The organism is Paraliobacillus zengyii, from assembly GCF_003268595.1.
Taxonomy (GTDB): domain Bacteria; phylum Bacillota; class Bacilli; order Bacillales; family Amphibacillaceae; genus Paraliobacillus_A; species Paraliobacillus_A zengyii.
In genome coordinates, this window is record NZ_CP029797.1 from 2,857,592 (window position 1) to 2,915,262 (window position 57,671).

General features: G+C 35.6%; 60 protein-coding genes, 1 pseudogene and 1 riboswitch (2 of these 62 running past the window's edge). Of the genes and pseudogenes, 16 read left to right on the forward strand and 45 right to left on the reverse strand.

The window, feature by feature from the left end:
* Both DM447_RS14430 and DM447_RS14435 read right to left on the reverse strand, forming a co-directional pair.
* A protein-coding gene (locus tag DM447_RS14430) for an ABC transporter ATP-binding protein (RefSeq protein ID WP_112181888.1) crosses the window boundary here: on the reverse strand, nt 1–1,099 show its 5' portion. 611 nt of this gene lie to the left of the window's left edge; 1,099 of the gene's 1,710 nt are visible here — the first part of the coding sequence; it begins with the start codon at nt 1,097–1,099; its stop codon lies off the left edge, out of view.
* On the reverse strand, nt 1,100–1,972 hold the full coding sequence (locus DM447_RS14435) for a DUF8171 family membrane protein (RefSeq protein ID WP_112181889.1): 873 nt from the start codon (nt 1,970–1,972) through the stop codon (nt 1,100–1,102). It abuts the gene before it with no gap.
* Between the two features lie 192 nt (nt 1,973–2,164).
* Between DM447_RS14435 and DM447_RS14440 the strand changes: the two genes are divergently transcribed.
* Nucleotides 2,165–3,001 (forward strand): MurR/RpiR family transcriptional regulator, encoded by an 837-nt coding sequence (locus tag DM447_RS14440; protein WP_112181890.1) that lies wholly within the window; start codon nt 2,165–2,167, stop codon nt 2,999–3,001.
* Nucleotides 3,002–3,079: 78 nt separating this feature from the next.
* The gene (locus DM447_RS14445) at nt 3,080–4,549 is read left to right on the forward strand and encodes a methyl-accepting chemotaxis protein (RefSeq protein ID WP_112181891.1); all 1,470 of its coding nucleotides are present in this window, start codon (nt 3,080–3,082) and stop codon (nt 4,547–4,549) included.
* Nucleotides 4,550–5,365: 816 nt separating this feature from the next.
* Here the strand turns inward: DM447_RS14445 and DM447_RS14450 are convergent.
* The 5 genes and pseudogenes from DM447_RS14450 to DM447_RS14470 form a co-directional block, all read right to left on the reverse strand.
* Nucleotides 5,366–5,497 (reverse strand): annotated as a pseudogene (locus DM447_RS14450) (IS110 family RNA-guided transposase); the annotation flags it as partial.
* Between the two features lie 655 nt (nt 5,498–6,152).
* Nucleotides 6,153–6,632 (reverse strand): DinB family protein, encoded by a 480-nt coding sequence (locus DM447_RS14455; protein WP_112181892.1) that lies wholly within the window; start codon nt 6,630–6,632, stop codon nt 6,153–6,155.
* Between the two features lie 26 nt (nt 6,633–6,658).
* On the reverse strand, nt 6,659–7,213 hold the full coding sequence (locus tag DM447_RS14460; protein ID WP_112181893.1) for an HPP family protein: 555 nt from the start codon (nt 7,211–7,213) through the stop codon (nt 6,659–6,661).
* 127 nt (nt 7,214–7,340) lie between these two features.
* A complete protein-coding gene (locus tag DM447_RS14465) occupies nt 7,341–7,916 on the reverse strand; it encodes a CGNR zinc finger domain-containing protein (RefSeq protein WP_112181894.1) in 576 nt (191 codons plus the stop codon).
* Nucleotides 7,917–8,373: 457 nt separating this feature from the next.
* Nucleotides 8,374–8,742: a winged helix-turn-helix transcriptional regulator gene (locus tag DM447_RS14470; RefSeq protein WP_241964531.1), complete on the reverse strand. Its 369-nt coding sequence runs from the start codon at nt 8,740–8,742 to the stop codon at nt 8,374–8,376.
* A 129-nt stretch (nt 8,743–8,871) separates the two neighbouring features.
* Here DM447_RS14470 and DM447_RS14475 point away from each other — a divergent pair, with 129 nt between their 5' ends.
* Nucleotides 8,872–9,645, forward strand: coding sequence for an SDR family NAD(P)-dependent oxidoreductase (locus tag DM447_RS14475; protein ID WP_112181895.1), 774 nt, complete (start codon nt 8,872–8,874; stop codon nt 9,643–9,645).
* Between the two features lie 717 nt (nt 9,646–10,362).
* Entirely contained in the window at nt 10,363–10,671 is a 309-nt protein-coding gene (locus tag DM447_RS14480; protein ID WP_112181896.1) for a DUF4190 domain-containing protein, read from the forward strand.
* A 46-nt stretch (nt 10,672–10,717) separates the two neighbouring features.
* Here DM447_RS14480 and DM447_RS14485 read toward each other — a convergent pair whose 3' ends face one another.
* The 19 genes from DM447_RS14485 to DM447_RS14575 all read right to left on the reverse strand — a co-directional run bounded on the left by DM447_RS14485 (nt 10,718) and on the right by DM447_RS14575 (nt 26,469).
* Entirely contained in the window at nt 10,718–11,101 is a 384-nt protein-coding gene (locus DM447_RS14485; protein WP_112181897.1) for a DUF8042 domain-containing protein, read from the reverse strand.
* 8 nt (nt 11,102–11,109) lie between these two features.
* Nucleotides 11,110–11,463, reverse strand: coding sequence for a flagellar protein FliT (gene fliT, locus DM447_RS14490; protein WP_112181898.1), 354 nt, complete (start codon nt 11,461–11,463; stop codon nt 11,110–11,112).
* A complete protein-coding gene (gene fliS / locus DM447_RS14495; protein ID WP_112181899.1) occupies nt 11,463–11,864 on the reverse strand; it encodes a flagellar export chaperone FliS in 402 nt (133 codons plus the stop codon). Before fliS ends, fliT begins: the two co-directional genes overlap by 1 nt.
* Nucleotides 11,865–11,885: 21 nt before the next feature.
* Nucleotides 11,886–13,403: a flagellar hook-associated protein 2 gene (locus tag DM447_RS14500; protein WP_112181900.1), complete on the reverse strand. Its 1,518-nt coding sequence runs from the start codon at nt 13,401–13,403 to the stop codon at nt 11,886–11,888.
* Between the two features lie 17 nt (nt 13,404–13,420).
* A complete protein-coding gene (gene flaG / locus DM447_RS14505; RefSeq protein WP_112181901.1) occupies nt 13,421–13,792 on the reverse strand; it encodes a flagellar protein FlaG in 372 nt (123 codons plus the stop codon).
* A 398-nt stretch (nt 13,793–14,190) separates the two neighbouring features.
* On the reverse strand, nt 14,191–15,198 hold the full coding sequence (locus tag DM447_RS14510) for a flagellin N-terminal helical domain-containing protein (protein ID WP_112181902.1): 1,008 nt from the start codon (nt 15,196–15,198) through the stop codon (nt 14,191–14,193).
* 125 nt (nt 15,199–15,323) lie between these two features.
* On the reverse strand, nt 15,324–15,554 hold the full coding sequence (gene csrA / locus DM447_RS14515; protein ID WP_112181903.1) for a carbon storage regulator CsrA: 231 nt from the start codon (nt 15,552–15,554) through the stop codon (nt 15,324–15,326).
* 1 nt (nt 15,555) lies between these two features.
* Nucleotides 15,556–16,005 carry a flagellar assembly protein FliW gene (gene fliW, locus DM447_RS14520; RefSeq protein WP_112181904.1) on the reverse strand — a complete coding sequence of 150 codons (450 nt, stop codon included), beginning with the start codon at nt 16,003–16,005 and terminating at the stop codon, nt 15,556–15,558.
* A gap of 13 nt (nt 16,006–16,018) precedes the next feature.
* On the reverse strand, nt 16,019–16,612 hold the full coding sequence (locus DM447_RS14525) for a DUF6470 family protein (RefSeq protein WP_112181905.1): 594 nt from the start codon (nt 16,610–16,612) through the stop codon (nt 16,019–16,021).
* A 66-nt stretch (nt 16,613–16,678) separates the two neighbouring features.
* Nucleotides 16,679–17,566 (reverse strand): flagellar hook-associated protein FlgL, encoded by an 888-nt coding sequence (flgL, locus tag DM447_RS14530; RefSeq protein WP_112181906.1) that lies wholly within the window; start codon nt 17,564–17,566, stop codon nt 16,679–16,681.
* 9 nt (nt 17,567–17,575) lie between these two features.
* The gene (flgK, locus tag DM447_RS14535) at nt 17,576–19,117 is read right to left on the reverse strand and encodes a flagellar hook-associated protein FlgK (protein WP_112181907.1); all 1,542 of its coding nucleotides are present in this window, start codon (nt 19,115–19,117) and stop codon (nt 17,576–17,578) included.
* Nucleotides 19,118–19,132: 15 nt separating this feature from the next.
* Complete coding sequence (locus tag DM447_RS14540) at nt 19,133–19,630, reverse strand: flagellar protein FlgN (protein WP_112181908.1); 498 nt, start codon at nt 19,628–19,630, stop codon at nt 19,133–19,135.
* Between the two features lie 68 nt (nt 19,631–19,698).
* Entirely contained in the window at nt 19,699–19,965 is a 267-nt protein-coding gene (gene flgM, locus DM447_RS14545; RefSeq protein ID WP_338418764.1) for a flagellar biosynthesis anti-sigma factor FlgM, read from the reverse strand.
* Nucleotides 19,966–20,030: 65 nt separating this feature from the next.
* A complete protein-coding gene (locus DM447_RS14550; RefSeq protein WP_112181910.1) occupies nt 20,031–20,462 on the reverse strand; it encodes a TIGR03826 family flagellar region protein in 432 nt (143 codons plus the stop codon).
* A 614-nt stretch (nt 20,463–21,076) separates the two neighbouring features.
* Nucleotides 21,077–21,760: a ComFC family protein gene (locus tag DM447_RS14555; RefSeq protein ID WP_112181911.1), complete on the reverse strand. Its 684-nt coding sequence runs from the start codon at nt 21,758–21,760 to the stop codon at nt 21,077–21,079.
* Nucleotides 21,760–23,175, reverse strand: a complete 1,416-nt coding sequence (locus tag DM447_RS14560) for an ATP-dependent helicase ComFA (protein WP_232828001.1) — start codon at nt 23,173–23,175, stop codon at nt 21,760–21,762. Before DM447_RS14560 ends, DM447_RS14555 begins: the two co-directional genes overlap by 1 nt.
* A gap of 257 nt (nt 23,176–23,432) precedes the next feature.
* Complete coding sequence (locus DM447_RS14565) at nt 23,433–24,275, reverse strand: DegV family protein (RefSeq protein ID WP_112181912.1); 843 nt, start codon at nt 24,273–24,275, stop codon at nt 23,433–23,435.
* A gap of 224 nt (nt 24,276–24,499) precedes the next feature.
* On the reverse strand, nt 24,500–25,174 hold the full coding sequence (locus DM447_RS14570) for a response regulator (RefSeq protein ID WP_112181913.1): 675 nt from the start codon (nt 25,172–25,174) through the stop codon (nt 24,500–24,502).
* A 161-nt stretch (nt 25,175–25,335) separates the two neighbouring features.
* The gene (locus DM447_RS14575) at nt 25,336–26,469 is read right to left on the reverse strand and encodes a sensor histidine kinase (RefSeq protein WP_112181914.1); all 1,134 of its coding nucleotides are present in this window, start codon (nt 26,467–26,469) and stop codon (nt 25,336–25,338) included.
* 185 nt (nt 26,470–26,654) lie between these two features.
* Here DM447_RS14575 and DM447_RS14580 point away from each other — a divergent pair, with 185 nt between their 5' ends.
* Entirely contained in the window at nt 26,655–27,305 is a 651-nt protein-coding gene (locus DM447_RS14580; protein WP_112181915.1) for a YigZ family protein, read from the forward strand.
* Here the strand turns inward: DM447_RS14580 and DM447_RS14585 are convergent.
* Complete coding sequence (locus DM447_RS14585; RefSeq protein WP_112181916.1) at nt 27,302–27,805, reverse strand: VanZ family protein; 504 nt, start codon at nt 27,803–27,805, stop codon at nt 27,302–27,304. The genes DM447_RS14580 and DM447_RS14585 overlap by 4 nt on opposite strands.
* Before the next feature lie 127 nt (nt 27,806–27,932).
* On the opposite strand from DM447_RS14585, the gene DM447_RS14590 reads away from it, so the two are divergent.
* Together DM447_RS14590 and DM447_RS14595 are read left to right on the forward strand one after the other, a co-directional pair.
* On the forward strand, nt 27,933–28,511 hold the full coding sequence (locus DM447_RS14590; RefSeq protein ID WP_112181917.1) for a class D sortase: 579 nt from the start codon (nt 27,933–27,935) through the stop codon (nt 28,509–28,511).
* A gap of 12 nt (nt 28,512–28,523) precedes the next feature.
* On the forward strand, nt 28,524–30,530 hold the full coding sequence (locus tag DM447_RS14595) for a penicillin-binding transpeptidase domain-containing protein (RefSeq protein ID WP_112181918.1): 2,007 nt from the start codon (nt 28,524–28,526) through the stop codon (nt 30,528–30,530).
* A 632-nt stretch (nt 30,531–31,162) separates the two neighbouring features.
* Here DM447_RS14595 and DM447_RS14600 read toward each other — a convergent pair.
* A complete protein-coding gene (locus DM447_RS14600; RefSeq protein WP_112181919.1) occupies nt 31,163–31,606 on the reverse strand; it encodes an IDEAL domain-containing protein in 444 nt (147 codons plus the stop codon).
* 468 nt (nt 31,607–32,074) lie between these two features.
* Here DM447_RS14600 and DM447_RS14605 point away from each other — a divergent pair, with 468 nt between their 5' ends.
* Nucleotides 32,075–33,046, forward strand: a complete 972-nt coding sequence (locus DM447_RS14605; protein WP_241964532.1) for an aromatic acid exporter family protein — start codon at nt 32,075–32,077, stop codon at nt 33,044–33,046.
* A gap of 43 nt (nt 33,047–33,089) precedes the next feature.
* Here DM447_RS14605 and DM447_RS14610 read toward each other — a convergent pair whose 3' ends face one another.
* The 3 genes from DM447_RS14610 to DM447_RS14620 form a co-directional block, all read right to left on the reverse strand.
* Entirely contained in the window at nt 33,090–33,800 is a 711-nt protein-coding gene (locus tag DM447_RS14610; protein ID WP_112181921.1) for a SurA N-terminal domain-containing protein, read from the reverse strand.
* Nucleotides 33,801–33,890: 90 nt separating this feature from the next.
* Complete coding sequence (locus DM447_RS14615; RefSeq protein ID WP_112181922.1) at nt 33,891–34,424, reverse strand: chromate transporter; 534 nt, start codon at nt 34,422–34,424, stop codon at nt 33,891–33,893.
* Nucleotides 34,421–34,978, reverse strand: coding sequence for a chromate transporter (locus DM447_RS14620; RefSeq protein ID WP_112181923.1), 558 nt, complete (start codon nt 34,976–34,978; stop codon nt 34,421–34,423). The genes DM447_RS14615 and DM447_RS14620 overlap by 4 nt, the downstream gene beginning before the upstream one ends.
* A 179-nt stretch (nt 34,979–35,157) precedes the next feature.
* On the opposite strand from DM447_RS14620, the gene DM447_RS14625 reads away from it, so the two are divergent.
* Nucleotides 35,158–35,607: an Lrp/AsnC family transcriptional regulator gene (locus tag DM447_RS14625; RefSeq protein ID WP_112181924.1), complete on the forward strand. Its 450-nt coding sequence runs from the start codon at nt 35,158–35,160 to the stop codon at nt 35,605–35,607.
* A gap of 96 nt (nt 35,608–35,703) precedes the next feature.
* On the opposite strand, the gene DM447_RS14630 is transcribed toward DM447_RS14625, so the two are convergent.
* Nucleotides 35,704–35,886: a cold-shock protein gene (locus DM447_RS14630; RefSeq protein WP_112181925.1), complete on the reverse strand. Its 183-nt coding sequence runs from the start codon at nt 35,884–35,886 to the stop codon at nt 35,704–35,706.
* 209 nt (nt 35,887–36,095) lie between these two features.
* On the opposite strand from DM447_RS14630, the gene DM447_RS14635 reads away from it, so the two are divergent.
* Nucleotides 36,096–36,569, forward strand: coding sequence for a nucleoside deaminase (locus tag DM447_RS14635; protein WP_112181926.1), 474 nt, complete (start codon nt 36,096–36,098; stop codon nt 36,567–36,569).
* Between the two features lie 44 nt (nt 36,570–36,613).
* Here DM447_RS14635 and gloA2 read toward each other — a convergent pair whose 3' ends face one another.
* A complete protein-coding gene (gene gloA2, locus DM447_RS14640) occupies nt 36,614–36,997 on the reverse strand; it encodes an SMU1112c/YaeR family gloxylase I-like metalloprotein (RefSeq protein ID WP_112181927.1) in 384 nt (127 codons plus the stop codon).
* Nucleotides 36,998–37,336: 339 nt separating this feature from the next.
* On the opposite strand from gloA2, the gene DM447_RS14645 reads away from it, so the two are divergent.
* Complete coding sequence (locus DM447_RS14645) at nt 37,337–38,263, forward strand: aldo/keto reductase (protein ID WP_112181928.1); 927 nt, start codon at nt 37,337–37,339, stop codon at nt 38,261–38,263.
* A 292-nt stretch (nt 38,264–38,555) separates the two neighbouring features.
* Here DM447_RS14645 and DM447_RS18395 read toward each other — a convergent pair whose 3' ends face one another.
* Nucleotides 38,556–38,708 carry a hypothetical protein gene (locus tag DM447_RS18395; protein ID WP_157967331.1) on the reverse strand — a complete coding sequence of 51 codons (153 nt, stop codon included), beginning with the start codon at nt 38,706–38,708 and terminating at the stop codon, nt 38,556–38,558.
* 641 nt (nt 38,709–39,349) lie between these two features.
* Here DM447_RS18395 and ppc point away from each other — a divergent pair.
* The 3 genes from ppc to DM447_RS14660 all read left to right on the forward strand — a co-directional run bounded on the left by ppc (nt 39,350) and on the right by DM447_RS14660 (nt 45,190).
* Nucleotides 39,350–42,106 (forward strand): phosphoenolpyruvate carboxylase, encoded by a 2,757-nt coding sequence (ppc, locus tag DM447_RS14650; protein ID WP_112181929.1) that lies wholly within the window; start codon nt 39,350–39,352, stop codon nt 42,104–42,106.
* Nucleotides 42,107–42,426: 320 nt separating this feature from the next.
* On the forward strand, nt 42,427–42,591 hold the full coding sequence (locus tag DM447_RS14655) for a Spo0E family sporulation regulatory protein-aspartic acid phosphatase (protein WP_112181930.1): 165 nt from the start codon (nt 42,427–42,429) through the stop codon (nt 42,589–42,591).
* Nucleotides 42,592–42,675: 84 nt separating this feature from the next.
* Nucleotides 42,676–42,757: riboswitch (cyclic di-GMP riboswitch) on the forward strand.
* 546 nt (nt 42,758–43,303) lie between these two features.
* A complete protein-coding gene (locus tag DM447_RS14660) occupies nt 43,304–45,190 on the forward strand; it encodes a PTS fructose transporter subunit IIABC (RefSeq protein WP_112181931.1) in 1,887 nt (628 codons plus the stop codon).
* Nucleotides 45,191–45,241: 51 nt separating this feature from the next.
* On the opposite strand, the gene DM447_RS14665 is transcribed toward DM447_RS14660, so the two are convergent.
* The 4 genes from DM447_RS14665 to galE all read right to left on the reverse strand — a co-directional run bounded on the left by DM447_RS14665 (nt 45,242) and on the right by galE (nt 50,330).
* Complete coding sequence (locus tag DM447_RS14665) at nt 45,242–46,189, reverse strand: LCP family glycopolymer transferase (RefSeq protein ID WP_112181932.1); 948 nt, start codon at nt 46,187–46,189, stop codon at nt 45,242–45,244.
* A gap of 323 nt (nt 46,190–46,512) precedes the next feature.
* Nucleotides 46,513–47,475, reverse strand: a complete 963-nt coding sequence (locus DM447_RS14670; protein WP_112181933.1) for a phosphoglycerate dehydrogenase — start codon at nt 47,473–47,475, stop codon at nt 46,513–46,515.
* A gap of 83 nt (nt 47,476–47,558) precedes the next feature.
* On the reverse strand, nt 47,559–49,298 hold the full coding sequence (locus DM447_RS14675) for a phospho-sugar mutase (RefSeq protein ID WP_112181934.1): 1,740 nt from the start codon (nt 49,296–49,298) through the stop codon (nt 47,559–47,561).
* Between the two features lie 45 nt (nt 49,299–49,343).
* Nucleotides 49,344–50,330 carry a UDP-glucose 4-epimerase GalE gene (gene galE, locus DM447_RS14680; RefSeq protein WP_112181935.1) on the reverse strand — a complete coding sequence of 329 codons (987 nt, stop codon included), beginning with the start codon at nt 50,328–50,330 and terminating at the stop codon, nt 49,344–49,346.
* A 277-nt stretch (nt 50,331–50,607) separates the two neighbouring features.
* Between galE and DM447_RS14685 the strand changes: the two genes are divergently transcribed.
* Nucleotides 50,608–51,564, forward strand: a complete 957-nt coding sequence (locus tag DM447_RS14685) for a ribose-phosphate diphosphokinase (RefSeq protein ID WP_112181936.1) — start codon at nt 50,608–50,610, stop codon at nt 51,562–51,564.
* 74 nt (nt 51,565–51,638) lie between these two features.
* On the opposite strand, the gene DM447_RS14690 is transcribed toward DM447_RS14685, so the two are convergent.
* The 3 genes from DM447_RS14690 to DM447_RS14700 form a co-directional block, all read right to left on the reverse strand.
* Nucleotides 51,639–52,328: an LrgB family protein gene (locus DM447_RS14690; protein WP_112181937.1), complete on the reverse strand. Its 690-nt coding sequence runs from the start codon at nt 52,326–52,328 to the stop codon at nt 51,639–51,641.
* Nucleotides 52,328–52,693: a CidA/LrgA family protein gene (locus DM447_RS14695; protein WP_112181938.1), complete on the reverse strand. Its 366-nt coding sequence runs from the start codon at nt 52,691–52,693 to the stop codon at nt 52,328–52,330. Before DM447_RS14695 ends, DM447_RS14690 begins: the two co-directional genes overlap by 1 nt.
* Before the next feature lie 118 nt (nt 52,694–52,811).
* On the reverse strand, nt 52,812–53,678 hold the full coding sequence (locus tag DM447_RS14700) for a LysR family transcriptional regulator (protein ID WP_112181939.1): 867 nt from the start codon (nt 53,676–53,678) through the stop codon (nt 52,812–52,814).
* 113 nt (nt 53,679–53,791) lie between these two features.
* On the opposite strand from DM447_RS14700, the gene DM447_RS14705 reads away from it, so the two are divergent.
* Nucleotides 53,792–54,253, forward strand: coding sequence for a DinB family protein (locus DM447_RS14705; RefSeq protein ID WP_112181940.1), 462 nt, complete (start codon nt 53,792–53,794; stop codon nt 54,251–54,253).
* An 82-nt stretch (nt 54,254–54,335) separates the two neighbouring features.
* Here DM447_RS14705 and DM447_RS14710 read toward each other — a convergent pair whose 3' ends face one another.
* The 4 genes from DM447_RS14710 to DM447_RS14725 all read right to left on the reverse strand — a co-directional run.
* Nucleotides 54,336–54,605 carry an AbrB/MazE/SpoVT family DNA-binding domain-containing protein gene (locus DM447_RS14710; protein ID WP_112181941.1) on the reverse strand — a complete coding sequence of 90 codons (270 nt, stop codon included), beginning with the start codon at nt 54,603–54,605 and terminating at the stop codon, nt 54,336–54,338.
* A 136-nt stretch (nt 54,606–54,741) separates the two neighbouring features.
* Entirely contained in the window at nt 54,742–56,436 is a 1,695-nt protein-coding gene (locus tag DM447_RS14715; protein ID WP_112181942.1) for an FAD-dependent oxidoreductase, read from the reverse strand.
* Nucleotides 56,437–56,809: 373 nt separating this feature from the next.
* On the reverse strand, nt 56,810–57,352 hold the full coding sequence (locus DM447_RS14720; protein ID WP_112181943.1) for an NADPH-dependent FMN reductase: 543 nt from the start codon (nt 57,350–57,352) through the stop codon (nt 56,810–56,812).
* Between the two features lie 137 nt (nt 57,353–57,489).
* Nucleotides 57,490–57,671: the 3' end of a Gfo/Idh/MocA family protein gene (locus DM447_RS14725; protein WP_112181944.1), read on the reverse strand. 802 nt of this gene lie beyond the right edge of the window; 182 of the gene's 984 nt are visible here — the last part of the coding sequence; its start codon lies off the right edge, out of view; the stop codon is at nt 57,490–57,492.

The window sequence follows — 57,671 nt, forward strand, 5'->3', positions numbered from 1 at the left end:
CCCGTGTATTCATATTCTTAACCATTACATTGCCTGCTTCAGGTTTAACCAAGGCTGTGATCAGACGCATTAATGAAGATTTTCCTGCACCGTTATTGCCAACTAATGCAATATGATCGCCATGATGAATCGTTAAGTCAATTCCATTTAAGACTTGATTTTTCGATCGCGTAATCGTTTTATAGGAAAAACTAACGTCCTTCATTTCGACTATCGTTTCACGCAATGGTCTTACTTCGACAGATTCTTCAAGCAGACTTCCTACTCGCTCTTCTTTTTCAAAAAAAGTGCGTGCTTGCGCTAGTGTGATCGGTAATTTCACAGCTTGCGTATTCCCAAGTTGATAAGATGCTTGCGTTACTTGCGGCGGATAGATTTGACTAGCAACCAACGCCTCTACATTTTGCAAGGCAGCATTTGTCTCTTTTTTCCAAACCACTTTTCCTTGATCCATTAAAACAACCTCTTTACAATATGATGCAATAAATTCTGTATGGTGTTCAATTACGATAATTGTCTTGCCATCTTCTTCATTTAGCCTTTGTAAAATCTGATAGATCTCTTCCGCGTGTTGGGGATCGAGTTGTGCGACAGGTTCATCAATAATTAAAATATCAGGATCAAGTGATAACGCACCAGCTAGAGCTAATAGATGCTTTTGACCACCACTTAATTGCCAGATGAATTCTTGATCATACCCGACTAAACCAACACGATCTAAAGCACGTTTTCCCCGTTCTTTAAAATCAGCATAGCCAAAATTTAGTGGCGCAAAGCTCGCGTCTTCTAAAACACGTGGACTCACCAATTGGTTCTCAAAATCTTGATACACATAGCCAACATCATGAGACAGTTCTGCTACTTTTTGTTCGGTTGTTACAAGATCATTGACAGTTACTTTTCCACTGAAATCTCCTACATAATAATGTGGAATCAAGCCATTAAGAAGCTTACATAAGGTTGATTTACCACTACCGTTACTACCCATGATTGCGACGAATGTACCTTTTTCTAAAGATAAGGATACATTCTCTAAAACGGGTGCATCACCACCTGGATATTGAAACGTAACCTGATCAATTTCAATTTGTGCAGTCATTTATGAAATCCTTTCTTCTTCTAAATTGGTAGCCTTTTTCTTGATCATTACAGCAATTGTAATACCTGCCACGATTGCAGCGACTGCAATACTAACCCAGATAAATCCATCACCAAACATCCCAACAAAGTCCGCTTCCCATTCCCAATTAAAACCAGCCTCTGATAAATATTCAAATAGAAACGCTGCACCAGCTAAGAAGATCCCAAGTACAACTAAACGCGGCCCAACAATTTCACCAAGCGAATACCTTGTCTGATTATCACGAGGTTTCATCCCAAGTAAAGGCTCCATCTTCCCGTATAAACGCGGAACCAAGTATACCGTTGGAAGTAAAGCAAACAGAATACCGGAGAACAGAACATCATTTAAAAACGCAAATCCTTCAATAATAACGACACTCTCTGCTAAGCCAGATACTGCTTCTAACTCTTCCACCCCAACCCAAACTTTCATAATATCAACCATCGAGCTAATCGCTTGGTGAATAATGACACCCATCATTGCTGCAACCGCAACTTGGCGTTTATTACGTGGATCACGCACGAGTGTACCAGCAATATACATGGCTAATGAGAAAGCAATAAACTTCTCTAATTCACCAAATCCACCGAATTGACCAAGCATAATTTCGCCAAAAATAACTTCCCCTAATGCCGCACCAATTGCGGCATATAACGGATGAAACAACATACATAACGTAAGTGGGATAAAAGCAAAATACTCAATTGAAAATTCAATTGGACCGAGATTAACCGATGGTACCAATTCTGTTATCATGTTCGATAAACCGTATAAGGACATTGATAAAATAAATACCATCATTTTCTGTGCTTGTGTTAATGTGTAGCGCTCTTTTTTTAATTGACTCATTTTCTTTTCCCTCCTCATATTAACTTACTTTCATTGTAAGGTAGGGTTATTAATCTACTTTAGGCTTGTCGTAAAGAAGATGTAAATTTATTAACGTTATTTATCATTATGTAAATTTTCTTTCATAAAGCTCTACTTTAGATTGAAATATGCTAGTCTGAAAGTATTCTGTACAAGAAGGAGCGCACACATATGATCAGTTTCGATTGGGATACGTCATCCATGTCACCAACGCAAGTTAAAATTGCAAATTATATTCAAAAAAATACCCAACAGGTCTTGCTCTCAACGGAAAATGAAATTGCGATTGCAGTTAATGTTAGCATTGCTTCTGTCTCCCGTTTTTGGCAGGCTGTCGGTTTTCACAATTTCAAAGCATTCAAAAAAAAGATGCAGACAAGCCTAGAAGTCTCACCCGCTGGAAAATGGAAGGATTTAATAGATAAAGTAGAAAAACAGTCCTCCTTGCAATTTCATACATTAGAAGCTGCGGTTCATCATTTACATCAAACGATGGAATATGTCTCCAACCATGCTTTTCAAAAGGCAGTTTCATTGCTTACGGAAGCTAGAAAAGTTTATTTGTATAGTCCTGGGCCATCACTTGGTTTGGCTACATTAATGCAGTACCGCATGAGTCGCTTTGACTGTGACATATCAATTATTCAGCAAGGCGGTAGCGAAATTTTTGAAGAGCTAATGCATGTGAAGCAAACTGATGTTGTCGTTATCTTTGGCTTTGTCCGCCTACTTCCTGAAGCAAAAGTGATTTTAGACCATGCTAAAAAGGTTGGCTATCAAACGATTATTATTACCGATCAAGTCATATTCGATTTTGCCAAGGAAGCTGATGTTGTCTTATTTGCAAGTCGTGGCGAAGAACACGCTTTTCACTCAATGATTGCACCAACTTTTTTAATAGAGAATTTAATTATTTCGATTGGCATGCAACATACAGCTGAAAATGTAAATAGATTGGAAAAATTAAGCGAATTAAGAAAAAAGTATGAAAATAAATTACCTAGATAAGTAAAACGAACTAAATTTTTTCATCTTTTCAACCGATATATAAGGATAAAGGTCTATTTAGAAAAGGAGTTTTTAAAATTGAATGAAATAGAAAAAATGAAGTGGCAAGATCTACTGAAGAAAAATACGTTAATGTTGATCGTCATGTCGATCACGTTAGCTACTGGTACAATAAATGCATTTTTTGGGAGTGATACGACAACACTATTATTCTATCTTGCAGAACTACTGATCGGTATTATCGCATACGTATTATTACAACGCATATGGAAAAAACCAACAATTGTCCCATACCTATTCATCACGACATTTTATGGATCGATTTATATCTTTTTATTTACACAAGGTGGAAGTGCACAAATAGTTTTAATCTTGTTCTTTCTAACTGTTTTCTCCGCCATACAAATGAAGCGTGGTATATTTTTATATGGCTATGTACTAGGACTAGGAATCATCTTTTTTAATTCAATGACAGCAGAAGCAACTGTTGTAAAAGAATTAGTTAGTTACACCGTCTTACTTTACTTATTATTTGGCTTGATCTTCTTTGTATTAATTCACTTATCCAGTCAACAAAATAAGCGTCTAGGCGACATGTTAGCTGATTCAGCACAATATAATCTAGATAAAGAAAGACAACGTACGATTATCGAACAAAGCGTCACATCTATTGTCGAAAAAATTTCTGAAGTGAATGAACAACTACAAACAAATGTCATATCACAAAATGAGATGACAATCGCCATCAATGAAATTGCTGTAGGAAGTCAAACACAATCTGAACAAATTACGGATATTTCGGAGAACACGATTCAAACAAAACAAAGTATTGACCATGTCCACAGTACATCAGAAATGCTATATAAAGAGTCAATTCAAGCAAGTGAATTAACCGACAATGGTAAGAAAAAAATGGACAGTCTTAACCAAAATAACCAAGCAGTGGAAAGTGTGATCAACCAATTAAACAATACCTTTGCTGTGTTAACTAATAAAATCGCTGAAACCAATCAATTTGCGGGGACAATTAGAGATATTACCGAACAAACTAATCTACTAGCATTAAATGCATCAATCGAAGCGGCCCGTGCAGGTGAGGCTGGAAAAGGATTTGCAGTTGTAGCAGACGAAATTCGCAAACTAGCAGATAACACACAACAAATAACCGAGAAAATCACAGGTAATCTAACGGAACTTAACACGAGTAACCAAGAAGCAATTGAGCAAATGGCCCTAAGCAAAGAAAAAATTTCCTATGGCGTTACCTCATCAAATGAAGTAACAAGCTATTTTGAACAAATTGCTACAACAATGAGTAAGCTCCACAGTGAATTAAAAAGTTTCACTACAATGGCCGAAAAAGTGCAAGGCCAATCAAACCAAGTTGAAGGATCAACCAATGACCTTGCAGCGATCATCCAACAAGCTTCCGCTAGTTTAGAAGAATTAAGTGCTTCTGTCACAGAACAAACAGACAGCAACAAACAACTAGCGGTTATTATGGAAGAGACAGTTAAGGAAGCACAACAGATTAAAGAGAACTTTTAGATAGATGAGGAAAGCAGATTGTATTTAACTACAATCTGCTTTTTTCTTTTATATTATTGTTGTTATTTAAAAATATTTATTCCAGCGTAACTGCCATGTTGATTTTCGCTTCGGGCAGTTGCTTTCCGAAGTGGATCTTCAGATCTTTCTTTTCCCGCTGGACTTTGAATTTAACTTCCTGAACCTACACCGCACGCAGAAAATTGAACTTTATTTTCAAGTAGTCGACTACCCTAAGCTACAATCAAAGAGTATAGTGTGATCATCTGTTGTTTGTTGCATTACAAACGTTTACCCATAAAAAACCTATATTTCAACTTGGAATTAGGCTTAGCTTATGGTCTTCCACGCTCGATTGCACAATATCGTTTTTTTTATTGAATAGTATGCTTGTACTCCCTCAGTTAGATTCTATTTACTCACAAATGCTCGCTTATACGCAGGATTCCAGACCACTTCTAAGAACAATGACGGATGAATGGAATGAGTTTTGATAATAAAGGCTATATGAAGGCATACGGGAATAGAGGAGTTATAAATAGCTCCATTTATTTCCATAAGATACTGTAGGCATTCTCCACGCCGCCCCTGGAGGCTATCCCTCCCATGTCTCAACGGGTCATTTGCCCTTTCATTCCTTCGTCATGCCTATCCAAGGGGTGGAGGCCGTTTTTGCTGCGCAAACGGGTCAGTGCCTTAGGTACAACGGTATCCAGTACTCCGCGCTTTCTCTGTAATCCTACGAATAAGCCAACATTCAAGAATTATTAAACTACTATTAATCACTTTAAAGTCATACTTGGTTTACAATTAGAATTAAGCTGCTATAGCTGCAAATGGTTGTACTTTCTGAGAACAATATGGTTCATGACTTTTAGCTATTGCCACCAGTATTCTTGCTAGTTTTCCTACGAGTTTCATTATAGATTTCATTTTTTTCATCTTTTTATGGCCCGTAGATGAAGATGCACTTGAATTCTTTACCGATGCTGCACTAATTTCTAAAGGTACTGCTTCCCAAATAATCATGTTTCACGAGAGATTTTGATTAGTATGACCACTATAAGGGGTACAGACTACTACTATCCCTTTTTATTTTTTCTTGATTAAAATCGTTCTGGGTGTGTGTGGAGAAGGCTTGTTAGAGAAATTGTAGCAAGAATTTTAGACATCGGAAGCCATGTCATGAAGCTAAGATACTGAAAAATGTCAATTAATGATTCATCATAAATATTTTAAATAATAGGTAGGCGTTTTTTTACATAAAAAACAGGAGAGATAGTAACCCTACCATGCTCTCCTCTCCTTCTCTTATAACTAGCTAAACTAATTAATTAAAAGCATGAGCCACCGCTTCGTCATCACTGATGTTATGAGCATGAAAAACATTACTATACTTTCAATTTAACCGGAAAGGTCGAAACAATCTTCTTATTTGATAATTATTAATGTTTTGATTTTATAAAGACCCTTTGTACGAAGAATTAAATTATTAATATCAACCTTTAACAGAGCTAAAAAAAAAGCTATACAATAGCTCCTTTTTCGATCGAACCAAGATTATATTCTCCCATTCATGAATCTCCAACTTGATATTCATCATCTACATTTCACTTTGAATTATCCGTTTAATTGATTTAATTGCATCAAAATGCATTCCCTCATGGTACAAACAAAAGCTAAGAAGTGCTTCTACCGTTGATAAAGTAAGACCAGTTGATGTCGTATATGGTTTGTCTACGTACGTTTTCAATTGTGACCTCTGTGTTTTTTCAATCCGATCCACTTGTTTTTTTAACATTGTAATTAATTCATCAAGCTTAGGTATTTCTACATTTATCCATTCACTAGGTCTTGTACCTGGACTAAAAATATCTAAGAAATTACCTGGTATTTTAGTTTCTTCTCCAGTTACATGAAAAGCGAATTTTTCATGAATTAAATAGATATGTCCTAAATTCCATTTTATATTATTATTGAAATGTTCTGGTGTGATAAGCGATGACGCTTCATCTAATTCTGAAACCCGTTCAATTGTATTGTTGCGTGCAAACCATAATTGCTCAAAGATAAAACCACTCATTTTCATCGTCTCCTTTTATGTAAAATTTAAACCCAGAAAGTTGGGTATTTCCTATCACTACGTAAATTATTGATTAATAATGCAAGTAATACAATGATTACTGAACCTATTAAAACCGGTGAAACTAGAAGTCCCCAACTATATTCTCCCATCATAACAACAAGTGGATCAGCACCTGCTGGAGGGTGTGTCGTTTTTGTCAACATCATTGCAGCAACTGCTAGACCGACTGCTAGACCTATTGACCAGGGACTAGCACCAAATAGATGATAGACAGACAAACCTGCGAAAGTTGAAATAACGTGTCCACCAATAATATTTCTGGGTTGTGATAACGGAGAATTCCAAACACCAAACGCTAACACACAACTTGCACCAAATGGCGCTATTAACCATCCTATTGATGTAATATTAGTCAGTATAACTAAAGAAAAAATAGTTAGAAAACCTCCAATTAGTCCTGTTAGTGCATCCTTTGGCACTATTTTTAATGTGCTCCTTCCCTCTCCTCGCATTTTCAAGAAATATGCTAATCGTGTAACACTTCGATTTTCTTGATCTGAGATACTTTTATTACCCATTTTTTTCCTCCTTTTAATTTATAGCTTTAGTTTAACTCTTTAATACTAACCTGTCAATATTAATTTTAAAGGTTAGTTATTGTAATTAAAAAAAAGCAACCCTTCTAAGAGTTGATCCTTTACTATATTAGCTTTTTTTTCTTGACTGAAATTGAGCAACCTTGTTCCTATTCCCACAAATTTTCATTGAACACCATTTGCGACGACCAGTCTCATCAATAAATAATAGGACGCATTCAGGATTTGAGCAATGTTTGAGATAAGACAACTTATTATGATGGATTAAGCTTAATGCGTCATAAGCAATATACGATTCTAACACATCCTCAATTTTTCCAACTGGCTTAGGTATAAGTTTATTATTTACAAGCTTATATATAAATGGTGCATTCTCAATCTTTTTTTCTAAAAGAGTTATAAATTTCTCTTGAATTGGCTGTCCATCAGCTATTAATTCAAAATTATTGCGTAAAATAGCGCGCATTTCTAAAAGCCTTGATAAGATACTTCGAATTTGAGATTCAATCTTTTCATAATCCTCTTTATTCAAAAACAAGTTTACTTTCATATCATCAAGCCAATTAAGTAAGTCTTCTTCCTCCACTAATAGATCTTGCCTTTCTCCACGTCTTACAATTTCAGTGTTAACTATATCGATAGAGAGATTATCTGATATAAGCGGGAATTTCTTCGACTCTACCATCCACTCAACTCCTATTACCTTATATTTTAACTCGTGAAATACCGATTAATCGGTTATATTTCTATTATAACCGATAGTTAAAAAGTATGCCCATAACTACCTATTCTTCTTCAAGTAACGTTTTCCGTTAGTGTTAGCGAAAATAGTAATAAATCATTCTGAAACAGAAGTTATTTATTGCATCGTAGTCTTGTACTGTGCAGCAAATAACTTTGTGGTAATTAGTTGATTTCCCCCATATTGTTATATTATCTGTGATTTATCAAAATAGAAGTTGCTACATTCGACAACTCCTTGGTCAACATATGAATGGATTTATGATTGTTTAAAGTTAAACGTGGATAGAAGAAACACGTCAACTAGACGATTCACTTAACCAATTCACACTCTTTCTCCAACGAAGTAAATGAAAAAATATATTTTCCCCAGAAATTTTCTGCAAAAACAAGCTCAATTCTTATTCCTTTTGATACTTGATGCCCCACTTATACATTTCATAATAAACGGGAAGTAAATCTTTCCCTTTTTCTGTAATTGTATATTCAACACGTGGAGGGATTTCATTATATTGTTTCCTTGTGATTAAACCATCCTTTTCTAGCTCTCGTAACGTCGTAGTTAGCATAGTATTTGTAATTTTTGGGATAGCTCGATTAAGCTGACCAAAACGAGCGCTTTTTAAAACGATAATTTCAAATAGTACTTGATTCTTCCACTTCCCCTGCAAGACATTGAAAACAGGATCAAGCGGGTTAAAACTAGGATTGCAGTTTTCTTGATTATTTAAATTTTGGGCCATTAATTCTTGTAAATTCGGTATGTTCATTGTTTTTTTCACTCCTTAGTATTGTCCACCGTACTTAGTAAGGAATTTTTGCGTACTTGAAATGAATATCACTTAGTACGATAATCATACTAGTACAAATAATATACCAAAAATAAAGGGGATTCAATAATGAAAACATTGTTAATTACAGGAGGTACTAGTGGCATTGGCAAAGGACTGGCGAAGTATTATTTAGCAACTGGGAATAGGGTCATTATCGTAAGCAGAAATAAAGGTGATCTACCTAATGCTATTTATCTTCAAGCAGATCTGAGTCTTGTTTCGGAAAACTACCGTATTATCGAGAATATCCAAAGGACCTATGGCGCAATCGATGGATTGATTCTTTGCGCTGTCCTACAAACATCTCGTAAAGACGCTTTTATCACACAAGAAGGTTTAGAATTCACCTTTGCTTTGCAGTATTTAAGTCGGTATATCCTTTCAAATCGATTAGCATTTAATGATGACTCTTTTATTTTAAATGTTGCTACCCCCGGTATCTACAGCCCCATCAACTTTGACGATTTAGAATATCGTCGCAAGTTTAACAGCGTGAAGGCTAACGGCAATGCCAACCGGCTAAATGACTTGTTGGGTGCAGGATTCAAACGCAAGGGCGTTCGTTATATTTTATATAATCCAATGGCTGTAAGAACATCTGGGGCTAGATCAGTCTTTGCGAATCCATTAATGAGAATATTCTTGAGAGTAGTTCACCGTCTAGTAGGACATGAGGTTGATGAAATCGTGAATAGTATTGTTGACGTATTAAAGGAATCAAGATCGCAGAGTTTCTCAGCTTATAGACTTTCAAAACCTGTTGTATCCATGAAAACATTTAATTCTCAAAAGGCTAAACAGTTGGAAGGGATTACTAAAAAGTTACTTTTAAATGTGTAGGAATTATGAATGGTCTAATAAAAAAATGATAATACCGGAATTAGATTTAAAACGTGGCAAATATACGATTTTTATGTTGCGTCAATTGTAGAATATATTACGAGTAACCAATCTTATGCCAATAGAATATATTTGGAAGTCGCATTAGATTGATGGAAAGAATGCTTATGAAACGACATGTAATCTCGGAACGTATTCAAGTGATCTTAAAATGAAAAGCACACCGCATGAGATATGAATCTACGTATAAATGCTAACTTAGTAATACACAAAAATGATTGAATAAGAATGTACACTTTTAGGTAGTACGTGCATAATTAATTTGAGGTGGAGACATGCATGTACAACTAAATATAGAAACTGTGGCTACTAAAAACCATACTTTATTCTTCATCAAATCCCCACTTTATTATGTATTTTACCCTGTAATTACATAAAATGGAAGTGAAAGGTTCTAAACCTAGTTTTTACTTTCCTGATTTCTGGGAATGAGAATCCTAGAAATTCTGATAAATTTTTCTTTAAGTTAATAACTTTTGATTTTTCATCACTTATCTCAAGATTGAACAAAACTAAACCTATAACAGTTAAAAAGATGCCTCGATAAGCTTACATCACAATTTTCGTTGATTAAAACGTTTTAATACAATAATACTTATGAAAGGAATTTAAGATTCTATAGCCATAAAAAAGTGGTATAATAAACAGGAGTTTTTAATGAAAGGACGTGTTTATATGGAGGAGCAGCAACACTATCAACAGGCACCAGTAACAAATGGAAAGGCAATTGCCTCGTTGGTTCTTGGTATCTTATCTATTGTCATTCCATGGATTGGTTTCATTTTCGGCATTATTGGTATTGTCTTATCAAGCAAGGCAAAAAAGGAAATTGCGAATTATCAACAAGCTGGGAACGGTATGGCAGTTGCGGGTTTGGTAACTAGTATTGTTGGAACAGCATTATACGGACTATTACTTATACTACTAATTTTCTTCAGCATTGCAGTCGGCAATAGTATGTATTAATTTAAAAAGAAGCTCTTGAATCATTTAGATTCAAGAGCTTCTTTGGTTATTGCACCGTATACGGTTCAACAAATGCTATGATTTTTTCTTTCCATGCTTCAAATGCAGGGACAACTTTCTCGTTGAGTAGTTGTCTTTTCTCTTCATTTGACTTCTTCTCAAACCATTCGGATAATAATTTAACGATTTCTTTGTATTCATTTAGCAATGCTTCCATCTCATCACTTTCATCAAAAATGTTCGCTAATTGCCCGTGTGTGGCATTAAGTTGCTGAAATGAAGCTAACAAATCATTAAAGACATCTTGGACTTTAGCAGGTGCCTCTTCTGATAAATTATCTTTTACATATGTGAATCCTTCGCTCATCACAAGCAACATCTCTTTATACTCTCGTAACAGCTGGTAATCACCATCTTTCATTCCTACCATGTTATCACCTATTTCTTTTTATCTAAAAAAGTCCCATCAAAGTTTGACGCATTTTCGTATGGATTTGTATACTTTTGATTAGAAGATTTTTGTCTCTTAACCGAACGCATTTCTACTTTTAGATTCGTGAAAAGATGATTAAGCTTTTGCTCGATTTTCTTATCAATTGGAATTAATCTTTGCCCAATTTCATTTTCTTCTTCGGTGTATGGTGCTTTCACCTCTTGCAAAATCAACTCGCGTTCCGCTAATAATTCTTGAGCATCTTTAATCATCTTTTCTCTATCAATTCCTAACATCGGTTGATCTAATAAGTGATACAATTTCATCGAGATATCTTCTAGCCTTTCCATTCTTTCCATTAAACTTGCGCGCCTTGTGCATATTGCTGTTGACGTGTCTGTTTTACAACTTCTTTCCACGTATCACGAAATTCTTCGACAAGTCCATAAGCTTCGTCGAGAGCCGAGATATCATTTTGGATATTCGCTTCCATCAAGCGATGATTTATATAATCATACATCGGCATCATTTCTTTGGTAATTTCAGCTTTTGGATCTAATGTAAGCATGAACTCACTAATGATTTTTTGTGCCTTTTGAATGTTTGTATTTTTTAATTCTATGTTTTTTTCTTCCATATTTTTTTTTGCTTGTTTAATAAATTTCAAACAACCATTATACAACATTAACGTCAACTCACCTGGTGAGGCAGTGTTAACTGAATTGTTTTTATACGCTTGGTATTGTTGTTGATAAACCATAAAATCTTAACACTCCTTATATTAATAGCTGAATTGTTGTGACAAGTAACTAGACTGCGAATTCATTTGTTGGATCATTTTCTCCATAGCACCAAATTGCGTCCAATAACGGTCTTCTATAGACCGTAATCGATCTTCAAATGCTGAAATCCGATCTTCCATGTCATTCAATTTTCTACCTAATGTATATTGTTGTTCAGTTGAGCTTGCTTTCCCTGCTCTTACTTCAACATTTTTTATTGTACTTGCAATCGAGTCTTCTAAACGATTAATAATACCACGACCAGAACCTTCCACATCGTTAGAGAATAATTTATAGACTGAATCAGGATCTTCTCGCAAGGCAGCTTTTAGCTTATCTTCATTCACTTCTAACTTTCCACGGTCTAAGTAGTTTGATGAAGTAGAAATTCCTATATCTGTGATGCTATTAAAATTACTACTATTATCAACATTACTATACCAGCCATATCGCATAGAGGATAATCCATTCGATAAGGTCGTATCCCCTTTTAATAGACCACTCTTCGATTTTTCTTCCCACTGTTCAATCTCAGTATCTGATAATTCTTCTCTTTGAGCTTCTGTTAACGGTTTATAATCACGATAGCGATCCTCTTGTAAAGCAGCATTAACTGTTTCAATTGCTGTATTATAGCTTTCAATAAACGCCATAATTTTATCATATGATGCATCAATATCATTATCTATCGTTATTGTTGCTGCTGAAGTAGTTACACTCGTAAAGTTAAATGTTACATCGTTTAATGTATAGGAATTTTCTTTGGATGTAAACTCAACACCATTATAAGTAAATGTAGCATCTGTTCCACCAGACTCTTGTGCGGTGTCTAATCGCAATGTATCAGCGAGAAAACCTGTTGTTGTAAATCCAATTTCACTGCCATTTGTATTATAATTACCTGTTGTTGTTCGTTCCATAATAATCTTATCACTTTGCGTATCATATGTTGCGCGAATTTCATTACCAGTTGCTGTACCGATTTTTTTAAGTACACTATTTAACGTATCATCAGCTGTATACACGATATTTGTTGTTACCTCTGCCCCATTTTCATCAAAATACGATATATCGAATGAACCATCACCAGTGATATCAGTCCCACCAAAATCTTGTTCACTCAATTTCCCATATTGATCAATCTTTGTTGTTCCAGAAATACCAGCTGTACTTACATTAATAGCTGTTGTCGCAAGTGAATTTACCCCAATTGAATACGAACTGTTAGTAGCACCAGCTGTTGCTGTTGCTGTGACTGCTGCTTCATTTGTCGAAGCAGATGTTTTGGATTGATATGTTTTTTGCAATTTCATATCTAGAGTCTGTTGATCAAGATCATAAAACAACTTATTCATATCACGATAAGAATCACGTTGCCATGTTGTCCATGAAACATCTTGTTCCATCTTATCTAATGGTAAACGTTCTGCAGCCATTAAATCTTTTACCATTGTATCTGTATCAATTCCAGATGCAAGACCTGTTACCCTACTTGCTGTATCTACACTATAAGCCATATAATCACTCCTCTTTGTTAAATTCGCTCATCTACGATCAATCCCATTGCCTCGGCTATCGATGCATAAACATCCAGCATTTTTTTAGGTGGAATTTCTTTTACTAATTCTTTTGATTCTGAATCTATTACTGTAACATAATACTTTTCCAACTTTTCATGAAATTCAAATTTAATGTCTGTAAAATGTGGTTCTAATAATTGATTTAACTGCTCCACTAATTGTTCTGTTTGAGCACGACTTGGCTGATCCATACTATTTTCTTTAACTTGTTGATATAACTCTACAGATTTCTCATCTTTGGATTTATCTCGCGCAGGTGTCGAAAACGTCGTGTTCTCATTTCTTTGCAGGAGTTGGGATCCAATTTTAATATCCTCAACATTCATGGCAAGTGCCATCTCCTTCTCGATATACTATTTCTTCTATTATCGGAGTATTGTTCGTATATGTGTAGATATTTTTCAAAAAAATTGCTTGACAATAAAAAACACTACAACGATTGCTAGCAGTAGTGCAATTACTTATGCTTTAAAATCAATAGTATTTCCTAAATGGACTAACGGATTGTTCTAACATTTTAACTATTCATGAATTAAGAATTACACTAAAATAACCATACGCTATAATCTATTTTTTGTCTTGAATATATCAACTCGAAGAAATTTGTTTTGCGATTGAGGGTGAAATTTTGTGGAATCACTAAATAAATATAAATAATTTCTATCCTTTTAATGTAATAGAAAAGACTCTAGCTTTGCTAGAGTCTCTTTCGAATAATTTAATATTATTGTAGTAATTGAAGCACGCCTTGCGGTAACTGGTTTGCTTGAGCTAGCATAGCTTGAGATGCTTGTGCAAGAATTGAATTCTTAGTTTGGTTCATCATTTCTTTCGCCATATCTACGTCACGGATACGAGATTCCGCAGCAGTTAGGTTTTCAGAAGATGTACCCAAGTTGTTAATTGTGTGATCTAAACGGTTTTGAGTAGCACCAAGTTTAGAACGCTCAGCAGAAACTGTTTCAATCGCATTGTTGATTGTTGTGATTGCAGTATCAGCTGTACCTTGTGAAGAAATATCAATACCAATTGCACCTTTTGTATTTGCTGCAAATTGTGTCTCTGCTTCTAAAACTAGATCAGCACCATCAAAATAACCTGCAACAGTTCCATCACCAGCTCCTGGTGCACTTTCAGCTACCTCATCTTGCCAAGTACCCAATACTGTAGTACCATCTTGTCCAAGTATTGTTGCTCCATCAGTTGCATCTGCAGTATAAACAGTACCTACTTCTAATGCGTCCGAACGCATATCATTTACTTCGATAGAAAGATTTTGTCCTTCATTAGCACCAATATGGAAAGTAGCACTAAATTCACCATCAAGTAAAGTCTTTGTATTAAACTCAGTATTATCACCAATTCTAGTGATTTCTGAAGCAAGTTCATTAACTTCTTTTTGTAGTTCAGCACGATCCGTATCTGTATTCGTATCGTTGGCAGATTGTGTTGCTAATTCACGCATACGTTGAAGGATGTCATGTGTCTCATTTAAAGCACCCTCTGCAGTTTGTAATAAAGAGTTGGCATCTTGAGCATTAGTAGAAGCTTGATCCAAACCACGGATCTGACCACGCATTTTCTCTGAAATTGCAAGACCTGCTGCATCGTCCTTAGCACCATTGATACGAAGACCTGAAGATAATTTCTCCATTGAAGCTTGTTGTGCGTTGTTTGCACTACCTAATTGACGGTGTGTGTTTAATGCTGCGATATTGTGATTAATTCTCATTATAATTTCCTCCTTGAGTTTTGTTGTATTCCCACATCCATGTGGTTTTCACTAAAGTACTAAAGCGGCCGTCTTTAGTACTGTTTAGCTTTACATATATAATATCGGAGGAATGTTTCAGATGTTTAATCTTTTTTTGAATTTTTTTTTAATAAATGTAACAAATCGGTTGAAAAGCTTGCTGCTTCGCTGTTTTCGGCTTGAATATCTAAATAAACTTCCATTCGGTGAATATCAATATTCTTTGGCGCATCAATTCCTAGCTTAATTTGATCTCCGTCTATACCTAACACTTTTAACTCAATGTCATCACCAATTTTAATTGTTTCATTTACCTTTCTTGTCAGTACTAACATCTTAATCCTCCCTTTTGGAGGTACTATTTTTTGTGAAGATTGTTTCTTTTGTCGTATAGTACTTACTATTCGTAATATATTGTTTGGCAACTTGTTCTTTTTGATTAATGATAACTGGTGCTTGAAGATTTGCAGTACTTGAAGTAAATGGTTCCTTTAGGGACATTATTACAAACACTTGTACATCTTCCTCTGACTTAATCTGCAACATTTCAATCGTATTATCGTCTATGTTTAATTCATAATCTTTGCTAAAGTGAAAAGGATCAACTACTACAAATGCAAGTTCTTTTGTTTTTGTAGATTGTAAGACATAAAACAATGTTTCTTTTTCTAATGGTAATAAGACAAATTGATTTTCTTCAATAAAACCTGGAATACCTTGTGGAAAATCAATTAATTTATTTTCGTCAATCGTTATTTTATTAAAGTATTTCGTTTCTATTTGCATGTTTTCACCTTTTCTATATTAAAATTTCAAAACCACCGATACCTTTATATTTAAGATTATCAAAATCAATATCCAGTTGATTTTTCTGTGCTAGACTAACATCCACAGCTCCAGGTTGATAATTGGTTGTTGGCTTTTGTGCTTGTGTTTGAATGTTAGCTTTTTGTGCCGTGTATTGAATGTTAACTTTAGCTGGTTGATAAGACGTTTTTACTGATCCAGCTGATGGAATCCAACCAATATTAAATTGCTTTGGTGGGTCTTGGCTATTATCAACAGCTTGTTTTGAAATTGGATTTCCACCATTTTCTATCTTCATTAATTCTTCACCTTGTTGAATTCGCCTTGAGATCGCTGCAAAGACTGCTTGTTTTCCTTCTTGTGCTTGTTCTCTTGTCATTCTTTTCACGGATTTAAAGCCTAAATCTGCCCAAGCTTCGGATTGGTCAATACTTAGTCTGGAAGGCGTCGTATTGATTTTTAAATCTCCCTTTGGTTGTTGGATGGTTTGTTGTGCTTTGGGTTGCCGAATTTGTTGTTGTCCTTCTGTATGTTGAATACTGATTTGAGCGGCTCTTGTTTGTAAACGTATTTGGGGGAAATCCATTGGTGGATCCTCCTTTTAAGGTATTTGAAAAAAGACTTGTCACAAAAGCGGCGACAAGTCTTTTACTTAACTTAGAAAATCTAATAATGATGGTTGAATCACACGTGAACCAGCACTTAATGCAGCACGATGAACACTTTCCTGTGTAGTAAGTTGAATAATAACTTCTTCTAAATCTGCATCTTCATTATCAGACATCATTTTATTAGCCGAAATTGATTGATTCTCTAACCGATTTACGATCAGTTCTACTCGATTCATACGCGCACCAAGATCAGCACGTTCATTTACTGTATTATTAATATGTGTGTCCATTGTTGCAATATGGGAATCAAGGTCTTCATCAGTATCAGATTTTAAAGCAGTTGAAAAAGCTTCGATATCCTTAAAAAATTCCTCGCTGAATACATTTCCTGCTGTAACATTAACTTGCAGTTTTGTTCCATCCGTTACTTCAATTCGGACTGCGTCATCATTTGTTGAAACACCTGTAACATTACCATCTTCATCAACAGTTACAGGTGCTTCACCTGTTGTACTCGTTCCATTAAATATATATTTACCATTAACCTCTGTGTTAGCAATGTCAATTAGATGTTCTTTTAATTGGTCAACTTCTGCTGCAATATTTTCACGTTGTCCATCTTCATACGTACCATTAGAACCTTGAACAGCTAATTCTCGAAGACGCTGTAATGCTTGTGTTGTTTCATCTAATTGCGAATCTGAATTATCCATCCAGTTATTTACTTCACTAATATTGCGTTGAAACTGTTCCACATCAGATACTTGGGTACGATAATTCATCCCCTTCATTGCAATAACTGGATCATCGGAAGGACGATTAATTTTTTTACCTGTTGATAACTGGTCCATATATTTATCTAAATTACTGTAACTACTACTGAGGTTTTTAAGCATATTATTCGTCAACATACTTTGTGTTACACGCATAATCTTAACCTACCTTCCTACTAATCCCATGTTATTTATGATTCGATCTAGCATTTCATCTACTGCTGTCATACTTCTTGCAGCTGCGTTGTATGCATGTTGAAACTTAATCATATTTGTCATTTCTTCATCTAGAGATACAGCACTAACAGAAGAACGATTTTCTTCTACTTGTTGTTGCAGTACTCCTGCATTACTAACCATACGATTTGCTTCCTGTGTGACAACACCCATTTGACCGATCATTGATTCATAAAAACTTTTTATTGAGGTTTTGTTACCTAAACCTTCAGCTGGAACTTCATAATCGGCTTGTAATTTTGAAAATACATTCGATAGTTCAATTGCGTTTTCTCCATCACCACTTGGACCAGATAAACTTGCTGCTATTCTCTTTGGATCATTGATAATATCTTCTGAAACTGCCATCGTAGCCGCTGGTCTTGTTGCAGCAGGATCGATTGTATAGAAATCACCTGTAGCATCATCGGTTAAATTAGAACCGTTTTGGTGAACACGATTAAATTCGGCTACAAATGCTACAGCCATCTGATCAAGATCACTTAACATTTCATTATAATAACCAGCAGCTTCTCCATCTGCGTCAACATAACCGTTCATTTCCATTAAACCTTTCAATTCGCCTGTTGAAGCATAATCTGCGGCATCTATTGTTACAGGTGTTGCAGTTGTGTCATTTGGATTTGAAAAGGTAAAACTTTCGACGTTATTATTTTCATTAGAAGTGACTTCCATATGGTTTACTTGATATATATTGCCATCTACTAATGTGACATCTTGTCCAACACCGTTTAACGTTACAGTTGCTTTACCCATTGCAATTTCACTTGGTTGGCCACTACTTTTTTCATAGCTTACACTGACATTAGCAATAGCAGAAAGACTATCAAGTAAACGATCACGTTCATCATACAAATCATTTGGTACATGACCGTGTGGTTCAACTGAGCCAATTTGTTCGTTTAAATTATTGATCTGTGTAAGGATAGAGTTAAACTCTGTTTCCGTTACATCTATTTGACTATTCAGATCTCCACGCACTTGTTCAAGTGATGTTGAAAGATAACTAAAGGTATCTGCAACGGCTTGTCCTCGCTGACTTACAACAGATCGTGAACCAGAGTCTTCTGGATTAGTTGATAAGTCCTGTAAAGCATCGGAGAACTGACTCATGGTATAAGCTAAACCTTCTTCAGATGGTTCGTTCATAATTGTTTCCATTTGCGCCATTGCTTCCGCACGTTGCTCATAATAGCCTAACTTGCTACTCTCATTGCGGTATTGCACATCTAAAAACCGATCACGAATTCGTTCAATTGAACCAGCTTGGACACCACTCCCAATGTCTGATTTCACACCTTCTGTATAACGTGAAACAGATAGTGTAGATACTTGCTCAAAGTTTACACGCTGGCGCGTATAACCTTCTGTATTAGCGTTGGCGATGTTGTGCGAAGTTGTATAGAGTGCAGCTTGTTGGGTGCTAAGTGCGCGTTTTGCGACTTCTAATCCGCTAAATGTTGATACCATCGAATTACCTCCTTTTTATGCCTTAGAGTCAAATACGGATCGCTTCGTTTCTTTATCCGAATTTAATTTATTTTGGTTACCATAATTAAAACTTTGAATCGTCGGTGCGATCATATTCATTGATAATTGAACAAATTGCAATGATTGATGTGTTAATTGTTGGTTCAATTGTTCTTGTTGTTTTAAGTTAACTAATACTTCAGCTAGTTGTGTTGTTATATCTTCTAACTGTTGCTTTTCTGTCGTATCTTCTACTACTTCTAATAGTGAGGTAACGTTTGGTTCTTCTAAATCAAGCTGGTTAGACGTTGCCCATGCAGAAACTTGCTCAAGGCGTCTTTTTTCAATTTGATCCACTGCTTGCACATGCTTTTTCTCTTTTTTTAACAATTGTTGTAATTCATCCGTATCGCCATCTTTCAAGACGTCTGTTTTGCTTTTAGAGATAGAATACAAGCTTTGATGAAGCTCCAATAATTGTTGTAAAGACGCATTAATTTCTTGCATGGACATAAAACTGTCCTCCCTCTGCTTTCAAATAGTACTTTAATCGTTACCTATTTATTATCTGCCAGACAACCCTATTTCCAAAAATTCAAAAGTTTCTCAGCTGTTTGTTTCGGCGCAATATTGTAAGTTCCATTTTCAACTGCTTGTTTGATCTCATTAACACGTGCTTCACGTTGTGGTTGCACGCTATCATTTCCTTGCATTTTTTTTGCTTGGTCAGAGATTTGCAGTTGATCTGATTTCACTTGTTTGTCAGTTTGCACTTCTGCTTGCTTGTTGATTTTTTTTTTATATGGGTTGAAATTGGAATGGTTGGGACCTTGTATTTTCAAGACCATCACCCTCTTTCTAAATTTGATTCCGTTTACGTATAGTTACTATATCGGTATTTAGCTTATAAAGTTTAGTTATTTCTTTTATTTTTGTCAACAGCAAAATAAGTAGCTGCTTTTTTATTTTCTTCTGCTTTGTTTCTTGCTTGCACGCTATCAATATTATCTTGATATGTCAGCGCAGATGTTAATTCTTTTGAGCAGTTTGAACAAAGTTTACCCTCTTGAATAGGATTTCCACACTTATCACACGGATACGTTAAGTTAGGAAATTGTGATGCTCTTAAACGTTGTTCCTTCACAAATTTTATTATTAACTCTTCTTCTACACCCGTTCCTTCGGTAATCTCAGGAATGGTTGCTTGACGATTGATACGTTTTTTCATAAATGCATACACAATTTGAAAATTCTTTTCTTCTTCTTTTATACAATCCGGACAAACACTCCGGTTAACTTTCACATACAAATTCCCACAGTTAGAACAGTTATCTAACTCACCCATGGGTAATCCCACCTTTACTATATTTCATCATTATATCATATATATCGGAGGTCTGAGTGAAATGTGAATAGGCATATCGCCTTAATTTAAAGCTATTTTCTAAAATGTTTATGTTAAGAAAATTAATAAACTACGATTTAACTGCCATGTTGATTTTTGCTTCGGGCAGTCGCTTTCCGCGGGCAAGTCTTCAGCTAACTTCGTAAAACAAAAATCGTTTTACGAAGTGGATCTTCAGATCTTGCTTTTCCCGCAGGAGTCGACTGCCCTACGCTACAATCGATGAGCAGAATGTAAATTTATGTTGTAATAATCAGAATTAAACTTTATCACTAGCAGATATCATATTACTTTTAACCGCAATCCAGCGAAGACAGCAAAGGGTTGAGACTCCTGTGGGAACAGCAAATGTTTTCGATGGGATGAGTAATCGCAATCCCACAAACCGAAGATCCTCTATAGAAGCGTTCTTTGCTTCTATAGATAGCTAAGGTTGTGCCCACGGAAAGCGAGACCCTTTGCTGACGTAGCGGGCAATAAGCTCACTACCTAATTCCCCATCAACTCTTCACTAATTAGCAACGAATTTTATAAAAATCTACCATCCCTTAGTGTCACCTGGCAAGTGTAAAGGCGTATACTTTTGGGCAGTCATGTTGCTTAAGTAATTTGGCGGCATGTCTTAGTGTGGTTCCTGTTGTGTATATGTCATCAATTAAGATTACGGGTTTAGTAATCGAAGTTTCTAACAGAAATGGATTGGTGCTAGCTAGCCGTGCTTGGCGTGTCCTTTTTGCATGTTTTTCCCCATGAAGTCGTTTTAATACATTTTTTGTTGGATAAGGAAGTGATTTAGCTAGTATTTCTGCTTGATTAAACGCCCGTTCGTGCAAACGTTCTTCACTTAATGGTATCGGAACAAGTACAGCATCTGGAACTTCTTTCACAAAAATCGTTTCAAAATTGGTAACTAAGTCCTGCCGAAAAGCTTCGTGAATTACATAATCTCCTCGGTATTTCCACTTTGTAATCATCGCTTGTAATTGTTCATTATACTGATAAACAGAGCGATTGAAAGTTAAAAGGTCTGTATACAATGGATCTTGTTGCCACTTTTCACAATCAGGACAAATTTGATCGTTACTATTATTTCTCCCACAGATCTTACAGGTTATTTGTGTGATTCGCTTAAGGCCTGTAAAACAAGTCTGACAGAGGGTTTGCACTTTGGTGGGAACAAAGAAGGTCTGCCAGTTTACTTCTGGGATAATTAATTTTTGACACCAGACACACCGCATCAACAACGCCTGCCTTTCTTGTTCATTTGGTTAATCTCTTGTCCAGCACGGAGCATTGCATTTGTTTTACCATCATGAAAAAAGATAACCTCACCAGTTGGATCAATCGGGCTTCTTCCTGCTCTGCCTGCAATTTGAACAAGTGCAGCTTCGTCAAACACTTCATGACCAGCATCAATTACTGCTACATCTACAGAAGGAAAGGTAACGCCGCGTTCAAGAATTGTAGTTGTAAGTATAATATCAAGCTCTTGCTGGCGAAAAAGGTTTACCTTCTCTTCTCGGTCAGGATCTGAGGCATGAACAGCGGTTAGCTTTTTATCAGGTAGTTGGGTTGTGAGTGATGGCAATAAGTCAGTAGCAAGTTGAATTGTCGGAACAAAAAGCAGTACTTGCCGAGTGGCACGTATACGACGAGCAAACCAGTTCCAAAAAGCACGTGGTAATTGCTTTGCTGTTAGTGAATTTTTTAGTGTGGTTAACCGTAGTTGGGGTTCTGGAAGAGGATATCCATGGAATCTTATTGGTACGAAAACGGTCGTAAGTTTTTTTTTATTGGAGCGTTTTTTTAAATCTTGTCGTGGTGTGGCAGTGAGGTAAATGGTTGTTGCATCTGGCTTTGTTGCACGACTTGCCGCATACGGTAAGGAGGCTTCAGCATGAAATGGAAAGGCATCGACTTCATCAATGATCACCACATCAAATGCATGTGCGAAACGTAAAAGTTGGTGGGTCGTTGCAAGGATTAATTGTGCATTTTCTACTTTTACTTCAGCACCACCATATAGCCCAGCTAATGTTGTTTCTGGAAAAGCTTGTTTGAAGCGCGGGATTAGTTCACGAACAACATCTGCACGCGGTGTCGCAAGGCAGACCCGCTTTCCTTGTCTAATCACAGTCGCAATTCCTTGAAACAACATCTCTGTTTTTCCTGCGCCGCAAACTGCCCAAACAAGGAGTTTTTCCTTTCCTTTTTCCATTGCTTGTTCGATTTTGTTTGCTGCATTTTGTTGTGCTGGTGTAAGTTCGCCCATCCATTTGCAAGGTTTATTTTGTTGGGTAAAGATAGGTTGGGGACCTGTCCAATAGTAGAGCGGTGTACACATCATCACACGACCCATCTCAATACAATTCCGACAATAAACATGCGCTTTTTGGCAGCGTGCACAAGGTATGGTCGCAAAATGATAGTTTTGCTTATTGCCACATCGTCTACATTGATAGTGTTTTCCATTAAATGAAGGGGTTATTGCACTGATTTTCCGAAGATGATTTTGTTTAAGTAGGCTTGCTAACGCTTCATCTGATAAATCCATTTCTTCTCGAAGTAACAATTTCCCGACGAATGGTGGGATGTCTGTAGATTTTTCTACGGTGAGAGTTGGGGATGGTAGGAAGCTAAAATCGTTTGCCAAGTGATCACTCCTTTTTTATTTTTATCATAGCGTGCGAAGGCAGAAAAAGCTAGCAATTACAGGTGGATTTTTCTCAATGGCTCATATATTTTCGTGAAAGGAGCATATATTCTTGCTACGGCTCATTTATTCTGCTGAACGTAGCATATAATTCAGCGAACGTCCCATATAGCCATTTTTCCAGCACTTATGCTCCCTCCGCCATTCCCGTCAAATCCGCCATACAAAAAAAGACTCCACCTCAGCGGAATCTTTTCTTATTTCATATACCAGCCTAGTCCAAGTGCACCTTCACCGAGGTGTGTGCCGATCACGGCGCCAAAATAGCTTAAGCTAATTTCTGCATTTGGATAGCGTTGTTCGAGACCTTCTTTTAAAACAAGTGCGTCTTCTTCTCGATTTGCATGGATGACAACTGCGCGTATCGGTTTACCTGTATCTGCATCTTCTGCAAACAATCCGATAATCCGCTTTAGTGCTTTTTTATGGGTGCGGATTTTTTCAAATGGGACGATCTGCTTATCAACAAAATGTAGTAAAGGTTTAACTTGAAGCATGCTGCCGACTAATGCTTGAGCACTATTTAATCGTCCACCTCGTTGTAAGTTTGTCAAATCATCAACCAAAAAGTAAGCACGCATTGATTGTTTCATTTCCTCTAAACGAGCGATAATTGTTTTTGGTGCTGCACCGTGTTTAGCCATTTCTACAGCTTCTAACACATAGAATCCTTGTGGCATACAGCTAATTTCTGAATCGAATACATGTACATCAATTCCATCAACCATGTCTCCTGCTGCGATCATTGCTTGATACGTACCACTGATTCCGCTTGAGAGGTGAACGGAAATAACTGCATCATATTCTGTTGCTAGTTTCTCTAATTTCTCTGTCATATATCCGATGGAAGGTTGGGAGGTTTTCGGTAATTCTTTTGCTTGTCTACTAAGTGGATAAAATTCTTTTGCCTGTAAGTCTATTTCTTCCTGATAGGACTTATCTTCTAAGACTACATTTAATGGAACCATTTCAATACCTAACTGCTCCCGTAATTCAGAAGGTATGTATGCCGTACTATCCGTCATTACTGCTACTTTCATAATTATTATCTTACCCTTCTAATGCAGTCTTTTTATAATAGAAATAAATGCGACATTCCTTCGTGCTAACTAAGTATATACTTTCTACCTAATTCTACCTAATTTTCTTAGTAAATAATAGTCTCGTGTTTTAGAAAATGAATTGTTTTAAAACGAAGATAGTTTGCTTGTGTTTTAAGGAGAGGAAGGACCAACCGGCAGGTGTCATACCTACCGGAAATCACTTACATTACTTCTACCCAACCGTTGCGAATTGCCAAAACAACAGCTTGCGTTCGATCATTAACATTTAATTTTTGCAATATATTACTAACATGATTTTTAACTGTTTTTTCACTAATAAATAACATTTCTGCAACGCCACGATTACTCTTTCCATCTGTTAAAAGTTGTAATACTTCGCATTCACGACGTGTTAATAAATGCAGTGGTTTACGATATTCAGTAGGATCCATACTACCTACTTGTGACAAACTTAAACGACGGAATTCTTTGACTAAGTTATGTGTAATCTTTGGATGTAAATAAGATCCACCTTCTGTTACAATTTTAATGGCATTGATTAATGTCTCCGAATCCATTTCTTTCAATAGATATCCTTGTGCACCTGATTTCAATGCATGTGTTACGTAATTTTCATCGTCATGAATTGATAAAATTATGACTTTTGCTTGAGGGTATTTTTCCATTAAATGCTTAGTAGCTTGTACACCATTAATATGTGGCATGTTAATATCCATCAAAATGACATCCGGCTCATATTTATCCATCAAACTAACAACTTCATCACCGTCATTCCCCTCAGCAACTACTTCAAAACTCTCTTCAAATTCAAGAATTCTTCTAACGCCTTCTCGAAACAAAATATGATCGTCTATCAATACGATTTTTGTCGTCATTCCCTCTTCCTCCCGTTTCAACTACTTCTATTTTCATAATTATGTTTGAGCTATTATGATCGGTGATTATTTAAATTTCCAAAAAATAACCTACTAATATGCTAAAATTAAAGTCACATAAACTATTATACACGATTTTTGTCGATTTGTAGTATGACTTTTTATTCATTTAATGGAACGTTGATTAGTATCCTTGTACCCTTACCTAATTCAGATTGAATTTTCAATGTCCCATCTAAAAGTTCCACTCGTTCATGCATACCAATTAATCCAAATGAATGCTCTTCCTTTAAACCTTGATCGAATCCATTTCCATTATCACTAATCGTCGCGGAAACTACCTTCGATGTTATTTCTAATTTTACATTAATTTCTTCTGCTTGTGCATGTTTAATTGCATTTTGTACCGCTTCCTGGATTAATCGAAATAACGCAACTTCATATTTACTTGCCAGTCGTTCGGTTTTACCTAATGCTGTAAAAACAATTTTAGTTTGATTATACTCTTCTATATTATTTAAATACTTTTTAATCGTTGGTAAAAGTCCAAGATCATCTAGTGCCATTGGACGAAGGTCATAAATGATTCGACGAACTTCATACAAAGAAGATCTCACTAATGAACGAACACCTTTCATTTCACTTAGAGCTTCCTCCCGTCCTCGTTCTTTAAACGTCTTGTCCACTATTTCTGATCGAAGAAGGATATTAGCAAGCATCTGCGCTGGTCCATCATGCATTTCACGAGATAACCTTTTTCTTTCATCTTCTTGTGCTTGAATGATTTTTAAACCAAATGCCTGTTTTTCATTTGCATCTTGGACCAATTCATTTACTTGCTGAAAATCTTCATTTAAATAATTCAACACGATCGATACCTTACTAACAAGTCCATCTGCTCGTTCAATTGTTTGCTCAAGTGTTTTTAGTCTACGTTCAATTTCATCTCTTTTTTGACGTAAATTCTTTTCACTCGTTTGTTTCAATTTCAAATCACTTTGTAATTGATGGGTCTGCTCATATACTTCTCGTATCTCTTCTTCCCCATACTTACTAAAGTGATGGCTAACTTCTGCTAGTCTATTTCTGGAAAGCTGTGTTTTCTTTTCAAGACTATCTACCTCGTCAATTACACGAATTAATTCTAGTTTAATTTCTTCTAATTGCTCCATTAACAGTTGGTGTTCCGTCCGAGATTCTTCCCCTATTGTATAAATGCCGTCTTTACTGTGTTCAACAACTTCCACCATTTCTGTAATGATTTCATCTAATGCTTTTCCTTCTGTCTTTTTCATTTATTATTCCACCTAATTGTTTCATTTATATGTATTCGTCTATTGTCCTCTTTTAAAGGGTGTTCCAAACAATTTAGAGTTTAACTGTTTCGTATTTATGTTGCTAGTTTTATCATAGCATAATCCCTCTTTGATTGCTGTTTCGATTGTGTCTCTATATAATGTACTTATTGGGAGGGATTACAATGTTAGATCATTATTATACGGTCAATCATACTGGTTCAGATGAAGTTGTTATCCAAAAGTCTCGTTTTATTGGTCACGTCCGAAGAGTTGAAACCGAAGCAGCAGCGATCGCATTTATTCAAGAGATAAAAAAGCAACATAACAGTGCTACACATAATTGTTCGGCCTATTTAATTGGTGAGCAGGATCTTATCCAAAAGGCACATGATGACGGAGAGCCTACTGGTACAGCTGGTGTTCCAATCTTAGAAGTTTTAAAAAAGAAGGCGTTAAAAGATACCGCAATCGTGGTGACCCGTTATTTCGGTGGGGTTAAACTCGGTGCAGGCGGACTAATTCGTGCGTATTCTAGTACAACAGCACAGGCAATTCGGACAACTGGGATTGTCGAACGCCGCCGCATGCAAGTAATAGATATAACAGTTACATACCCACTACTTGGAAAAGTAGAAAACGAACTACGAAAAGCAAACTATATAATAGAAAAGATTGATTATCTAGGAGATGTAACGTTCACTGTATTAGTTGCGATTGATCAAGTAGAAACCTTCCAAACTTGGATTACCAACTGCACAAGTGATCAAGCAACACAAAAGTTGCAAACCGAAAAATATATAGAGATACCAATTCCAGAGAAAGAAGCTGACTAATACTGGCCAGCGTTTCTTTTTTTCTTCCATCCTAAAAAAAGCAACACCAAGAAAACACCGATAAGTGCACCAAATGAATCTAGTATCACGTCACCAATATATGGTGTCCGATTCGGTGTAAAACCTTGGTGCCATTCATCTAAAGCAGCATAAACAACTGTAGCAAAGAATGCTACTAAAATTAGATTGCGGGTCCTGAATCGCAAAAAAGTATTGCTGCATGCTAGATAAAACAATATAAATAGAACCATAAATACGCCAACATGGGCACCCTTTCGAATAAAAAACTCAACATAACCATAAATCCCTAAATTGGCAACACTTACTTCTGACTGGTGATACACAAAAACAATTTCATCAACGAATCGCTCTAGAAATGAAAGATCGATATAACGTGCAAGCATTGGTTTGACATCTTGTTCTTGGTATGGCTGTGCGGATGAACGAAAAATCACACCCATCCAAGCAATTGACAAAAGCCAATACACTATTTTTTTCATAAATATAAACTCCTTATCTATTTCATTTCTACAGATTATGTTATTCTTTAACATATAATCAAATATTACCATAAATACGTTATTTTCGAATACTATAGCTATGTAAATAAAATCAGGAGGCTTTTCTATGAAAAAAATCGCTCTACTGTTCATGTTAGCTGGTATTATCTTTTTATCCATTGGTGGTTATCAATATATAAAGACAAAAGCTGCTGAGAAAAACACATTAGATGAAGCACATACACTGCTAGAATCGCGAGAAAATACACCTACAACCATTGACCCTAGTTCTTTCTCAGCTGAGATGGGAGAGACTGTTGGTTTATTACAGATTCCTAGTATTGATGCGGAGTTAGCTATAGTAGAAGGTACCGATCCAGATGATTTAGAAAAAGGTGTTGGTCATTTTAAAAGTTCTGCTTATCCCGAGCAAAATGATCAAATCGTTTTATCAGGACATCGCGATACGGTTTTTCGTAGCTTAGGCGATGTTAAAATTGGTGATACCTTTATCATTCAACTTGAATCTGGAGATTACGAATATGAAATGGTTAGTTCGAAAGTTGTTGATGCTGATGATACAACCATTATCAAATCAACTGCCCCAGATGAAGAACTTGTGATTACGACATGCTATCCTTTCTCTTATATCGGCGATGCACCAGATCGTTATATTATTTATGCGAAACCAATAGAAACAAATTAAGGAGGTTTTACCATGCGCAATGTTGTAAAAGCGATTAGTATACTGCTTTTATTCTTTATTCTTACCGCTTGTTCGGAAGATGAAGTTCAACCAGAAGATCGACTTGCCCAATATATTGATGAATGGAATGAACAAAATTTCACTGAGATGTACAATCTCTTAGCAGATACAAGTAAAGAGACATACCCATCGGAAGAATTTATCGATCGTTATGAAAAAATTTACGGTGATATAGAAGTATCCGATTTAGCTATCACCTATACGGTACCTGAAGTAGAAGGTGAAGATACGGTACCAACTTCTTTTCCGATCGAAGTCAGTATGAACACAATGGCAGGTGAAGTTAATTTCGAATCGGAAATGACACTTGTCGAGCAAGAAACAGAGGAAGACACTAATTGGTACGTGCAGTGGGATCCTGGCTTCATCTTCCCTTCGTTAAAAGATGGTGGAGAAATCGGAATAAACACTGTCGAACCAACTCGTGGACAAATCTTTGATCGAAACCAAAATGGACTTGCAGTTAATGCAGCAATGTATACAGTCGGTCTTCAACCAGGATTATTTGAAAATGAAACAGAAGAAAAAGAACAAATTGCAGAACTGTTAGATATGGATGTTGAAGCGATTGACAGTGCATTATCTCCTGATTGGGTAAGCGACGAAACGTTTGTCCCATTAAAAAAAGTTTCAATGGACGATCCTGATTATATTGAAGAACTCAGGGCGATTGCACCAGTCGTAACACAAGAAACAACAGGTCGCTCTTATCCATATGGAGAAGCAGCTGCCCACTTAACTGGATATATTGGTACAATTACCGCTGAAGAATTAGAAGCGCAAGAAGCCGGTACATACGGACAGTCTGATCTAATTGGAAAACGAGGACTAGAACAATTGTATGAATCGCGGTTAAAAGGCACGCGTGGTGTTTCAATTGTCGTTACCTCAGAAAATGGTGGCAGTACACCAATAGTCGAACAAGAAGTACAGAATGGTGAAGATATTACCGTAACGATTGATGGAGAAGTACAGCAAACAATCTTTGCTAGTTTTCAAGATGATGCTGGAACAGCTACTGCAATTAATCCTAAAACAGGGGAAACACTTGCACTAGTATCGAGTCCTGCATTTGATCCAAACCAATTAACCTCTGGCATTAGTCAAACATTGTGGGATGAATTAAGTAATGATGAACAAAATCCATTATTGAATCGGTTTGCTTCCACTTACGCTCCAGGTTCGACAATTAAGCCGATAACAGCAGCAATTGGTTTAGAGAACGGAACCATTGAAGCAGAAGAAGGTATTGAAATTGACGGTCTCACATGGTCAAAAGATGGTTGGGGCGATTATCAAGTTCGTCGCGTTTCTGAATCATCTGGTCCAGTTGATTTAAGTGATGCTTTAATCCGATCCGATAATATCTATTTTGCACAGAAAACGGTTGAACTTGGAAGTGACGCATTTGTTGAAGGTCTAGAACAATTTGGCTTTGGTGAAGATCTTCCATATTCTTATCCAGTAGCAGCAAGTAGTATTTCTTCAGATGGTAGGCTTGATAGAGAAATTCTTTTAGCTGATACTGCTTATGGTCAGGGTGAGATGGAAATGAGCGCCTTACACTTAGCAACTGTATTTACTACCTTTTTAAATGATGGTAATATGATTCAACCTGTTTTAGAAGCAGATGAAGAATTAAGCCAAGTTTGGCAAGAAGGATTAGTTAGCAGTGAAAATGTGGCAGTAATCAAAGATGCGCTTCGTCAAGTTGTTGCAGCATCAAATGGTACTGCACCAGAGGCAAATATAGATGCAGTTGAATTATCAGGAAAAACAGGAACGTCTGAATTAAAAAGTGGTCAAGATGAAGAAGACGGCCAAGAAAACGGCTGGTTCGTCACCTATCCAAGTGATGAAGACATAATCATTTCTATGATGGTTGAACATGTAGAGAACAAAGGCGGCAGTCACTACACCGTCCAAAAAGTCGCAGATATATTTGAACAACTCAACTAATAAAAAAGCTATCCGCCCGGGCGGATAGCTTTTTATATTGTACAACTTCCACTCGAATTTCATGTTGATGGAAATTCCGTCATAAATTATTTATTCTTTAAAAGTAAAGTCATAATCTTCCGCTACGGAAAAACACTCGCTTTCCATGGGGAACGCTTCAGCCTCCTCGCGAGCAAATGTTTTCGATGGGCTGAGTAATCGCAGGCCCAAAAAACGCTCACTGTGGGGTCTTCAGACTGTTCCTTTCCCATAGGAGTCTCGCATTTTTCCTCCGCTTGGTATGGACTTTTCATTCAAGTAAGAGATGTTCTTTTCGTAAGCGTAGTTTATTGTTTCTAACTAGCGCTGTAATTCGTATTTAATCAAACAATTAACATTCTTCATATTATGCAGTGTACTAAATTAGCGTATCAAGTGAAATTGGCGACACTCCTGCAGGAACAGCGCGAGCTGAAGATCCACTCGGAAAGCGTACTGTGCTTATCCGAGTTAGCTGAAGCCGTGCCTGCGGAAAGGGAGCCGATTTCACTTGATACGCGGGCCATAAAATCCTGTTATTTCCAAATATAGAGATTCACCAAACAACCGAAAAAACAAAAACAGTAGAAACATAATGCTCCCACTGTCTACTTTTACATCTCATTTAAAACAGATGTATACTTTATAAAATTAGCACGGTCATTTGCTTCTAGTGCTTGATCTATTAATCTTTTTACATTTTGTTTTTCTAAAGCAATTATTATATCGTTAACTTCATCTGTTTCTATCACAGTTTTATCTTTCTTAACATATGGATAGATAATCGATTGCAATCTTGTATGAAAATCATCTAGTTTGAGCAAATCCGCTAAAGAAACACTTGCAAACTTTTTCCCTTTTTGAAAAACAAAAATATCTTGTTTATTTTCGACGAGACGCGTCTTACGATTCACTCTTATTTCACGCGCTTCCACTGGAACAAACTGATAAATTTGTTCGTCTAACCATAACGAAAAATATTGAAATGCTAATACTACTCGAATATGTTGCTCTTCTTCTTTCACATAGTACGGTTGAAGCATATTAACAGATAGCATGATGTGAACACTCCCCTTGTTGAATTAATGTAAAAACGGTTCTTTCTTCCTTTTTTACCATTCACTTAAAGATGTATTTCACTAATATAGTATTGGATTCCGCTATAAAACGGAACCCGATAAATGCACGTTATCATTTTCTAGTTAAAATATTTTAATGACTTCCCTAATAAAGCAATGAACCTGCTTTTGCTTCAATTAAAACTTTTCTTTTTCTACTGATAACGGTTGCAGATAGTATACCATTTATTTTAGTCTTAGCAAACGATCTGCTTTTAACCGATATTTCACACTTTTACTAATTATTAATTTTTTGTCAGAATTGATTGTAACATGTGGGTAATGTTCGCTATACTTTAGGGGAAGAGTACATAGAAAATGAAGGTGAAGCGTTTGATAAAGCAAAGAAGTATAAATTTCATTGGAAGTAGGGTTATTAAAACTGGGGTTGCAGTATTCCTGACTTCTTTGATCTGTCAATGGTTAGAATGGCCAGCAGTTTTTGCTGTTATTACTGCGATTGTTACGATTGAGCCAACGGTAAATGACTCTATTAAAAAGGGGATTATTCGATTACCAGCTTCAGCTATTGGTTCTGCCTATGCTGTTTTTTTTATATCGATATTCGGTAACTCCGCGATTACCTATACAGCTGCAGCAATGTTCACGATCATTACCTGTTTTAAATTAAAACTTCATGCTGGTTTGTTAGTTGCAACATTAACTTCTGTAGCGATGATTGAAGTTATTCACGATCAATATTTGATTGCTTTTTTTATTCGTTTAGGGACAACCTCTATCGGTATTATAACTTCTACACTAGTCAACATGTTTGTCTTACCACCAAACTATTCCAAGCGGATTTTAACTAATATTGATGCGGCACTTCAAACGACAGGAGAAGAATTAAAAGTAATCGCAAAAGATTTATTGTTTGAAACGACCGATTGTATGGATAAAGTACAAACTCAGGAAACCTTTTCTGCATTAAAAATGAAGTTAGACACAACGGATCGACTGTTACGTTTTCAACAAGCAGAAGCAAAATTTCACCGATTGACCACTTTAAGAAAAACAGAATTACAAGACGAATTAGATAAACTAAAGGCACTGCGCCTCATTCACTATCATATTGGTAACCTAATCAATACACCGTTACAAACGGTCTCATGGTCAAAAAACCAACGAGATCAGATGGTGAAAACGATCCAATCAGTTGCTGACACGATGATAAACCCAGACCATTTCCGTGAGCTCTATCATCAAAAGCAAGTTAAGACATTAATGAAACAATTTTTAACTTATAATAGAGAGACAAGTGCGCTGCAGAATGAAGAACAACCTACTTTTTTTGATCCTGAAATCATTATTCTATATGAGCTTTTATCGATCTATCACTTAGTAGAAGAAATCTTAGCCACTGAAAAAAAGGAAAACTAAAAAAAGCGAGAAACCTTATTCGTAAAGGGTTTCTCGCTTTTGCTTAAATTGCTTTTTCAATTTCTGCTTCTTCTTTTAATTGTTCAATTCGTTCCGTTAACTTTTCTTGAAGTTGCGAATTAGCGAGCTGTGCTTCGATTTGTTCACGCACTTGATTTAATTCAGGTACATCATCCGATTCACTTGCTACCTGCTCGTAATATGCTTCGATGTCTTCGTCAGATATTTCAACATCATCAAATTCCTGTTCTATATATGCTTCTTGTTGCAACTGGACTCTAGCTTGTTCCCGATACGACTCCATAGTATAGTCTAGGTTTGCTAGAGCTTCATTGAATTGTTCCTCTGAATCAAATTGGTCAATTGACTCTTGAATATACGCATCAACTTCTTCATCAGAAACTTCAATCCCTTTTGAGACTGCATCTTGCATGAGAACTTCCTGACTAATTATTGCTTGTAACGCTTGTTCTTTCACTAATTCAAGATCTTCGGTGTCGGCACCATTTTCAAATAACTGTGTCTTCACTTGGCTATAAATCATATTATATGTAGCGCCGTTTATCTCTTCTCCGTTAACTGTACCAACAACTGTATCGTCTGCAACTTTTTCTTCGTCTGAAACAGTTACTTCTTCTTGTTCAGTCGTATCTGTTGATTCTTCGTTCGCCTCATCTGAATCTTCATTGTTACAGGCAACTAAGAACATAGAAAACAGAAGAAGCAACAATATAACCGTTAATTTATTCTTCATAGATAGATTTCACTCCATTTTCAATTAATACTTCCCTTCATATTCAACCATGTTTACGAAAGACATGCAAGCGATACGAAAAGTTATTCCTCATCCTAAAAATAGCGCTCCATAGACCAGCGATCCCAAAATCACAAAGGCTGGGTGTACATGTATTCTTTCCATTAAAACATAACTTATAATAGCTATCCCTAACATTTGCAAAAGACCTGAATCCATATAAGACGTTTGAAAAAAGCTAAAGGCCATCACGCCTAGTAATATTGCAATCGTAGGCCGAATTAACATTGTCATATTTTTTACTTTTGGAGAATCTTTATGTTTCATTAAAAGACTTAATAAAGCAATCATTAAAATTAACGAAGGGGCGACTGTTGCAAATAAAGCAATGAACAGACCTAGAAAGCCACCTTGTTCAAAACCAATAAAACCAGCCATTTTCGTTGCAATAGGACCAGGTAAAGCATTTGCCATCGCAAGCATTTCACTAAAATCAGTAACCGACATCCAATTGAAGCGATCAACCACTTCATTTTCTACTAGTGGAATGGAAGCAGGCCCTCCACCATAACCAACAATCCCAGGAATGAAAAAAGCAACAAATATTTCCCAATATGTTTTCATGATTCACCCTCCTGTTGCTTTTTGGCTGTCGGTTTGACTAAAGCAAATACTAATAAACCCGTGATAAGTATACCAGGATGCAAACCAATCCATTCAATTAGAATAAGAGAAGCAATTGCTAAAACAATGGTCAACTTCCATCCAAGCCCGTCGCCAGACTTTTTCAAAAAATCATATGTCAAAACGGCTAACATCACACCAACAACTGGAACAACTGCTTGTGTCATACCATTAACCCATGCTTGATCACTAGCAGACGATAAAAATGTTAATAAAATAATCAAAATTGCAATTGTTGGAACAATCGTCGCAAGTACTGCACTAATCATGCCCACTATGCCCGCTACACGATAACCTATATACCCTGCCATTTTTGTTGCGATAGGACCAGGTAATGAGTTACCTAATGCCAATACGTTCGCAAACTCTTCCTCATCCATCCATTTATATTTTCCAACTACTTCTTTTTGAACGAGCGGGATAGAAGAAGGTCCTCCACCATAGCCAAGCATCCCAACACGAAAAAAAGCTAAAATTAATTGCCAATTTTTCATTATATACCTTCCCTTTCTTGATCGTAGTGTAAACAAAAAACAACACAAATAGTGTAAAAGTGTATTATTTGCGTTATAATAATAAGTAAATACAAATTAATTATACATTTGTTAAGCATAATTATCAATATGATTAACAAACGTTATTTTAGGATTAATCAAAGATTGGAGCATTACTAATGGAGCTAGATCAAACGGATAAAAAAATAGTCGAATTATTAATAGAAGATGGTAGATTGTCCTATACAGAAATCGGTAAAGTGTTGCAGTTATCCCGTGTAGCTGTAAGAGCACGTGTTCACCAGCTAATGGATGAAGGTGTTATTGAGAAGTTCACCTGTGTTGTAAATAGTGAGAAAACAGGTAAGAATGTTTCTGCTTTTTTTGAAGTTGACTGTGCACCAGCAAATTTAGTTGAGGTTGCAGAGAGTTTGGCAAACAATCCTGTAGTCGCAAGTTGCTATCAAATGACTGGACCTAGCACACTTCATATGCATGTATTAGTTAGTGATTTCACTCAATTGGAGAGCTTCATTAACGAGGAATTATATGCTTTAGAGGGGATTACACGTGTAGAAAGTCATATTCTGCTTCGTAGATTTAAAAGTAGAACTGGTTTAAAGCTATAGGTATGAATGGGTTTAAACGGCAAACAAAAAGAGGATGGATTAGATAACCAACCTCTTCATTGTTTGCTATATACTTATAGGTATGGTTGTACATTCTTATGACAGTTTAGGTAAAACGCGTGTTTCTCTTGTCATCTCAGACTGACAAAGTGGACATTCAGGTTCCTTCTCAAAGGAATAAGCCTCGCGCATCCAACCTGGGCAATCTTCACTCGTGCAGGTCCAAACTTTTGTTTCTATTTCTTCAACCGGTTCCCTTTTATTATTATAATAAGCCATTGTGACATCCCCTTTCTTGGGTATTACTATTCATTATACGCTTTTTTATTCAAAAAAACAAAAGTACTATTCCATCTTTCTCTAGATCATAAATCACGTTTCCGAACATTATTAACGTTAAGTTATGATAATATTCAGATATTGCTTTATTTTTGCTTTAGTTATTGCTAATATAATACTAGAAATATTTTTTAATGGAGGAACATTTTATGGAAAACAATGAGAATTATATGCAAAAGGCTATTGAATTAGCCGTTAGCAATGTGAATAATAATGGCGGACCTTTCGGAGCGATTATCGTAGATCAAACAGGTACGGTTATCGGTACTGGTCAAAATCGTGTTACTGAAAATCATGATCCAACTGCACACGCAGAAGTGCAAGCAATCAGACAAGCATGTCAAAAGCTTGATACATTCCAACTCGATAATTGTGTACTATATACAAGTTGTGAACCATGTCCGATGTGTCTCGGCGCGATCTATTGGGCTCGCATTAAGAAAGTTTACTATGCTGCGGATCAGCAACTTGCAGCTGCAGGTGGTTTTGATGATGCCTTCATATATGAGGAAATTGCAAAACCATATGAAAAGCGTAAAATTCCTTTCCAATTACTAGATATCGACGATAAAAATAAACCATTTGAGACATGGAAAAGCCTAGAAGTTAAAATGGAATATTAAGAAAGTGATAGACGAGCATTTTTTGCTCGTCTATTCTTATGTTTTTATGCTTGATAAATCTCCAATGGCAATCCATCTGGATCACTAAAAAAAGTAAATTTTTTCTTTGTCAATTCATCTATTCGAATGGGCTCTGTTTCTACTCCTTGATCATTTAGGCGTGTTATCGTTTTTTCGATATCTTCTACTGTGAATGCAAGATGTCGTAGTCCTTGTGCTTCTGGATAACTAGGTCTATTTGGTGCATTTGGAAATGAGAATAATTCAATCACATAGGTAGAACCGATAGCGAGATCAAGCTTATAAGAATCTCTATCTGCTCTGTATGTTTCTTTGAGAACATCCAGGCCTAATTTAGTTGTGTAAAAATCTTTTGAAATCTGATAATCCGAACAGATAATGGCAATATGATGAATGGCACGAAACATTTAAGATCCCCCCCTATTTTACTAGCTTAGATGATTTCATTAGAAATTCAAGTTCTATTCGGTCATTTTCATCTCAATTACAGTAATCGAATTAAAACAGGACTTTTGTAGGATGGAATTCACCCTAAATTATTATATAATGAAAACGGTTACAAATTAACTTTATATCTTTTATTTATGAAAAAGAATGATCATTTTTCATTCACATAATGAAGAAGATATATTATTTTTTTCAATTTAGATTGTCCCCCTTTGGCATCCAATTCGTTGGGTGCCTCTTTTTTTATTTAATTATGTTACGATATTATTAATAACAAAATTTAACGATGAGGTGACAAAATGAAATACAGAAGACTTGGTGAAACAGACTTAGACGTTTCCGTAATTGGACTAGGTACTTGGCAATTTGGAGGTGAATGGGGAAAAGACTTCACCCAAAAAGAAGTCGATGCAATTCTAGATAAGGCAAATGAAAAAGGCATCAACTTACTAGATACTGCGGAGTGCTATGGCGATCATTTATCTGAGGAATTTATTGGTAATTATCTTCATTCACATAACCGAGAAGATTGGATTCTCGCAACAAAATTTGGCCATCACTTCCACAATAATTTTGAACGCACAAGACATTGGCAGGCTGATGACGTATTAAAACAGCTTGATCAATCATTAAAATCGCTCAAAACAGAGTACATTGATCTTTATCAAGCACATTCTTGTACAGATGAGGAATTTAAAAATGATGCTTTATGGACAATGTTAGATAAGCAAAAACAGGCAGGGAAAATACGCCATCTTGGTATTTCACTAAAATCAAATAAAAATCCTTATCAAACGCAAGCTGCTCGTGAGGTTGGGGCAACATCTATCCAAGTTGTCTACAATTGCTTAGATCAAGCACCTGAAGAGGAAATCTTTCCTATTGCTCAACAGAATAAGCTCGGCGTATTAGCTCGCGTACCACTTGCAAGTGGCTATCTGAGTGGCAAGTACAAACCAGGAGCTACCTTTGAAACTTCTGATGTTCGCTCACGTCATGATAAAGAAGAGACAGCAAAAAAATTAGCATTAGTAGAGGAAATTGCAAATTCAGAAGTTCCAAAAGATGTTCCTATGGCTACTTGGGCATTAGGATGGTGTCTCAAGCACACTGCTGTTACCACTGTTATTCCTGGCTGTAAAAACCCAGAACAAGTTACCAAAAATGCTGAAGCTGCCGATTTAGACATTGTATCGGATACACATCCACAACATCGAAGTAACTAATTAATTTTAGATTACGGTTCTTATCGCAATTAATGCATATTTGGGCATAGCAGATACTTAGGCGTAATGATGCGAGTTATTATTCCGGCGGTGCGGCGTGCTTTTCCGGCGATACACGCGGTATTCCGGCGGAGCGACCTGTTTTTCCGGCGGTACAAGCATTATTCCGGCGGAGTGACCTGTTTTTCCGGCGGTACAAGCGTTATTCCAGCGGAGTGACCTGTTTTTCCGGCGGTGCTCACATTATTAGAAGAAGCAGTGTTCTCACCTGAGAACACTGCTTTTGTTTGTTTTAGCGATCATGCTTTGTCAAATCAACGGGGATTGTATTATTCTTGTTCGTATACTTCATTAATTCCTCATTACTCGCTATTTCTTTTTCATTAGTTGTTGAGGCATAATGATCTTCATACTCTTCATCTATTTGTTTGTAACGTTTTCGCATAATATCCCTCCTTACACTATAGTGTATGTAGCGGTTGAATAATTCATGCTTTCAGGAACGCACATTCCTATTTAACAGCTTTTTTGCTTCTATCTCTTTTTACCAACCACTATATTATATATTACATTTTCCCCAGGACATTTTCGGATTAAACATATTTAAACCGTCATTTAATCTTATTGTGCCAACCTTTTTTATTCAAATGCACAAAAAAATACCTGCACTATATTATTGTACAAATCAAAATTCGAACAATAATATAGTACAGGCAAATACTTGCGAAGGGATGCAGCTAGCTTGCTACTTCTTTATCATACACAATAATGTAAACGCTATCAATAGTTTTTTTAAAAATTTACATATTATTTGAGTGAGTGACTTATAGTTTCAACTCCAATTTATTTATAATCTTAATTTAAGATGATTTATTTGATTTTTTTCTTGTTTCATTCTACTATTAAGATAGATATGCTTTATGTAAGATAAAGTTACAAACTTTTCAGTTATTATATCTAAAAAAACATGTTATGATATATCTATGTACCAATAAGAGAACCGTGTAACTACGAATCACACTATTTCTAAAAACAAATATGTGAATATTCTCAATTTTTATCAAATTTTCGAAAGGAAGTGAACACATGCAAACAAATACTGATCAGTTAGCTACCGTATCCTTGCATCGAGACGTTGAATATTTGAATAAAATCCTGGATAAAGTTTTATTCCACGAAGGTGGGGAGGAATTACTTGAAAAAGTCAATAAAATGCGCTCCCTCACTAAATCCTTACGTGATACAAAAGATTCTAGTGTTTACCTACAAATAAAACAGGAAGTTAGTCAACTTGAACATCCATTACGACAGAATGTTATACGTGCCTTCTCTACAAATCTGCATCTTTTTAATATTGCAGAGCAAAACTACCGCAGTAGACGCCGTAGAGAGTATCAGGCACAGGATGAGACAATCATCCAACCTGGTTCACTTGAGGAAGGTGTAAATACGTTATTTGAAAATGATGTTACACCAGAAAAAATTGGCGAACTGTTAGACAAGTTGTCACTAGAACTTGTTATTACTGCACATCCAACAGAAGCTACAAGACGAACAATGCTTAGAATTCACCAGCGTATTGCTGACTTATTAAAAGCTTCAGACTATTCAAGTACACGGTATTCTAAAAAAGTAATTGAAGAAACAATTGAAAATGAAATTACAATTCTGTGGCAATCATCTGAAATTCGCCAGAAAAAACCTTCTGTAATGAAAGAAGTTTCAAATGGTCTATATTTCTTTGATAAAGTTTTATTTGATGTGTTACCACAATTACATCAAGATCTAGAAGATTTATTGTATGAAAAATATAATAAACGCTGGCATGTCCCATCGTTTTTACGTTTCGGTTCTTGGATAGGCGGAGATCGTGATGGAAACCCTAACGTTAAAGCAGAAACTACATTTAAAACGTTGCAAACACATCGTGAACTTGTACTTAGTAAATACAAAGATTCATTAGACAAGTTAAAAGAACTACTTAGTCAGTCTGCTCGAAAAGTAACTATTACCGATGAATTATTCAAATCAATCGAAGAAGATCAAGAAGAATTAGACTATAATGGTTGGCATAAAGAAGACGAAGTATATCGGATTAAACTTGGTCTTATGCTAAAACGCTTGACTTATACGGAAGAAGATCATGAACTTGGCTATAAATCAGCTCAAGAATTAGTCGATGATCTATACTTAATGCAGGACAGTTTGAGCCAACATCATCCTACTCAAACACCTGTGAAACTATTACGCAAAGTAATTCGCCAAGTTGAAGTATTCGGTTTTCATCTTGCTACACTTGATGTTCGTAATCATAGTGGAGAACACGAAGCAACCCTTACAGAAATTTTACGTCAAGTAAATATCACTTCATCTTATAAAGATTTAGAAGAGAAAGAGAAAATGAACTTGCTTATTAAAGTACTAGAAGATCCACGTCCACTAATTTCTGTTTATGATGAATTCTCTGAAGGAACACAAGAGATGATCAATACATTCCGAACAATAAAAGACGCTAAAGATACTTTTGGTGAACGGGCAATTGAAGTTTACTTAATTAGTATGACAGCTTCTGTAAGTGACTTATTAGAAGTACTTGTTTTAGCAAAAGAAGTAGGTCTATATCGTGTGTATCCTGATGGATCAGTCATGAGTCGTTTACATGTCGCACCATTACTCGAAACAATTGATGACTTGAAGGATGGACCAGAGATCATTAAAAACTTATTGGATATTCCGCTTTATCGCAAACACTTAGAAGTTCGTGGTGACTTGCAAGAGATCATGCTTGGCTATTCCGATAGTAGTAAAGATGGCGGAACACTAACAGCTAACTGGGAGCTTTATAAAGCACAAGAAGAGATCCACTCTATCGCTGCTTCTTATGGTGTGAAGTTGAAGTATTTCCATGGACGTGGTGGTTCATTGGGTCGTGGCGGTGGTCCACTTTACTCTAGCCTATTATCACAACCACCAGTTACACTTGGAGACGGTGTGAAAATCACAGAACAAGGTGAAGTGCTTTCTTCACGTTATTTACTAAGTGATATTGCATATCGTAGTTTAGAGCAGGCAACAACTACTATGATGACCGCAATTGCAGGCTTTACTGATATACCAGAACAGAAGGAAATGCCAAATACCAAAGCATCAAGCGCAATGGGTAAAATTTCTGACTATGCGTTAGAAAAATATCAAGCGTTAATCTTTAAAGATGAAGGTTTCTTAACTTACTTTAACCAAGCGACCCCTTTAAATGAATTAGGTGCCTTGAATATTGGTTCAAGACCAATGAAACGTAAAGGTAGTAATCGATTCGAAGACTTGCGAGCTATTCCTTGGGTATTTGCTTGGACACAAAGCAGACAATTACTACCTGCCTGGTACGCTGCAGGAACAGGCATTAATAAATTCATAGAAGAAACTGGAGATCTTGAATTGCTCCAACACATGTATCAAACTTGGCCATTCTTCCAAGCAACCGTTAATAACTTACAAATGGCACTTACCAAAGCTGACCTAACTACAGCTAGTGAGTATACAAAAATGGTGGAAGATCCAATTATTCAAGCTAGAATTTTTGATCAAATTAAAGAAGAATATAATCTAACAAAATCCTTGGTATTAAAAATTTCAAAACAAGACGAGTTAATGGATCATAAACCAAACATAAAAGAATCTGTTAGGTTACGTAATCCTCTAGTTGATCCACTTAATTTGATACAAGTAAACTTAATCACGAAACTTCGTGAAGCTGAAGAAGATTCAGACGAAATGAATGAACTATTAACAGAAGTTTTACTTACAATTAATGGTATTGCAGCTGGTTTACGGAACACAGGTTGATTTTAAAGAAACTATTTCATCTAACGATGAAATAGTTTCTTTTTTTCACAAAAACTAAATTTGTTGTAAATTGTTAGATCTTTTTATGTTTTTTTAGAAACATGTCAATAAAGTCACTAACAACACAAACTTCGACAAAAAAACAAAAATTACCTATGTTTACAATCTATTGAATTCAGTGTAAAATTATAGTAGATTACACAATAGTTAGATGTATTACACACCAAAATAATAGTATAAAATCACATGGAAAGGTGGAATGAAAAATTAACGCTACATGCAAGAAAACAGATAAAAATAATGCGATTGGGGCTGTCATTGTGGGGGACACAAAAATAAAAAACGAACAGCTAGAGCAATTAAGACTTCAAATGTACATGAGATATAGTAAAACTAAAGACGAAAAAGAAATTGTAGAAATTTCACAGGAACTCGATAAGCTAATATATGAATTTATTTCAACTCCAAGTAAAAAAATCATTTAGCTTAAGACAATGTTTATTCATTCACTGCTATGAATATTTCTCCAACTAATACGTCCACACTACTCCTTACATTTAACACATTCTTATTAGCAAAGGCACAGCCATTGAAAAATGGTGTCGCAAAACTATAGGAGCTACGGGAAAACTACGCTTGCCAGTTATCAATATATATGAAAGTAAAAGGAGACAGGAATACGAATTAGGATGTATTCTTACTATTTAAAGGTAAAGAGACATCTCTACATATTTTAGTAGAGATGTCTCTTTATTTTCACAAAATTGCTATTGCCCCAACAGTTCTTGATTCTATTCAACCTGTAATTCACCTTTGACCCATACAAGCGCAGCATCAATTGCGTTACCTCCCTCCTTCATCTGTCACACCTACTTCTCGCTGTGATGTTTATGGATGTAAAAAATTGTGTTCCATTTTTTTCACACTCCTTTTATGCTTATTTTATCAGATTTTTTAAAAGTTAAAAAAATGATAATTATTGACTGATATTGAGTGAAAATGATTGATTTTTGAAAGCGCTTAGGTTAAGATGTATTTAAGAGGTTGATAGAATGATATTTAGAAGCATTATGTAAACGCTTTAAGGGTTAAAAACATAATGGAAAAACATTAGAAATTATTTTTGCATTTTAAATTACGTATAAAATTCTATAAAACCTCTCAAAATAAACATACAGCATAACTGGAGGGTAAAAAATGAAAATAACAGATTTACTCAAAAAAGACACGATTCAAGTAGATCTAAAAGCTGATTCAAAGGCTGGCGTAATTGATGAATTAATCAATACTTTAGATGATGCTGGAAAATTAGCAAACAAAGAAACATTTAAGCAAGAAATAGTTAAAAGAGAAGAACATACAACGACAGGAATAGGTGATGGGATTGCTATTCCCCATGCTAAAACTGCAGCAGTGAAAGAGCCTGCTATCGCTTTTGGACGTAGTAAAGACGGTATAGATTATGATTCTTTAGACGGAAAGCCAAGTCAGCTGTTCTTTATGATCGCTGCTTCAGAAGGTGCTAATAATGAGCACTTAGAAACATTAGCACGTCTTTCTAGTATGTTAATGGATGAAAATTTCCGTAAAACATTGTTAGAAGCAGAAACAAAAGATGCTATTTTCAATGCTATTAATGAAAAAGAACAAGAAAGATTAGAAGAGGAAGAATCAACCTCTTCTACAGATAGCTCTCAGAAGAAAATTCTAGCAGTTACAGCTTGTCCAACAGGAATTGCACATACATTTATGGCTGCAGATGCTTTAAAGAATAAAGCAAAAGAAATGGGCATTGATATCAAAGTCGAAACAAGAGGTTCTGGTGGCGCGAAAAATGTTTTAACTGCAGCAGAAATTGAATCTGCTGATGCTATTATTGTAGCTGCTGATACAAAAGTGGATATGAATCGCTTCAAAGGAAAGCCAGTTGTAGAAGTTCCTGTAGCAGACGGTATTCGTCGCCCACAAGAATTAATCGATAAAGCATTAAGTGGCAAAGTTCCCAATTTCAAAGGAACTGATGAAAAAGCTAGTGCTAGTGACGATAACGAAGAATCAACGAAGTCAAATCAAAATTCTTTCTACACACACTTAATGAATGGTGTTTCTCACATGTTACCGTTTGTTGTTGGTGGTGGAATTCTAATCGCAATTGCTTTCATGTTTGGAATTGAAGCACATGTACAAGGTAATCCTGATTATAACCGTTTCGCTGAAGCATTGAATACTATTGGTGGCGGAAATGCCTTTGGATTAATGATTCCAGTATTAGCTGGTTTTATTGCAATGAGTATTGCCGATAGGCCAGGACTCGCTCCAGGTATGGTCGGCGGTTTCATGGCATCACAAGGTGGATCAGGTTTTCTTGGTGGTTTGATTGCAGGTTTTCTTGCAGGTTACATTATTCTTTTATTGAAAAAGTTATTAACAAAATTACCACAGTCACTTGAAGGAATAAAATCAATACTACTTTATCCTGTATTTGGTATCTTTTTCACAGGTATGATTATGTTCTTTGTAGTTGATACACCAGTAACTTGGTTTAATGAAGCACTTGGTAGCTGGTTACAAGGAATGGGTACAGCCAATGCAGTAATTCTCGGCTTGGTATTAGGTGGTATGATGGCAGTTGATATGGGTGGTCCAGTTAATAAAGCTGCATACACATTTGGTATTGCAATGATCGCAGATGGTTTCTTTACACCGCATGCTGCAATCATGGCTGGAGGTATGGTACCACCACTTGGTATTGCTTTAGCAACATTTATCTTTAAAAACAAATTTACAAAACAAGAACGTGATACAGGTGGAACAAATGTTATTATGGGGCTTTCCTTTATTACAGAAGGGGCAATCCCATTCGCTGCGGCAGATCCCGCACGCGTAATTCCTGCTGCTGTTGCAGGTTCAGCTGTTGCAGGTGCATTATCAATGGCATTTAACATTGGAATTCAAGCTCCACATGGTGGTATTTTTGTTATCGGGTTAGTTGAAGGAAGTGCACTTCTTTACTTACTTGCAATCGCAGTAGGTACTGTTGTTACAGCAATGCTCTTAGGTATTCTGAAGAAAAATAAAGTTTAATGCAAAAAGCGATGTTCCTAATGAAGGAGCATCGCTTTTTTTATTATTCTATTAATTGGTTTTCTTTATCATGTCATGTACTTTTGCAATCTCTTCATCAGACACACTTAAGTAGTAAATACCATCTATTGTAGTACCTTGACCTTGTAACATATAATTACTAACGTTTTGTCTCGTGTTACTATAATTCAAGAATAAATCTTGCATATCACTAAAGTCCATGTTGGTAGCTACATTGTCACCAAGAACATCAAGAATATCACCAATCTTTGTCACAGATCCAATACTTGCTCCTTGGTTAATTATGCCTTCAATAACTTTTCGTTGACGCTTCGTTCGGCCAAAATCACCATCTGGATCTTGTTTACGCATACGCACAAATCCCATTGTTTCTGCACCATTAAGGTTTAGCTCACCTTCAGCATAGTGATAGCCCTCTTTGTAATAGCCAGTATCTACCCAATCGATTTCATTTTGAACAGTAATTCCACCAACAGCATCAACAAGACCTTCTAAACCTTCCATATTGATCTGTACATAGTAATCCAATTCTACATCAAGAAAATTCTCTACAGTATCAATTGTCATATCTACACCACCAAAGGCATAAGCATGATTAATCTTATCTTCTGTACCTCGGCCAATAATCTCTGTTCTTGTATCTCGCGGAATACTAACAATTTGTAAACTGTTATCTGCAGGATTTAAGGAAAGGACCATTAGTGCATCCGAACGACCAGGGTCATCTCCACGTTGATCCGTTCCAAGTAATAAGACATTTAATTGTTCTTGATTTTCGATCTTCTCTTTAGCAATATCCGTATCAATTGTATCTACGGGTTGGTGAATTTGACTATCTACCGTTTGCTGTGCATCCATATAAACGGAAATCACAAAACCAACTATTGCTAGTACTATAACTAAAATCACACTTAACATGATTAACAGCCATTTTTTCTTTTTCGACTTTTTTTTGGTTGTACGCTTAACATCCACCATAAAGTGACACCTCTTTCTACGTTTCCATTTTTGAACTATTGGACTATTATACTACAATATTCCAAAAAAACATCCACTATATTTTGTAATGTTTTTATAATTTATTTAAAATACATAAAAGTCGAACTAATAGTATGTTTTTTTGAAAAGCATTCGTAAATGAGCTTGTCAAATTATGTCTTAGATACTTCCAAATTATCAAAATAATACCTTCTCGAGAACCGTTTTCTACTAGCAGGAAATTAAAACAAAAAGTAAAAAAGCAGGAAAACCACTCTCACTTATGGTTTTCCTGCTTTTTTATTTGTACGCGAGCAATAATTTCAATTACTAATCAAATATTCAAGCTGTTCTCCAGCTAAAAAGCGCTGTAAGTTTTCTATTGTTACATTCCCTGTTCGCTCAATTGCTTCAAATGTTGCGCCTCCAATGTGAGGTGTTGCGATTAAATTCGGTAAATAAGGTAAGCCATTAGTAGGCGGCTCTTCAGCAAAAACATCGAGTGCTGCACCTTTTATTTGGCTAGTTTTTAAAGCATCTATTAAATCGATTTCTTTCACTAAACCACCGCGTGAAACGTTAATTAAAAAGCCAGTAGGTTTCATTAAACCTAACGTTTCTTTATTAATCATCTCTCGGTTGTGATCATTTACCGTCGTACAGATGACTACAAAATCAGATACAGCTAATAATTCCTTTAATTCAACAAATGTTACATTTAACGACTTAGCTGCCTCTTCGTCTTTATGATTGCCAAATGCAACAACATCCATATCAAACCCACTTGCGCGTTTCGCTAAAGTTTTGCCAATCGCTCCAAAACCAATCACTCCTAATGTTTTTTTCTGTACTTCAAATCCTACAGATAGTTCCCAATGCTTCGCTTTAATCTGTGTATCCTTTACTGGAATCTCTCTAGCAGCAGCTAACATTAACCCAAAAGCTAAATCTGCTGCTGAAGGTGCATTCTGACCAGGAGCATTCGTTACGGGAATACCCTTTTCTCTTGCGTATGCAACGTCAATGTTATCGTACCCCGCACCATATTTCATAATGTATTGTAGATTAGTAGCCTGATCAATCACTTCTCGATCAATTTTTACGACTGTCACAATAATTATATCCACATCTTTCACATACGAGAGTAATTCACTTTTTTCAATTCCATTATCGGTATGATATAAGGCTTTTACTTCAATTCCTAATTTTTCAACATCTTTAATGAATTTCGGATTCGCTTCGTAAAACGCATCACGTAATAATAATAGTGCTTTCAGCTTTCTCATCCCCTTTACACAAAAAATATTCTTTTCATATAAAAACCCAACCTTCTCAATAATTTATTGGAAGATTAGGTTTGTTAAATTCTTTATTTAGTTAATGCATGTACACGGGCCATTACTTCTGATTCAACTAATTGTAGTTTTTCTTTAGTTGTTTCTAGTGTATCTCCTGTTACTGCGAAATAAAATTTTATTTTCGGCTCTGTACCAGAAGGACGTAAACAGAACCATGATCCATCTGCTAATTTGTATTTTAATACATTTGATTTTGGTAATTCAATTGTTTCTGTTTGATTAGACGCAACTAGTTTGCGCACACTCGCTTGATAATCTTCAATCGTTACAACTTTCTGGTTAGCTATTGTAGCTGGTGGGTTATTTCTGAATTCAGATAATAAACCTTGAATTTGCTCTGCACCGTCTTTTCCTTTTAATGTTAGAGATTGTAATGATTCATAGTAATAACCATATTCCTCAAAAATAGCTAACAGACCTTGATACAAAGTTTTACCTTGCGCTTTATAATATGCTGCAACCTCTGCGATTAGCATACAACTTTGTACCGCATCTTTATCACGAACAAAATCACCAATTAAATAACCATAACTTTCTTCGTAACCAAACAAGAAGCTTTTCTCGCTACTTGCTTCAAATTCTTTTATTTTTTCACCAATAAATTTGAAGCCTGTCAAAGTATCAATCGTTTCTAAACCGTGTTTCGTTGCAATATCTCGGCCTATTTCTGAAGTTACAATTGTTTTTAATACTGTAGCATTTGATGACAATTTACCTTGACGTTTCTTCTCAGTAATTAAATAATTTAAAAGAAGTGCACCAACCTGATTTCCAGACAAAACCTGGTAGTTCCCTGATTCGTCTTTAACCGCAACTCCTACACGATCCGCATCAGGATCTGTCGCTAATAGAATATCTGCACCGTTTTTCTTACCTTGTTCAATTGCTAATTCAAATGCTGCATGTTCTTCAGGATTTGGCGATTTAACTGTTGAAAAATTCGGATCAGGAAGTTCTTGGTCTTTTACTATCTCAATGTTTTTAAAGCCCATACGCTTTAACCCGTCACGTACAGGAATGTTTCCTGTTCCATGTAACGGTGTGTAAATAATCTTAAAATCATTTGCTACCTTTTTGACATTCTCTCGATTTACTATAATCGATTCTAATTGTTTTTGGTAAGCTTGATCGACCTTTTCACCAATCATTTGTAATAGACCCGTATCTTTTAATCCGGCCTCATCTGCAACTTTCACTTCTAATTCATTTTCTACTGCATTTACTTTGGAAATAATGACTTCTGCTGCTTCTGGTGGAATTTGACCACCGTCATTGCCATAAACTTTGAAACCATTATATTCAGGTGGATTATGGCTTGCCGTAATGACTATACCACTATAGGCATGGAGATAACGAACAGCAAATGATAATTCAGGTGTTGCACGTAAACTATCAAATACGTATGTCTGGATACCGTGTTCACCTAATGTTTTTGCAGCTTCCATTGCAAATAACGATGATTTGTAACGACAATCATAAGCTATGACTACGCCACGTGTTTTCGCTTTTTCACCGTTTTCTTCTATGTAACGAGCTAAACCCTCACAGGCTTTTCTTATTGTATATATGTTCATTCGGTTCGTTCCTGGCCCCAATTCACCGCGCATACCACCCGTACCAAATTCCAATTCCTTGTAAAAGCTATCTTCCGATAATTTATCGTCTGTTGAAATATCAGCTAGCTGTTGCTTTAATTCTGTATCTAACTGCTCATATTGATTCCACTTTTGAAAATTTACTTTCCAATCCATTTAAATCGCCTCCATTTTGTTTATTGTTACTACTAGTTTACCGGTTTATTTTTTATATCCATCTGGATGAGTCCGATGCCAATCCCATGCATGACAGATCATTGTTTCCAAGTCACCGTACTGTGGATTCCAATTCAACTCTTCTTTTGCCTTAGTAGAAGAGGCAATAAGTGTTGCTGGGTCACCTGTACGTCTCGGCACAACCGTAGTAGGAATCTCATGCTCCGTAACTTTTCTGCATGTTTCGATAACTTGTTTCACAGAAAAACCATGGCCATTTCCTAGATTATATATCGCACTCTCATTTTTTTCGATCATTTTTTTCACAGCTTGATAGTGTGCTTGTGCTAAGTCAATAACATGAATGTAATCACGGACACATGTACCATCTTCGGTAGAATAGTCATCTCCAAAAATAGAAACCTGATCTCGTTGTCCCAAAGCCACTTGAAGTACAATAGGAATTAAATGTGTCTCAGGATCATGATCTTCTCCAATACGTCCATTTGGATCTGCACCCGCCGCATTAAAATAGCGTAAACAAACTGATTTTAAGCCATAAGCTTGATCGCTCCATTTTAGCATTTTTTCAATAGCAAGTTTTGTCTCACCGTAAGGATTTGTCGGTATTGTAGAATCAGCCTCTGTTATTGGTACGGAATCTGGCTCCCCGTATGTAGCAGCTGTAGAAGAAAACACAAACCGCTTGATATCATATTCAACCATTTTCTTAAGAAGAGCATGCGTGCCTATTACATTGTTTTCATAATATTGAAGTGGGTCTTTGACACTCTCACCTACGAGAGAATCTGCTGCAAAATGAATTACTGCGTCGATATCATGTGTTTGGAATATCTCATCAAGTAATCGTTCATCTTTCAATTCTCCTTCATAAAAAGGCGTATCAGCTATCGCATCACGATGTCCTTTTTGAAGACTATCTAATATAACTACTTCTTCTCCTTGGTCTTTCAAATACATCGCTGTATGACTGCCTATATAACCAGCACCGCCTGTAATTAATAAACGCATATGTTTCCTCCTCTTTTCCCTTATTTCTATGTCAGTATATGTATGTATAGTTACTAAGAACTAATTATATCAAAAATTCAGGCGTTAGTCTCTATAACTAAAGTAAAAGGTGAAATAATTAATACGCTTACAATTTAATTATTTATAGCGACATCATTAATTTGTAAGTTATAGTCGAATTTTTTCTTTTCAACAGTTCAGATATCTAGCATTATCCTTCCGTTTGTTTTACAATGAATGTATATGTAATCGTTATGAAGAAAAGGAGCGATCGTTCGTGTCCATCGAATATCAAAAAGAAGAGATAAAAATTTTCACTCTAAGTTCTAATCCTGCTTTAGCAGAAGAAATTGCAACATTGTCTGGTCTGGAATTAGGTGACTGTTCTGTTAAAACCTTTAGTGATGGTGAAATACAGATTAATATTGAAGAGAGTGTACGCGGCTGTGATACATATGTAATCCAATCAACTTGTGATCCAGCAGACCAACACATTATGGAAATGTTAATTATGCTAGATGCATTAAAACGTGCTTCTGCAAAAACAGTTAATGTCGTAATTCCTTACTATGGATATGCACGACAAGATCGTAAAACAAAAGCACGTGAACCAATTGTGGCCAAGTTAATTGCTGATTTAATTCAAAAAGCAGGCGCTTCTCGTGTAATTTCACTAGATCTTCATGCAACACAAGCACAAGGATTTTTCGACTTGCCTGTTGATCAGTTAGCCGGTATTCCTATTCTAGCTACTTATTTCTTAGGTAAACAATTAGAAAACGTCGTTGTTGTTGCGCCTGATCACGGTAGTGTCAAAAGAGCACGTCAATTCGCTGATCGTCTTCATGCCCCAATTGCTATTTTAGATAGACGAGGTCCACGAGATGTTGACTCGTCTCAATTAAATGTCGTTGGTGACATCGAAGGAAAAACTGCTATACTCATTGACGATATTGTTGATACGGGAAGACGTATAACAATGGGGGCAAAAACACTAATCGAGAATGGCGCCAAAGAAGTTTACGCTACATGTACACATCCTGTACTATCTGGAATTGCAAAGCAAAATATTGATAATTCACCAATTAAAGAGTTGGTTGTAACAAACAGTATTCATATTCCAAAAGAAAAGTATAGCGAAAAGATAATAGAATTAAGTGTTGCACCATTATTTGCTGATGCAATTTCACGTGTTCATAATCAAGAATCTGTTAGTTCACTATTTTTTGATTAATCAACTAAAAAAGGAGGAGCAGCACCCTAAACTGGGTATGCTGCTCCTCTTTTTTAAAATTGTTAAACGTAGTATTAATAAATAAACCCTACTAAACTCGGGATTAGAAATTTACCCCAAATAATTGTAATACTTGCAGCTAATATCATTGCAAGTGTTGAAAAAGTTGTAGCTTCTTCTCCGTATTCTATTGCTTTATTCGTCCCAACTCCATGCGCACTCATACCAAGTGCTAATCCTTTTGCAATTGGCGATTTGATTGCTAGACCTTTGATTACACTCGGTCCAATAATTCCTCCTACAATACCTGTGATAATTACAAATACAGTCGTTAAGGTTGGTAGTCCACCAATATCCTTAGAAACTTCAATAGCAATTGGAGTTGTAATCGAACGAGGTAGAACACTTACTAAAAAATTTTTATCTAAATGTAATAGTAGAGACATTCCAAAAGATGTAAACACAGCAATTAATGACCCGACTGTCACACTTACCATAATCATTCCAATATGTTTTTTTAACAGTTCTAAATGTTTATATATTGGGATGGCAAATGCGATTGTTGCAGGTCCAAGCATATGTGTTAAGAATGTTGCACCACTTATATAGTTATTTGCAGGAATTTTCAATAAAAAAATAATTCCTATTATCAAAATAGGAGTTAATAATAACGGATGAAATAATGGAAATGTCACTTTTTTATTTAATGCTTTGGTAAGTCGGTATAAACCGAACGTTAGTATCGTCACAATAATAATATTCACTAAGCATCCGTCCTTTTGGGTTTCTCAAACCAGTCAGCAATAAAAGCAGTCAAGGCCATCACAATAAATGTACTAAGACCAATAATTAAGACAATTTCAACACCTTGCCAGCTAGCAATTTCATCATAATTAACAATACCAACAGCTGATGGAATAAAAAATAATAATAATTCTGCCATTAACCAATTGGCTCCTTGTTCTACCCATTCTAGTTTTATGATTTTGAAAAATAACGCCAAGAATAATAGTACTAAACCAATCATGGAGGCCGGTATAGGGATGGAAAGAAGATGCTTCAAACCAATAGCCAATAGCAAAAAAACATGAATAAATATAATCTGTATTAAAATTTTTCCGATTCTCATCCTGAACACTCCTACTTTTTCCGATACTGATTACTTGTTATCTTCAGCATACTACTGCTAGGAGTATTCGTAAAATACATAGTTATTATAATATGTATAACTTATAGTTATACACTGATCATTTTATAAATTGAATAAATGTCCGTCCTGCAAAGGAAAGATATTTATCTTTTTTCTGAATTACTGCTAAATTCCAAGGGATGACTGGTGTCAGATCTAACACATGAACCCTATCACTCTTTACTCGTTCACAAATCGACTTAGGTAAAATCGTAATACCTAGATTAGCAACAACCATCTCAGACATTAGGTCCCATTGTGAACTTTTAAATAAAATTTTAGGTTCATACCCTGCCTGCAAAAATTTCTCCCACATTAGATCATGCAATGCAAAATCTTCGTGGTAAAAAATAAATTCTTCTTCCCCTAATTCACTCAAATCGACAATATCCCGATTAGCAAGTGGGTGATCACGATGCACAATCACTTTCATATCTTCTTTGACAATAGGATAGCTATCAAACAAATTCTCATCAACTGGCAAAACCGTGACAGCTAAGTCCAACTCCCCTTCTTGGACGCTTTTCACTACTTTTGCTCCCCCATATTCAGTAATTGTTATTTTAATATTTGGATACAACTTATGAAACTTCGCTAATAAATCCGGGAAAAACAAGCTCCCGATAATAGGCGGTAAACCAAAATGAATTTCTCCCCGTTTCAATTCTGTCAGATCATTTAAAACTGTAGTCATATCTTTTAAATCATTATTTATTTTTTTTGCATATTCATAAACGACCATACCAGCATCTGTTAATTCACTTGTTTTATTTGTACGAATCAGCAAGGTCATACCTAATTCTTCTTCCATATTCTTCAGCATTTTACTTAATGCTGGTTGCGATACATGTAGGACTAATGCAGCTTTTGAGATACTTTTCTGTTTTGCTACTTCAAAAAAGTAGTGTAATTGGCGTAACTCCATGAGACAAGCTCCTTTTTTTAAAAAATTCCCCAATCTATTTATATTATTATCATAATCGACCCGCTTCTGTCGATATAATAGTTATATATTAGACAAGTAGGAGCGATAAAATAATGACAAAAGCAATATTTTTAGACCAATTAAACGCAATTCAAAAACAAAACACTTGGTTTTTTTCATTAAAAAGTGCATTACATGGTTTAAATGAAGAAGATGCAAAGCGTAAGGAAATTATAAATTCAATTGAGGGGATTGTTCAGCATTTAATTTTTTATAATGATCTAGAGCTTAGAAAATTCAAAGGCGAAACATTGGAACAAAGTTTCAAGTCTGATCATATAACCTATCGGAATAAAGAACAAACAAGCTGGATTGCAACAACAGTGACATTACATGCTATTTTACACGATTGGGAGCAATCAATTAAACACGCTGATCAAGAGAAAATAAGTGCCTGGGAAGAAACATTATCATATCTACTTTTACACAATGCCTATCACATTGGACAAATTGTTTATATAAGGAAACTAGTAGGAGATTGGAAAAATAAAAACGGTGTTGATTATAACTTTTAATTGAATAGATTGTTAGATTTTACTATACATTTTAAAAGGCAAGCATGTACTCCTTTGAGTACATGTTTGCCTTTATTCGTAATTATTTTGATTGTAATTCTTTTAATAGTAATGCAATACCTTCTTGACTTAATACAACTTTACCATCAAAAAATGATTGGTTATCATCACTAACTTCACCTGTTATAGCACAAGCCTTTTCTGCTTTAAACTTACGTAACACAATCTTTTCACTATCTGTAAAAATCTCTAAAGGGTCTTTAGGATCGATCCCAAGAGAGCTTCGTAATTCTTTTGGTAAAACAATTCTTCCTAGATGATCCGTTTTTCTAACAATTCCTGTGCTTTTCATTATATGTATTTCTCCCTAGTAATTATAGTATTTATTAATAGAATAACACATTTCAATCGTTTTGTAATTTTTATATACCAAAACTTGTTAGTTAAACTAAGAAACTAGTACGCTTCTAGTTTCCTAGTTTACCAACTTACTTAAAGTTATATTCCGTTACAATTGGTTTCCGGTTTTTAGATTGATCATTAAAATATTCATATAAAGAAATCCCTAAAAATGAACCCGAAACATTATAAATATTGCTATAGCCTAAATTATTTAACGTTGTTACTGCATTATAACTACGTTGACCAGAACGACAATGTATATATACCGGCTGATCTTTCGGTATCTCATCCAAACGATTTCTGAATTCGCTTAAAGGAATATTTTTTGCATGTAATAAATGTCCTGCTTCAAATTCGTTCCTTTCACGCACATCAATAATAAAGGCATTATTCTCTATTAAATCTCTCATATCTGAAACTTTCACTTGTTTGACATTACCATTTAGTATATTTAAACCTACCAATGCTGCAAAATTAACCACATCTTTCGCTGTACCATAAACTGGTGAATATACAAGTTCTAACTCTTTTAAATCCTCCAAGTTACCATTCATCATAATCATCGTTGCGATTACATCTATTCGCTTATCGACATTTCCTTTACCAATTGCTTGTGCACCTAAAATTCTTCCAGTCGGTACTTCAAATAATAATTTAAAATGCATTACATTACTTTTGGGCATAATACCTACTTTATCTGATGGAATCACATAAACAAAATCATAATCTACGTTCGCTGCTTGCGCCATTTTTTCATTAATACCCGTTGATACAGCATTAAAATCAAATATTTTAATTACTGAAGAACCTATTACACCTGTATTGCGATGTGGAATTCCATACATATGATCCGCAGCCGCACGTGCTTGACGTTGTGCAGGTCCAGCTAATGCTAAGCGTGTTTTTTTATGTGTAATCTTATGATGCACTTCAATTGCATCCCCTACTGCATAAATATCATTGTCTGTAGTCACATAATTATGATTAACTTTTATACCACCCGTAACACCAATTGCAAGGTCTGCTTTTTTTGCCAACGTGGTTTCTGGACGTACACCTATCGCCATTATAACTGCCTGTGCATTAATTTTCTTTCCTGATTGTAAATAAATTACTTTTTCTCTCACTTTTTCAATTCCATCATTCAAAACAAGATTGATCCCTTTCTCTAACATTTCTTTGTGTAAGATTTGGACCATATCATAATCAAAAGATGTCATCACTTGCTCTTGTGCCTCTATTAGTGAAACTTTTTTACCAGCACGTACTAAGTTTTCTGCTACTTCTATACCAATAAATCCGCCTCCAATGACGACAACATCTTCTATTCCTTTTTGTTTCACATAATTATTTAATTTTTCAATATCCACAACATTTCGAACTGTAAAAACGTGGTTACTCGCTATGCCATCTAGTGTTGGTATAATTGGATTTGCACCTGGAGAAAGCACCAGCTTATCATAAGCTTCTTCATATATTTTACCCGTTTGAATATTTTTTATTGTTATTGTTTTTTTTGTTCGGTTTATTTTTATTACTTTACTATTTGTTCTCGCTTCAATTTTATATTGTGCATCAAACTTGCCTGGATTCATTAATATCAAACGTTGACTATCTTCAATTTCACCACTCAAATGATATGGTAAGGAACAGTTTGAAAACGAAACATGCGGGCCTTTTTCAAACATTACAATTTCAGCTTCTTCATCTAAACGTCGAATGCGGGCTGCTACAGATGCACCACCTGCAACGCCACCTATAATTAATATACGTTTGCCCATCTCTTATTCCTCCTATATTCACAATAGCTATTACATATTTCTTATTATACATATAGGGGTATGTGTATTCAATGAAAAAGTTCAGTATTCACAAAAAATACACATCTCCATTTTCCTAAATATGCGTAATAAAATAATAGGTACGTTTTATAACAACTAGCTATATACAAATGAATTACATTATTCGCATTCAATAAATAGTTGAATGGAATTTTTCACTTAACAGCTATGCGTCTATTGAGGAACGAAGTAAACAGTTAGGAAAGAAAGTATAAATCAAATGAAAGTGGCATTAAAAAATCTTAATAAAGATAAGAGGTTCGATCCCCTTATCTTTATTAAGATTTTCAATTTGATTGTAGTAATTGACGAATTACTTTTTATCATGCAATCCTTTTTGTAAATTTATCATTTCTTCTGCAAGCTTTTGAATTCTATCAGATACATTAGGATCTATAATTTCATTTACTTCATTAAAAGAGTCATCATGACTAAAGACATTTATTGTTGGGACTAATCCCTTAAAGTAAGAAAGAATTGGCTTTAACTGATATTCGGAAACCAGAAAATGACTAGCCGATCCAGCTGTGGTTACCATTCCCGTTACTTTTCCTTTGAAAGCATCTATAGGTAGATGGTCTAGTAGATTTTTTAATGCTCCGGATATTGATGCTTGATATATTGGTGAACCTATTACGAGAAAGTCTGCCGATATAATCTTGTTTACCACTTTAAATGTATCTGCATTATAATATGCCAAGGGCGATCCATCGACAAATTCAATATCATAATCTCTTAAATCTATTAATTCTGTTTCTATCTTTTCATCAAATTCCTTTGCTGCCGATAAGACTTCATGAACGAGAACATTTGTCTTCCACCCAGCTAGCGAACCTGATATTCCTACGAGTTTCATAAGTATTCCTTCCTTTCCTTACATGTACAGTCAAACATTTATTTGAAATGGTTTTGGACTTATTATAACACGTAGATTTTTTAGTTAAAAAAGTTTCACCTCAATACAAGATGAAACTTTGCAAAACTATTTTCAGATTACTCAAATGGGTATCTTAATTCCCACTGATCCCGTATTCTATCCATCAGTTTCATGATCTCATGTGATTGATCTAGCGAGATTACATCACTTTCCAATCGTCCATTTTCCAGCAAACGACCGACTTCTTCTGCTTCAAATTTATAACCAGAGGACGTACGGTCATCAACAAATGACTCAA

Excerpts from the sequence above, each read along its gene's own strand:
- flgM (WP_338418764.1), bottom strand. The coding sequence starts at position 19,965 with ATGGTCTTGAAAATACAAGGTCCCAACCATTCCAATTTCAACCCATAT.
- DM447_RS14475 (WP_112181895.1), top strand. The coding sequence starts at position 8,872 with ATGAAAACATTGTTAATTACAGGAGGTACTAGTGGCATTGGCAAAGGA.
- DM447_RS14525 (WP_112181905.1), bottom strand. The coding sequence starts at position 16,612 with ATGGATTTCCCCCAAATACGTTTACAAACAAGAGCCGCTCAAATCAGT.
- DM447_RS14630 (WP_112181925.1), bottom strand. The coding sequence starts at position 35,886 with ATGGCTTATTATAATAATAAAAGGGAACCGGTTGAAGAAATAGAAACA.
- DM447_RS14695 (WP_112181938.1), bottom strand. The coding sequence starts at position 52,693 with ATGAGAATCGGAAAAATTTTAATACAGATTATATTTATTCATGTTTTT.
- DM447_RS14590 (WP_112181917.1), top strand. The coding sequence starts at position 27,933 with ATGAAAAAAATCGCTCTACTGTTCATGTTAGCTGGTATTATCTTTTTA.
- galE (WP_112181935.1), bottom strand. The coding sequence starts at position 50,330 with ATGCGTTTATTAATTACAGGCGGTGCTGGTTATATAGGCAGTCATACA.
- fliS (WP_112181899.1), bottom strand. The coding sequence starts at position 11,864 with ATGGTTTATCAACAACAATACCAAGCGTATAAAAACAATTCAGTTAAC.
- DM447_RS14715 (WP_112181942.1), bottom strand. The coding sequence starts at position 56,436 with ATGGGCAAACGTATATTAATTATAGGTGGCGTTGCAGGTGGTGCATCT.
- fliT (WP_112181898.1), bottom strand. The coding sequence starts at position 11,463 with ATGGAAAGAATGGAAAGGCTAGAAGATATCTCGATGAAATTGTATCAC.
- ppc (WP_112181929.1), top strand. The coding sequence starts at position 39,350 with ATGCAAACAAATACTGATCAGTTAGCTACCGTATCCTTGCATCGAGAC.
- DM447_RS14470 (WP_241964531.1), bottom strand. The coding sequence starts at position 8,742 with ATGAACATACCGAATTTACAAGAATTAATGGCCCAAAATTTAAATAAT.
- DM447_RS14585 (WP_112181916.1), bottom strand. The coding sequence starts at position 27,805 with ATGAAAAAAATAGTGTATTGGCTTTTGTCAATTGCTTGGATGGGTGTG.
- DM447_RS14635 (WP_112181926.1), top strand. The coding sequence starts at position 36,096 with ATGGAAAACAATGAGAATTATATGCAAAAGGCTATTGAATTAGCCGTT.
- DM447_RS14465 (WP_112181894.1), bottom strand. The coding sequence starts at position 7,916 with ATGGTAGAGTCGAAGAAATTCCCGCTTATATCAGATAATCTCTCTATC.
- DM447_RS14620 (WP_112181923.1), bottom strand. The coding sequence starts at position 34,978 with ATGAAAAATTGGCAATTAATTTTAGCTTTTTTTCGTGTTGGGATGCTT.
- DM447_RS14575 (WP_112181914.1), bottom strand. The coding sequence starts at position 26,469 with ATGAAAAAGACAGAAGGAAAAGCATTAGATGAAATCATTACAGAAATG.
- DM447_RS14670 (WP_112181933.1), bottom strand. The coding sequence starts at position 47,475 with ATGAGAAAGCTGAAAGCACTATTATTATTACGTGATGCGTTTTACGAA.
- DM447_RS14625 (WP_112181924.1), top strand. The coding sequence starts at position 35,158 with ATGGAGCTAGATCAAACGGATAAAAAAATAGTCGAATTATTAATAGAA.
- flgK (WP_112181907.1), bottom strand. The coding sequence starts at position 19,117 with ATGGTATCAACATTTAGCGGATTAGAAGTCGCAAAACGCGCACTTAGC.
- flaG (WP_112181901.1), bottom strand. The coding sequence starts at position 13,792 with ATGAATGTTGAGGATATTAAAATTGGATCCCAACTCCTGCAAAGAAAT.
- DM447_RS14540 (WP_112181908.1), bottom strand. The coding sequence starts at position 19,630 with ATGTCCATGCAAGAAATTAATGCGTCTTTACAACAATTATTGGAGCTT.
- DM447_RS14440 (WP_112181890.1), top strand. The coding sequence starts at position 2,165 with ATGATCAGTTTCGATTGGGATACGTCATCCATGTCACCAACGCAAGTT.
- DM447_RS14665 (WP_112181932.1), bottom strand. The coding sequence starts at position 46,189 with ATGGTGGATGTTAAGCGTACAACCAAAAAAAAGTCGAAAAAGAAAAAA.
- DM447_RS14580 (WP_112181915.1), top strand. The coding sequence starts at position 26,655 with ATGTTAGATCATTATTATACGGTCAATCATACTGGTTCAGATGAAGTT.
- DM447_RS14555 (WP_112181911.1), bottom strand. The coding sequence starts at position 21,760 with ATGCGGTGTGTCTGGTGTCAAAAATTAATTATCCCAGAAGTAAACTGG.
- DM447_RS14500 (WP_112181900.1), bottom strand. The coding sequence starts at position 13,403 with ATGGCTTATAGTGTAGATACAGCAAGTAGGGTAACAGGTCTTGCATCT.
- fliW (WP_112181904.1), bottom strand. The coding sequence starts at position 16,005 with ATGCAAATAGAAACGAAATACTTTAATAAAATAACGATTGACGAAAAT.
- DM447_RS14615 (WP_112181922.1), bottom strand. The coding sequence starts at position 34,424 with ATGAAAACATATTGGGAAATATTTGTTGCTTTTTTCATTCCTGGGATT.
- DM447_RS14510 (WP_112181902.1), bottom strand. The coding sequence starts at position 15,198 with ATGAGAATTAATCACAATATCGCAGCATTAAACACACACCGTCAATTA.
- flgL (WP_112181906.1), bottom strand. The coding sequence starts at position 17,566 with ATGCGTGTAACACAAAGTATGTTGACGAATAATATGCTTAAAAACCTC.
- DM447_RS14595 (WP_112181918.1), top strand. The coding sequence starts at position 28,524 with ATGCGCAATGTTGTAAAAGCGATTAGTATACTGCTTTTATTCTTTATT.
- DM447_RS14705 (WP_112181940.1), top strand. The coding sequence starts at position 53,792 with ATGACAAAAGCAATATTTTTAGACCAATTAAACGCAATTCAAAAACAA.
- csrA (WP_112181903.1), bottom strand. The coding sequence starts at position 15,554 with ATGTTAGTACTGACAAGAAAGGTAAATGAAACAATTAAAATTGGTGAT.
- DM447_RS14660 (WP_112181931.1), top strand. The coding sequence starts at position 43,304 with ATGAAAATAACAGATTTACTCAAAAAAGACACGATTCAAGTAGATCTA.
- DM447_RS14570 (WP_112181913.1), bottom strand. The coding sequence starts at position 25,174 with ATGACGACAAAAATCGTATTGATAGACGATCATATTTTGTTTCGAGAA.
- DM447_RS14455 (WP_112181892.1), bottom strand. The coding sequence starts at position 6,632 with ATGAGTGGTTTTATCTTTGAGCAATTATGGTTTGCACGCAACAATACA.
- DM447_RS14710 (WP_112181941.1), bottom strand. The coding sequence starts at position 54,605 with ATGAAAAGCACAGGAATTGTTAGAAAAACGGATCATCTAGGAAGAATT.
- DM447_RS14435 (WP_112181889.1), bottom strand. The coding sequence starts at position 1,972 with ATGAGTCAATTAAAAAAAGAGCGCTACACATTAACACAAGCACAGAAA.
- DM447_RS14460 (WP_112181893.1), bottom strand. The coding sequence starts at position 7,213 with ATGGGTAATAAAAGTATCTCAGATCAAGAAAATCGAAGTGTTACACGA.
- DM447_RS14600 (WP_112181919.1), bottom strand. The coding sequence starts at position 31,606 with ATGCTATCTGTTAATATGCTTCAACCGTACTATGTGAAAGAAGAAGAG.
- DM447_RS14550 (WP_112181910.1), bottom strand. The coding sequence starts at position 20,462 with ATGGGTGAGTTAGATAACTGTTCTAACTGTGGGAATTTGTATGTGAAA.
- DM447_RS14700 (WP_112181939.1), bottom strand. The coding sequence starts at position 53,678 with ATGGAGTTACGCCAATTACACTACTTTTTTGAAGTAGCAAAACAGAAA.
- DM447_RS14485 (WP_112181897.1), bottom strand. The coding sequence starts at position 11,101 with ATGGTAGGAATGAAAGATGGTGATTACCAGCTGTTACGAGAGTATAAA.
- DM447_RS14610 (WP_112181921.1), bottom strand. The coding sequence starts at position 33,800 with ATGAAGAATAAATTAACGGTTATATTGTTGCTTCTTCTGTTTTCTATG.
- DM447_RS14645 (WP_112181928.1), top strand. The coding sequence starts at position 37,337 with ATGAAATACAGAAGACTTGGTGAAACAGACTTAGACGTTTCCGTAATT.
- DM447_RS14720 (WP_112181943.1), bottom strand. The coding sequence starts at position 57,352 with ATGAAACTCGTAGGAATATCAGGTTCGCTAGCTGGGTGGAAGACAAAT.
- DM447_RS18395 (WP_157967331.1), bottom strand. The coding sequence starts at position 38,708 with ATGCGAAAACGTTACAAACAAATAGATGAAGAGTATGAAGATCATTAT.
- gloA2 (WP_112181927.1), bottom strand. The coding sequence starts at position 36,997 with ATGTTTCGTGCCATTCATCATATTGCCATTATCTGTTCGGATTATCAG.
- DM447_RS14480 (WP_112181896.1), top strand. The coding sequence starts at position 10,363 with ATGAAAGGACGTGTTTATATGGAGGAGCAGCAACACTATCAACAGGCA.
- DM447_RS14565 (WP_112181912.1), bottom strand. The coding sequence starts at position 24,275 with ATGAAAGTAGCAGTAATGACGGATAGTACGGCATACATACCTTCTGAA.
- DM447_RS14675 (WP_112181934.1), bottom strand. The coding sequence starts at position 49,298 with ATGGATTGGAAAGTAAATTTTCAAAAGTGGAATCAATATGAGCAGTTA.